Annotated in this window: 59 protein-coding genes (2 of these 59 running past the window's edge); 20 read left to right on the top strand and 39 right to left on the bottom strand. The window is 67.9% G+C overall.

Annotation, left to right across the window (positions count from 1 at the left end):
• The 6 genes from ABD655_RS08025 to ABD655_RS08000 all read right to left on the bottom strand — a co-directional run.
• Positions 1–1695, bottom strand: the 5' end (the start) of a protein-coding gene (locus tag ABD655_RS08025) for a tubulin-like doman-containing protein (protein ID WP_344713031.1). It extends 1764 nt beyond the left edge of the window; 1695 of the gene's 3459 nt are visible here — the first part of the coding sequence; the start codon lies at positions 1693–1695; its stop codon lies off the left edge, out of view.
• A gap of 47 nt (positions 1696–1742) precedes the next feature.
• Positions 1743–3974 carry a vWA domain-containing protein gene (locus tag ABD655_RS08020; RefSeq protein WP_344713029.1) on the bottom strand — a complete coding sequence of 744 codons (2232 nt, stop codon included), beginning with the start codon at positions 3972–3974 and terminating at the stop codon, positions 1743–1745.
• A gap of 456 nt (positions 3975–4430) precedes the next feature.
• Positions 4431–5039 carry a GyrI-like domain-containing protein gene (locus tag ABD655_RS08015; RefSeq protein ID WP_344713027.1) on the bottom strand — a complete coding sequence of 203 codons (609 nt, stop codon included), beginning with the start codon at positions 5037–5039 and terminating at the stop codon, positions 4431–4433.
• Positions 5040–5059: 20 nt separating this feature from the next.
• Positions 5060–5491 (bottom strand): DUF3054 domain-containing protein, encoded by a 432-nt coding sequence (locus ABD655_RS08010; protein ID WP_344713025.1) that lies wholly within the window; start codon positions 5489–5491, stop codon positions 5060–5062.
• Complete coding sequence (locus tag ABD655_RS08005; RefSeq protein WP_344713023.1) at positions 5488–6228, bottom strand: sulfurtransferase; 741 nt, start codon at positions 6226–6228, stop codon at positions 5488–5490. The genes ABD655_RS08010 and ABD655_RS08005 overlap by 4 nt, the downstream gene beginning before the upstream one ends.
• A gap of 50 nt (positions 6229–6278) precedes the next feature.
• Positions 6279–7439: an acyl-CoA dehydrogenase family protein gene (locus ABD655_RS08000; protein WP_344713021.1), complete on the bottom strand. Its 1161-nt coding sequence runs from the start codon at positions 7437–7439 to the stop codon at positions 6279–6281.
• 97 nt (positions 7440–7536) lie between these two features.
• Between ABD655_RS08000 and ABD655_RS07995 the strand changes: the two genes are divergently transcribed.
• From ABD655_RS07995 to ABD655_RS07985, 3 genes are all read left to right on the top strand, one after another.
• Positions 7537–7929 carry a hypothetical protein gene (locus ABD655_RS07995; protein WP_344713019.1) on the top strand — a complete coding sequence of 131 codons (393 nt, stop codon included), beginning with the start codon at positions 7537–7539 and terminating at the stop codon, positions 7927–7929.
• Positions 7926–8138 (top strand): DUF1653 domain-containing protein, encoded by a 213-nt coding sequence (locus tag ABD655_RS07990; RefSeq protein WP_344713017.1) that lies wholly within the window; start codon positions 7926–7928, stop codon positions 8136–8138. Before ABD655_RS07995 ends, ABD655_RS07990 begins: the two co-directional genes overlap by 4 nt.
• Before the next feature lie 97 nt (positions 8139–8235).
• Positions 8236–9198 (top strand): alpha/beta hydrolase, encoded by a 963-nt coding sequence (locus tag ABD655_RS07985; protein WP_344713016.1) that lies wholly within the window; start codon positions 8236–8238, stop codon positions 9196–9198.
• A gap of 22 nt (positions 9199–9220) precedes the next feature.
• Here ABD655_RS07985 and ABD655_RS07980 read toward each other — a convergent pair whose 3' ends face one another.
• A complete protein-coding gene (locus ABD655_RS07980; protein ID WP_344713015.1) occupies positions 9221–9565 on the bottom strand; it encodes a TraR/DksA family transcriptional regulator in 345 nt (114 codons plus the stop codon).
• Positions 9562–10203: an NAD(P)H-binding protein gene (locus ABD655_RS07975; protein ID WP_344713013.1), complete on the bottom strand. Its 642-nt coding sequence runs from the start codon at positions 10201–10203 to the stop codon at positions 9562–9564. The genes ABD655_RS07980 and ABD655_RS07975 overlap by 4 nt, the downstream gene beginning before the upstream one ends.
• A 176-nt stretch (positions 10204–10379) precedes the next feature.
• On the opposite strand from ABD655_RS07975, the gene ABD655_RS07970 reads away from it, so the two are divergent.
• Together ABD655_RS07970 and ABD655_RS07965 are read left to right on the top strand one after the other, a co-directional pair.
• On the top strand, positions 10380–11531 hold the full coding sequence (locus tag ABD655_RS07970) for a hypothetical protein (RefSeq protein ID WP_344713011.1): 1152 nt from the start codon (positions 10380–10382) through the stop codon (positions 11529–11531).
• Between the two features lie 87 nt (positions 11532–11618).
• A complete protein-coding gene (locus tag ABD655_RS07965) occupies positions 11619–12374 on the top strand; it encodes an LON peptidase substrate-binding domain-containing protein (RefSeq protein ID WP_344713009.1) in 756 nt (251 codons plus the stop codon).
• A gap of 9 nt (positions 12375–12383) precedes the next feature.
• Here ABD655_RS07965 and ABD655_RS07960 read toward each other — a convergent pair whose 3' ends face one another.
• The gene (locus ABD655_RS07960) at positions 12384–12881 is read right to left on the bottom strand and encodes a DUF427 domain-containing protein (RefSeq protein ID WP_344713007.1); all 498 of its coding nucleotides are present in this window, start codon (positions 12879–12881) and stop codon (positions 12384–12386) included.
• 37 nt (positions 12882–12918) lie between these two features.
• On the bottom strand, positions 12919–13341 hold the full coding sequence (locus ABD655_RS07955; RefSeq protein ID WP_344713006.1) for a YchJ family protein: 423 nt from the start codon (positions 13339–13341) through the stop codon (positions 12919–12921).
• A gap of 116 nt (positions 13342–13457) precedes the next feature.
• Between ABD655_RS07955 and ABD655_RS07950 the strand changes: the two genes are divergently transcribed.
• Positions 13458–15065, top strand: coding sequence for a sodium-dependent transporter (locus tag ABD655_RS07950; RefSeq protein WP_344713004.1), 1608 nt, complete (start codon positions 13458–13460; stop codon positions 15063–15065).
• Positions 15062–15229 (top strand): methionine/alanine import family NSS transporter small subunit, encoded by a 168-nt coding sequence (locus ABD655_RS07945; protein ID WP_344713003.1) that lies wholly within the window; start codon positions 15062–15064, stop codon positions 15227–15229. The genes ABD655_RS07950 and ABD655_RS07945 overlap by 4 nt, the downstream gene beginning before the upstream one ends.
• 28 nt (positions 15230–15257) lie before the next feature.
• Here ABD655_RS07945 and ABD655_RS07940 read toward each other — a convergent pair whose 3' ends face one another.
• Positions 15258–16352: an NAD(P)-binding domain-containing protein gene (locus tag ABD655_RS07940; RefSeq protein WP_344713001.1), complete on the bottom strand. Its 1095-nt coding sequence runs from the start codon at positions 16350–16352 to the stop codon at positions 15258–15260.
• Between the two features lie 64 nt (positions 16353–16416).
• Positions 16417–17193, bottom strand: coding sequence for an isocitrate lyase/PEP mutase family protein (locus tag ABD655_RS07935; RefSeq protein WP_344712999.1), 777 nt, complete (start codon positions 17191–17193; stop codon positions 16417–16419).
• A gap of 75 nt (positions 17194–17268) precedes the next feature.
• Here ABD655_RS07935 and ABD655_RS07930 point away from each other — a divergent pair, with 75 nt between their 5' ends.
• Complete coding sequence (locus tag ABD655_RS07930) at positions 17269–18306, top strand: FUSC family protein (RefSeq protein WP_344712997.1); 1038 nt, start codon at positions 17269–17271, stop codon at positions 18304–18306.
• A 9-nt stretch (positions 18307–18315) separates the two neighbouring features.
• Here the strand turns inward: ABD655_RS07930 and ABD655_RS07925 are convergent, their stop codons facing one another.
• On the bottom strand, positions 18316–18681 hold the full coding sequence (locus ABD655_RS07925; protein WP_344712996.1) for a hypothetical protein: 366 nt from the start codon (positions 18679–18681) through the stop codon (positions 18316–18318).
• A gap of 103 nt (positions 18682–18784) precedes the next feature.
• Here ABD655_RS07925 and ABD655_RS07920 point away from each other — a divergent pair, with 103 nt between their 5' ends.
• Both ABD655_RS07920 and ABD655_RS07915 read left to right on the top strand, forming a co-directional pair.
• On the top strand, positions 18785–19303 hold the full coding sequence (locus ABD655_RS07920; RefSeq protein ID WP_344712994.1) for a hypothetical protein: 519 nt from the start codon (positions 18785–18787) through the stop codon (positions 19301–19303).
• Positions 19297–20064, top strand: coding sequence for a hypothetical protein (locus ABD655_RS07915; protein ID WP_344712992.1), 768 nt, complete (start codon positions 19297–19299; stop codon positions 20062–20064). Before ABD655_RS07920 ends, ABD655_RS07915 begins: the two co-directional genes overlap by 7 nt.
• A gap of 3 nt (positions 20065–20067) precedes the next feature.
• Here the strand turns inward: ABD655_RS07915 and ABD655_RS07910 are convergent, their stop codons facing one another.
• Positions 20068–20382, bottom strand: a complete 315-nt coding sequence (locus ABD655_RS07910) for a putative quinol monooxygenase (RefSeq protein WP_344712990.1) — start codon at positions 20380–20382, stop codon at positions 20068–20070.
• Between the two features lie 182 nt (positions 20383–20564).
• Here ABD655_RS07910 and ABD655_RS07905 point away from each other — a divergent pair, with 182 nt between their 5' ends.
• The 4 genes from ABD655_RS07905 to ABD655_RS07890 all read left to right on the top strand — a co-directional run bounded on the left by ABD655_RS07905 (position 20565) and on the right by ABD655_RS07890 (position 23998).
• A complete protein-coding gene (locus tag ABD655_RS07905) occupies positions 20565–21509 on the top strand; it encodes a 5'-3' exonuclease (protein WP_344712988.1) in 945 nt (314 codons plus the stop codon).
• A gap of 171 nt (positions 21510–21680) precedes the next feature.
• Positions 21681–22862: a sensor histidine kinase gene (locus ABD655_RS07900; protein ID WP_344712986.1), complete on the top strand. Its 1182-nt coding sequence runs from the start codon at positions 21681–21683 to the stop codon at positions 22860–22862.
• Positions 22859–23521 (top strand): response regulator, encoded by a 663-nt coding sequence (locus ABD655_RS07895; protein WP_344712985.1) that lies wholly within the window; start codon positions 22859–22861, stop codon positions 23519–23521. The genes ABD655_RS07900 and ABD655_RS07895 overlap by 4 nt, the downstream gene beginning before the upstream one ends.
• A gap of 147 nt (positions 23522–23668) precedes the next feature.
• Positions 23669–23998 (top strand): SHOCT domain-containing protein, encoded by a 330-nt coding sequence (locus ABD655_RS07890; protein WP_344712984.1) that lies wholly within the window; start codon positions 23669–23671, stop codon positions 23996–23998.
• A gap of 57 nt (positions 23999–24055) precedes the next feature.
• On the opposite strand, the gene ABD655_RS07885 is transcribed toward ABD655_RS07890, so the two are convergent.
• The 4 genes from ABD655_RS07885 to trpD form a co-directional block, all read right to left on the bottom strand.
• Positions 24056–25336: an MFS transporter gene (locus ABD655_RS07885; RefSeq protein ID WP_344712982.1), complete on the bottom strand. Its 1281-nt coding sequence runs from the start codon at positions 25334–25336 to the stop codon at positions 24056–24058.
• Positions 25337–25412: 76 nt separating this feature from the next.
• Positions 25413–26408: a PHP domain-containing protein gene (locus tag ABD655_RS07880; protein WP_344712980.1), complete on the bottom strand. Its 996-nt coding sequence runs from the start codon at positions 26406–26408 to the stop codon at positions 25413–25415.
• Between the two features lie 16 nt (positions 26409–26424).
• Positions 26425–26928 (bottom strand): aromatic ring-opening dioxygenase LigA, encoded by a 504-nt coding sequence (locus ABD655_RS07875; RefSeq protein WP_344712979.1) that lies wholly within the window; start codon positions 26926–26928, stop codon positions 26425–26427.
• Positions 26929–27024: 96 nt separating this feature from the next.
• The gene (trpD, locus tag ABD655_RS07870; RefSeq protein WP_344712977.1) at positions 27025–28086 is read right to left on the bottom strand and encodes an anthranilate phosphoribosyltransferase; all 1062 of its coding nucleotides are present in this window, start codon (positions 28084–28086) and stop codon (positions 27025–27027) included.
• Between the two features lie 228 nt (positions 28087–28314).
• Here trpD and ctaE point away from each other — a divergent pair, with 228 nt between their 5' ends.
• From ctaE to ABD655_RS07845, 5 genes are all read left to right on the top strand, one after another.
• Positions 28315–28914, top strand: coding sequence for an aa3-type cytochrome oxidase subunit III (gene ctaE, locus ABD655_RS07865; RefSeq protein WP_344715750.1), 600 nt, complete (start codon positions 28315–28317; stop codon positions 28912–28914).
• Positions 28915–28931: 17 nt separating this feature from the next.
• Positions 28932–29732 (top strand): cytochrome bc1 complex diheme cytochrome c subunit, encoded by an 801-nt coding sequence (gene qcrC / locus ABD655_RS07860; protein ID WP_344712976.1) that lies wholly within the window; start codon positions 28932–28934, stop codon positions 29730–29732.
• 33 nt (positions 29733–29765) lie between these two features.
• Positions 29766–30824: a cytochrome bc1 complex Rieske iron-sulfur subunit gene (gene qcrA / locus ABD655_RS07855; protein WP_344712974.1), complete on the top strand. Its 1059-nt coding sequence runs from the start codon at positions 29766–29768 to the stop codon at positions 30822–30824.
• Positions 30825–30880: 56 nt separating this feature from the next.
• Complete coding sequence (qcrB, locus tag ABD655_RS07850) at positions 30881–32689, top strand: cytochrome bc1 complex cytochrome b subunit (RefSeq protein WP_378721527.1); 1809 nt, start codon at positions 30881–30883, stop codon at positions 32687–32689.
• A gap of 150 nt (positions 32690–32839) precedes the next feature.
• The gene (locus ABD655_RS07845; RefSeq protein WP_344712972.1) at positions 32840–33259 is read left to right on the top strand and encodes a rhodanese-like domain-containing protein; all 420 of its coding nucleotides are present in this window, start codon (positions 32840–32842) and stop codon (positions 33257–33259) included.
• Positions 33260–33262: 3 nt separating this feature from the next.
• Here the strand turns inward: ABD655_RS07845 and ABD655_RS07840 are convergent, their stop codons facing one another.
• From ABD655_RS07840 to ABD655_RS07815, 6 genes are all read right to left on the bottom strand, one after another.
• Positions 33263–34045, bottom strand: coding sequence for a PP2C family protein-serine/threonine phosphatase (locus tag ABD655_RS07840; protein ID WP_344712970.1), 783 nt, complete (start codon positions 34043–34045; stop codon positions 33263–33265).
• Between the two features lie 25 nt (positions 34046–34070).
• Positions 34071–34505 (bottom strand): cytochrome c oxidase subunit 4, encoded by a 435-nt coding sequence (locus ABD655_RS07835; RefSeq protein ID WP_344712968.1) that lies wholly within the window; start codon positions 34503–34505, stop codon positions 34071–34073.
• Positions 34506–36269 carry an aa3-type cytochrome oxidase subunit I gene (gene ctaD, locus ABD655_RS07830; RefSeq protein ID WP_344712966.1) on the bottom strand — a complete coding sequence of 588 codons (1764 nt, stop codon included), beginning with the start codon at positions 36267–36269 and terminating at the stop codon, positions 34506–34508. It lies immediately after the preceding gene.
• Between the two features lie 2 nt (positions 36270–36271).
• On the bottom strand, positions 36272–37168 hold the full coding sequence (gene ctaC / locus ABD655_RS07825) for an aa3-type cytochrome oxidase subunit II (RefSeq protein WP_344712965.1): 897 nt from the start codon (positions 37166–37168) through the stop codon (positions 36272–36274).
• Positions 37169–37321: 153 nt separating this feature from the next.
• On the bottom strand, positions 37322–37687 hold the full coding sequence (locus ABD655_RS07820) for a HesB/IscA family protein (RefSeq protein ID WP_344712964.1): 366 nt from the start codon (positions 37685–37687) through the stop codon (positions 37322–37324).
• Between the two features lie 98 nt (positions 37688–37785).
• Complete coding sequence (locus ABD655_RS07815; RefSeq protein ID WP_344712963.1) at positions 37786–39189, bottom strand: M20/M25/M40 family metallo-hydrolase; 1404 nt, start codon at positions 39187–39189, stop codon at positions 37786–37788.
• Between the two features lie 46 nt (positions 39190–39235).
• On the opposite strand from ABD655_RS07815, the gene ABD655_RS07810 reads away from it, so the two are divergent.
• Entirely contained in the window at positions 39236–39802 is a 567-nt protein-coding gene (locus ABD655_RS07810; protein WP_344712962.1) for a DUF3043 domain-containing protein, read from the top strand.
• On the opposite strand, the gene ABD655_RS07805 is transcribed toward ABD655_RS07810, so the two are convergent.
• The 15 genes from ABD655_RS07805 to ABD655_RS07735 form a co-directional block, all read right to left on the bottom strand.
• Complete coding sequence (locus ABD655_RS07805; protein ID WP_344712961.1) at positions 39799–40827, bottom strand: quinone-dependent dihydroorotate dehydrogenase; 1029 nt, start codon at positions 40825–40827, stop codon at positions 39799–39801. The two genes, ABD655_RS07810 and ABD655_RS07805, sit on opposite strands and share 4 nt — an antisense overlap.
• Positions 40828–40858: 31 nt before the next feature.
• Positions 40859–41338 carry a transcriptional regulator NrdR gene (gene nrdR, locus ABD655_RS07800; protein ID WP_344712960.1) on the bottom strand — a complete coding sequence of 160 codons (480 nt, stop codon included), beginning with the start codon at positions 41336–41338 and terminating at the stop codon, positions 40859–40861.
• Between the two features lie 25 nt (positions 41339–41363).
• A complete protein-coding gene (hisD, locus tag ABD655_RS07795; protein WP_344712959.1) occupies positions 41364–42677 on the bottom strand; it encodes a histidinol dehydrogenase in 1314 nt (437 codons plus the stop codon).
• A 32-nt stretch (positions 42678–42709) separates the two neighbouring features.
• The gene (locus ABD655_RS07790; protein ID WP_344712958.1) at positions 42710–43762 is read right to left on the bottom strand and encodes a hypothetical protein; all 1053 of its coding nucleotides are present in this window, start codon (positions 43760–43762) and stop codon (positions 42710–42712) included.
• 130 nt (positions 43763–43892) lie between these two features.
• Positions 43893–47363, bottom strand: a complete 3471-nt coding sequence (dnaE, locus tag ABD655_RS07785) for a DNA polymerase III subunit alpha (RefSeq protein ID WP_378721525.1) — start codon at positions 47361–47363, stop codon at positions 43893–43895.
• Positions 47364–47509: 146 nt separating this feature from the next.
• On the bottom strand, positions 47510–48430 hold the full coding sequence (locus ABD655_RS07780; RefSeq protein ID WP_344712956.1) for an RluA family pseudouridine synthase: 921 nt from the start codon (positions 48428–48430) through the stop codon (positions 47510–47512).
• Between the two features lies 1 nt (position 48431).
• The gene (gene lspA, locus ABD655_RS07775) at positions 48432–49106 is read right to left on the bottom strand and encodes a signal peptidase II (RefSeq protein WP_344712955.1); all 675 of its coding nucleotides are present in this window, start codon (positions 49104–49106) and stop codon (positions 48432–48434) included.
• A 9-nt stretch (positions 49107–49115) separates the two neighbouring features.
• The gene (locus ABD655_RS07770; RefSeq protein WP_344712953.1) at positions 49116–49712 is read right to left on the bottom strand and encodes a DivIVA domain-containing protein; all 597 of its coding nucleotides are present in this window, start codon (positions 49710–49712) and stop codon (positions 49116–49118) included.
• A 96-nt stretch (positions 49713–49808) separates the two neighbouring features.
• On the bottom strand, positions 49809–50108 hold the full coding sequence (locus tag ABD655_RS07765) for a YggT family protein (protein WP_344712952.1): 300 nt from the start codon (positions 50106–50108) through the stop codon (positions 49809–49811).
• A 118-nt stretch (positions 50109–50226) separates the two neighbouring features.
• Positions 50227–50685: a cell division protein SepF gene (locus ABD655_RS07760; RefSeq protein ID WP_344712951.1), complete on the bottom strand. Its 459-nt coding sequence runs from the start codon at positions 50683–50685 to the stop codon at positions 50227–50229.
• Between the two features lie 33 nt (positions 50686–50718).
• Complete coding sequence (locus tag ABD655_RS07755) at positions 50719–51402, bottom strand: YggS family pyridoxal phosphate-dependent enzyme (protein ID WP_344712949.1); 684 nt, start codon at positions 51400–51402, stop codon at positions 50719–50721.
• A gap of 43 nt (positions 51403–51445) precedes the next feature.
• Positions 51446–52591: a cell division protein FtsZ gene (gene ftsZ / locus ABD655_RS07750; protein WP_344712948.1), complete on the bottom strand. Its 1146-nt coding sequence runs from the start codon at positions 52589–52591 to the stop codon at positions 51446–51448.
• A 174-nt stretch (positions 52592–52765) separates the two neighbouring features.
• Complete coding sequence (locus ABD655_RS07745; protein WP_344712946.1) at positions 52766–53794, bottom strand: cell division protein FtsQ/DivIB; 1029 nt, start codon at positions 53792–53794, stop codon at positions 52766–52768.
• A gap of 5 nt (positions 53795–53799) precedes the next feature.
• Positions 53800–55230: a UDP-N-acetylmuramate--L-alanine ligase gene (gene murC / locus ABD655_RS07740; protein ID WP_344712944.1), complete on the bottom strand. Its 1431-nt coding sequence runs from the start codon at positions 55228–55230 to the stop codon at positions 53800–53802.
• 101 nt (positions 55231–55331) lie between these two features.
• Positions 55332–56322 carry the 3' portion of a UDP-N-acetylglucosamine--N-acetylmuramyl-(pentapeptide) pyrophosphoryl-undecaprenol N-acetylglucosamine transferase gene (locus ABD655_RS07735; protein WP_344712942.1) on the bottom strand. 89 nt of this gene lie beyond the right edge of the window, so the window shows 991 of its 1080 coding nt (coding positions 90–1080); its start codon lies beyond the right edge, outside the window; it ends in the stop codon at positions 55332–55334.

Genomic DNA, 56322 nt, shown 5'->3' with positions numbered 1-56322 from the left:
GCCCTGATCGTCGAACGCGTTGCGCTCGAAGTTCGAGAAGAACTGCTGGGTGTTGGCCAACTGGGTCTCCACCTGCTGCTTCTGCGCCTGCAGCTCTTTGAGCGTCTTGTAGAGGAAATAGCGTGCAGAAACCGGGTGGACGAACTTGCCGGTGACCTTCTCGCGAAGGTAGGTCTCGAGCTGGTGCGAATCGCGCTGACGAGTGATGCCCGGTCGATCCGCCTGAAAGAGCGTGTAGCCGATGAGGCCCGCCTTTTCTTCGGTGTCCCGCTCGACGATGTCGTGGTACTTCTTCAGCTCGTAGTACGCGCTGACGTAGTCGTCGCCGTCGGCGCTGTCGGCCAGTGCGGACACGCGCGCGGTGGCGTTCCGCTTCAGCGCCTCTTGGCTGGCGACCACGGCGTTTGCCAGGACGTGGTGGCGCAGGGCGCTCAGGTATTCCTGCCACCGGTTGCCGACGACGGAGATCCCGTCCTCGTCGTAGGCGAGGCACTGGCTTTGAACAGCACGGGCGAATGGGGCCTTGTTCGCCGCGTTCTGGTCGATCGCGCCGATGAACTCGACCGCGATGTCCAGATCGTGGGCGGCATATCCCTGCTCGCGCTGCTTCGCCAGCGCATCCAGGCGATCCCGGTACTGATCGTCGAACTGCAGCCACTGCTCCGACAGTGCGAGATCGGCCCACCGAAGGCCCACGACGTCCCGTACGTGCGCCCACGGATAGACCAGTCGCGAGGCGCCGGCGCCCGCGTAGCGGTTCCGACCGTCGTTCTTGATGACCTCGCGCAGCACATTGTCCTCGCGCGAGTTCGATTTCTTCGACATGGGGCCGATGGACTGGGTGTAGATGCACGTCGCGGCGTGGTCCAGGTACGTCGCGAAAGAGTCGAGGCTGCCACCGGAGGAGTTCTTCGCGTCGAACAGGAAGCAGAAGTCGTAGGGCATCGCCGAGATGGCCTCCACGCCGTCTGCGCCGACTCGTGGGAACTCGAAGGCGAGGTCGCGGTACTGAGGGGGCAGCGTGTTGTCACCCTTCATCAGGAACGCATCCAGCTCACGCACGGTGGCGTAGGCGTTCACCTGCAGATTCTGCTGCTCCTCGGTGGCCTTGATGACGGAATAGAACACGTCGGGCTGCACGAAGAACCCGCGCGTGATCGCCTTGGCTTTCGGGTACTTCGTCCGAAGGTAGTTGGCGAGATACATCGCCACCGAGAGGATGAGCCCCGACCCGGTTCCTCCGGCCAGGGAGCTGGTGATGATCACTCGCAGCGCCTGCTCCTCCTGATCCTTGTCGATTCGGAAGAGCTGTTCGATGGCACGGTGGAGGCCGTCGAGGTTGCCGCCCTTCAGCGTGGTGTCGAACGCGAGCCGCGATATCGCGCGAACCTGGGCAGCCCCCTCGGTGAGGGTCTTGCGGTTGAGCATCTCGTTCACGGGGAACCAGTTGTCACGCGCGTTCGTGTTGATGGTGAGGTATTCGCCCACCGTGTTGCGCGTGGACGTCTGGACGGTGTGAATCCCGGGATTGGCATGTCTGATGCGTCCGAGATCGTTCACGTCGGTGTCGAAGACGACGAACGCGATGCGCTCTGACTGACTCGAACTGCTCTCACTCACCTTCTCGGCCACGTGCTGAACGATCTTGGATCCGGTGCCGCCGAGACCGAGGATGAGGGTGGGGGCAATAGGCATAGAAGGTTCCTCTCGTGCTGTTCGGGTAAGCAGTAGGCAGTGCGGCGTCAGTTGTTCAGGTAGAGCTCGTAGCGCATTTGATTCGGGATCGCCGCGGTGATGCTGGTGGAAGGGCTGAGGATCGGCGCGCGCTTGGTGTCCTCATTGAGATCGTTTCCGTTCAGCGCCACGTTCTTGCGTTCCGCGATCTGCTTCCAGTTCAGGAGCGTCATCTTTCCGCCGCGGCCCGCTTTCAGCCTCAGCGCGCGGAAGCCGGACACGCCCTGGGGCACATATGTCGCCGTCGCACGGTCGGCGACGAACGGGAGAAGCTTGCGGCCGGATTGCACGCGGAACTTGCCGTTGCCGTTCTCGGACTGCACGCCGACGGACATCGGCACCCCCGCCACGGTGGGGCTCCGCTTGATCTTCTTCGAGAAGCGCGGCTTCAGGACATAGCCGAGGATCAGCACCAGCAGCACCAGCGCCAGGAAGAACTTCCAGCCGACATCTGCGAACCAGTGCCCGAACCGGGCGAGCCATCCGATGTCGTCGACGACGATCACCGTCGTCGACGAGCTGGCTTCATAGAGCTGTTCGTCGAAGACGTGCGACGCTGTCAGGCTCAGCGGGATCTTGCCGGTATCGGCCGCGTAGACATCTCCGCCCGCGGCGTGCGGCACGACGAACAGCCGGCCCGGCTCCTCCCCCACGATGATCTCGAATTCGAGATTGGACGAGCTCGCCACGGTGAATGCATCAGGGTGGACCGATGCCCACTCCTCTGCGCTGAAAGGTGCGAGGTCCCCGGACGAACTCAGCCCATACGTGACCGCGATCGCCCCCTGCGGCGGTTCCTCGAGGTCGAGTTCACTGACGTTGTAGGTCGGCGCGTCGAAGTCGAAGCCCGTCGCCCGAGCCGGCTGGAGAACCGTCAGGTTGATCCTCGCGCGAGAGGTGTGGCCCGCCAGATAGCGCGCGGTGACATCGAGCTGCACCGTCCCGCGGTCGAAGCTGATCAGATCCCCGGGCTGAAAGGACTCCGCAATCACCTCGTCGCCGTTCACGGCACGGGCCGAGTATTCGACATCGCCGAGAAGTGACGACGTGATGAATGCGCATTCCGCATTCATGAATCCGTAATCCAGGGTGTATTCGCCGCCGACGATCTTGCCGGCGTCCACAACGGTATCGGTGCTGGTTTCGCGGAGTTCGATTCCGAACCGCACCTTCGGCTTGTAGAAGAACGAAACGGTTTCGGCTCCGGTGATGTCGAAAGCGATATCACCGCGAGGGACATCGGCGTATCTTGCGAGGACGCCACGAAGCGTCCGGTCGGGCACGGGGTCTGTCTCGAGCTCAGACGGGCGTACATTCTCCACCCAGGTCACCTCGACCGATGACTCCGGAGGCCCGGTCGTGCTCCCGCTGGCATCGCCGACGGCCACCTGCTGACCCTGTGCGAAGACCAGGACCTCGCTGAGGTCGATATCCGCCGAGAGGGAGTTCCCGGTCGTGCTGGCGATGACATCGCGCTCGAAGATGAGGTTCGAGAATTCCGTCATCTTGTCCAGGAGATCGGCCGAATTCGGGGCGAGCTCGAAATGAATGCCGCTCGCGGGCTCATTCGCGATCACGGGAGCCTGCTGTCCGATCGCGAGGAAGGCAACGCGCAGGCGATTCGTCTCGGTCGTGTTCTGCGCGACGAATGCGCGCACATCCTGCTGGACTTCACCGACGGGGCGGTCGTCGAACTCGCCATCGGTGAGGATGACCAGCCACTTGTTGTCGGATGCCGCGGCCACGAGGTCTCCGTATGCGCGCTGCACCGGGGCGTAGGGGGTGTCGCCACCCTGCATCTGCATCGCGTGGATCTTGGCGACCCGGGCGCTGGTCGGCTCCGTTCCGCTGAGCGACACGTTCGGCCCCGACTCGCGACCGTCTGCGAAGTCGCTCATCCGGTAGACGTTGAGGGTGTCCTCACCGCCGAGCATCGCAGCGAACACCTCGAGGGCATACTTCGCCTTCGACCATCGGTCGAGCAGTCCGTGGTTAACGTCCTCGAACATCGACCCGGAGTCGTCGATCACCAGGTTGATGTGGCGTGAATCGGCTGCCTCGGCGCTGACCCCGACACCGCAGGAGGCGTCTTCGGTGGCCGCGCGGAACTCGGCTCGCGCCGGCACCGCGGTCAGGAAGCCCAGCAGCAGAGTCGCGAGAACCGCACACCCGAATGCGCGGCGCGCCGAAGCGTACCGCGATGAATCATCGCTTTTCTGCCGCACTTCACTGTGCTCCACCGCGCGCTCCGATTCGAAAAGAGGCAGTCGCACGGTCCGGGCACCACGGTCGAATCGACCTCTGGCCGAGCCGTGACGTCATCCCCCAGATGTATTCGCCAACATAGGGCACGGTTCGGACAAGTAACAACTCCCCGCGAATTCGGGCCTTTTGCGTGACGATTGCGAGTCATTTTCGCGGCGCCGCGAAAGACCCGGAAATCGTTCTTGCTTTTCGCGCATTCTCACGATAGAAATGGCAGAAATAATCGCTCAGCGCCGCCCTTCAGTGACGGATCGTCGTTTCCGCGCCCTGCGCGCACACGGGTAATTGGCGCGGGGAATCGTATTGAAAACCACGACAATCCAAGACCAAATGCATCCGGCGGGCTCACAAGACTGGGCTGCTCCGCTGTCGCATTCTGTGGCCCGCGCGGGCGTGTTGTGACAGGCGACCGCGGGGGCACGCGCCCAGTGTCAGTCCGCGGCATCCTCCACGGGCTGGCGCAGAATCGTCCGGAGCTTCGCCGGGTCGGCTCGACGGATATCGCTGAGGTAGATCTCGTGATGCTTTCCGGTCATCCGCAGTCCGTGCTGCGGGATGAACTCGTCGTGCATCGCCGCCAGGACGGGCCCCTCATCGTCGAAGGGGCCGATGTGGAGCGTCTGGACGCACCGCCCCTCGGCGAACGGCTCGAGGCGCAGTCGGTCGATGGCGGGTGCGTCCGCCGCTGACGCGTGCGCGCTTTCGAACTGCTCTGCTGTGATCCAGTCCGGGGTGAGGATGAGCGCGGTCCAGTCCCAGCGGGACTTGTCGCGCGAAGTGGTGAAGTTCGCCATGTCATCGGACCACCACAGCGCCTCCAGTGGCATGACGACGTAGTCGCGATCGAGCTCGTTCTTGCTGAAGAACTTGAGCTTGTACGCGACCCGGTACAGGGTCGAGATCGCGTCCGCATACTGCTGCCCGTCAGGTGCGCCGTGGCCGTCGACCATGAGGTAGCGCAGCGGTGGTACGTCGACCATCTCGAAAGCACCCCGCCGCGCACTGTAGGCGGTGATCCCCTTCCTCAGATCGATCTTCATCGACGCACCTCCCTGGGGACTCAGACTCGGCGCCGACGTCGGCGCGCGACCACCAGGGCGAGCACGCGCCAGCCCACCAGCATCACAAGCAGAGTCAATGCCGCAACGACGATGAACGGCACGACCGTTCCCTGACCGGATGCCGCACGCAACAGCATCCCGCCGGCCACCGTGGCGGCCCAGACGCCGAGGCCGGTGCGCACGGGAGCCGTCGGCGCGCGCCACGCGAGCGTGACGAGCCAGCCCAGAGCGAGGCCGGCGAGGAACGGCCACGCGGTCTGCCACAGGCCGGCGAGCACGTTCGAATCGTGGCTGGCTCGGCCGAGCGCCGCAAAGGCGACGACGAGAAGAACGTCACAGACGAGGGAGAGGGCGACCGTGCGGGCGTGGCGTGATCCCGACGCGCGGCCCTGCTCCTCGCTGTTCGATCGCGGGCGTTCCTGCGAGCTCAACGGCTGACCGCCCGCGGCGCGAGGTCCGGACGGAGTGCCTCTCGCTCGTCGAAGACGAAGCAGTCCCCCGTCCAGTGGTCCGGACCGACGTGCTCCAGATAGCCGAGGATTCCCCCGTCGAGCTGGAAGGCGTCGATGCCCTCCTCGCGCAGGTACAGGGCGGCCTTCTCGCACCGGATGCCGCCGGTGCAGTAGCTCACCACCGTCTTGCCCCGCAGCTGCGCGCGGTGGGTGGCCGCGGCATCCGGGAACTGCGTGAACCGTTCGATCCGCCAATCCAGCGCGCCCCGGAACGAGCCATACTCGATTTCGAACGCGTTGCGAGTGTCCAGCAGGACGACCTCGCGGCCCTCGTCGTCGCTGCCGCGGTCGAGCCAGCGTCTCAGCGTCGCGGGTGTCACGGCGGGTGCCCGCCCGGCGTCGGGGCGGATGGTCGGATGGTCCATGCGGATGATCTCTCGCTTGACCTTCACGAGCATCTTGCCGAACGGCTGCGTGTCGGACCAGCTCTCTTTCGGCGTGAGATCCGCGAACCGCGTGTCGGCGCGCAACGCCGCCACGAACGCGCGCAGGGCATGCGCATCGCCGGCGAGGACCAGGTTGATGCCTTCCTCTGCCAAGAGGATCGTGCCTTTCAGCTCCGCGACGACCGCGCGCTCTCGCAGCACCGGGCGGAGCATCGCAGGGTCGTCGATCCGCATGAAGAGGTACGCCGAGACGTTGAGTATGGATGCCACCCACCCAGCCTACGGACCGATGCCGTCGGGTTCGCCGGAGTGGGTGCGGCCTAACGGAACGCGGAGATGCCGGTGATGTGCGCGCCGAGGACGAGGGTATGGATCTCGTCGGTGCCTTCGTAGGTGCGCACCGACTCCAGGTTTGCGGCGTGGCGCATCGGCGAGTACTCGGCGGAGATGCCGTTGCCCCCCAGGATCGTCCGGGCCTCGCGCGCGATCGCGATCGCGGCGCGCGTGTTCCCGAGTTTTGCGACGGAGATCTGATGCGGTTGCAGCCTGCCGGCATCCTTCAACCGGCCCAGCCGCAGGGCGACCAGCTGGGCCTTCTCGATCTCCAGGGCCATGTCGACGAGCTTCTGCTGCGTCAGCTGGAAGCCGGCGACCGGCCGGTCGAATTGCCTCCGCGTGAGCGAGTACTCCAGCGCGGTCGCGTAGCTGTCCCGCGCCGCCCCGATGACACCCCAGCCGATTCCGTAGCGTGCCTCGTTGAGACAGGAGAACGGGGCGCGCAGCCCGCGCGCCGTGGGCAGATGCGCATCCGCCGGCAGACGGACGTCGGTGAGCGCGATGTCGCACTGGATGGATGCGCGCATGGACATCTTCGGGCTGATCGGGGTGGCCGCGAACCCGGGCGTATCGGTCGGCACCAGGAATCCGCGGACGCCGCCGTCGGTCTGGGCCCAGATGACAGCGATCTGCGCGATCGACGCCAGCCCGATCCAGCGCTTCGCACCGTTCAGCACCCACGCCTCGCCCTCGCGCCGGGCGAAGGTGGTCATGCTCGCCGGGTCCGATCCGGAGTTCGGCTCGGTCAACCCGAAGCAGCCGATCACCGTGCCGCCGGCCATGCGCGGCAGCCACTCCTGCTTCTGCGCCTCGCTCCCGTACGTGTGGATCGCACTCATGGCGAGGGAGCCCTGCACCGAGACGAACGTGCGCAGGCCCGAGTCTCCGGCCTCCAGCTCCATCGCCGCCAGTCCGTACTCCACGGCGCTGCGACCGGGGCAGCCGTATCCGTTCAGCTGCATGCCGAGCACGCCGAGTTCGGCCAGCTCGGGAATCAGCTCGGTCGGAAAGATCGCGCGCTCGTACCATTCCGCGATCGAGGGGCGGACGCGCACATCGACGAACGCGCGCACCCGGTCGCGCACCGCCCGCTCGTCGTCGGTGAGGAGCTCGTCGAAGTCGAGCAGGTCCGGAACAGCGATCATCGGGGGGACCTCCTTGGTGCAGAGCGTGGAGTGGTGCCCGGCCACCGTAGCGCGGCGGGGCGGTCCCGTAGGCTCGGCGAAACCGAGGGGAGGCCGCATGAGCACGGATCACGTCGACGCCTATCTGGGCGGCGTGCCCGAACCGGCGCGCACCGCCCTGGCTGAGCTGTGCCGCATCATCCAGAGCTGCGACGATCGCATCCGAGGCGAGATCAAGTGGAACGCCCCGAGCTTCGCGATCGCAGACCACTTCGCCACGACCGGGATCACTCCGGGAGGCGGCATCCGACTCGTTCTGCACACAGGTGCCAGACGCAAAGGGGACCCTCAGCGTCTCGAGATCGACGACCCGGGAGATCTGCTCGACTGGCGTGGAGCCGATCGTGCGTTCGTCGTGTTCGACGGCGTGAGCGACGTGCAACAGCACGAGGCATCGCTGCGGACGATCGTCACGGAGTGGATCGATCAGACGCAGGGCAGTGCCCGGTGAGCGCGATCGAGCCGGGTGTGTACCGGCATTTCAAGGGCCAGGAATACGAAGTGATCGGCACCGCGCGACACAGCGAGACCGAAGAGCAGTACGTCCTCTTCCGGCCGTTGTACGGCGCGGGGGATCTCTGGATCCGCCCGATCGAGATGTGGGAGGAACGGGTCGAGCGGGAGGGGTACGACGGACCGCGGTTCATCCGGGTTCGATGATCGGGCGCGTGGTTCTGGCTGAGCCGCGATAGCCTGCGACGACGTTTCTCGCGCACCCGCCTCCCACGGCAGGGTGACCCGACCGATGGAGGTCCGCATGCTCGCCAACCCGGCGCCACCGTTCGATCCGGAGCTGGCGGCAGCGCTCGCCGTCGTGGCCGAGAGGATTCCGCCGACGCTCACCCCGGAGATGATCCCGCTCATGCGCCAGGCACCGCGGGATCCGGGGCTCGACGATGTCGTCGCGAGCGTCGGGGCGGTGCACGAAGAGCGGACGATCGCCGGCTACGACGGGGCGGAGATCGTCGTATCGATCTATCGCTCGGCCGGACACAGCCTCGCCGGCCCCGGGATCTACCACATCCACGGCGGCGGCATGGTGCTCGGCGACCGGTTCTCGGGGGTGCAGTCATTCCTCCCGTTCGTCGCGAGCCACGGCGCCGTGCTCGTCAGCGTCGAGTACCGGCTGGCTCCCGAGTTCCCCGATCCGGTGCCGGTCGAGGACTGTTACGCGGGCCTCGTCTGGACGGCCGCGAACGCCGCCGAACTCGGCATCGATCCTTCACGCATCATCGTCGGTGGCGCCAGCGCAGGCGGCGGACTCTCCGCCGGCGTCACCCTGCTTGCCCGCGACCGCCACGGCCCGGCGTTGAAGGCGTCGCTGCTGATCTATCCCATGCTCGACGATCGCAACGAGACGATCTCCTGCCATCAGATCCAGGGTGTTGGCGTGTGGGACCGGACCAGCAACTTCACGGGCTGGAACGCCCTGCTCGGGGACCGCCGCGGCACCGACGACGTGTCGATCTACGCCGCGCCCGCGCGCGCCGCAGACCTTTCCGGCCTGCCGCCGACGTTCATCGACGTCGGCAGCGCCGAGGTGTTCCGCGACGAGGACGTCGCCTACGCGTCACGCATCTGGGCGGCGGGCGGCGTCGCGGAACTGCACGTGTGGCCAGGCGGCTTTCATGGGTTCGACGGGTTCGTGCCGCAGGCGCAGGTGTCGCGGGCCATGGTCGAGACCCGCAACCGCTGGCTCAGCCGCATGCTCGAGACCTGAGACGCAAGCGGCGCTCAGGGCGTCAGGGCCGGGACGCGCAGGGCACGCACAGCCTGGCGGCGGGCAGCAGGCGCAGGCGTTCCACCGGGATCGGGTTGCCGCAGGCCGCGCACACGCCGTACGTCCCCGCGCCGACCCGCTCGGACGCCGCGTCCAGGTCGGCGAGCTCGCGGCCGACGTCCGTCCGCTGACCCTCGGCACGAGACCACTCGGTCGACAGCGTCGAACCCTCGGGATCATGCTCGTCGTCGTCCGTCGCACCGCTGCGGGCGAGCCGGATGGACGAAAGCCGTTCTTCCACCGCGGCCAGCCGCGTCTCCAGCTCCGCGCGTCGATCGGCGATCAGCTGCTCGAACTCGGCCCTCACCCGAGCGCCTCGCTGATCGGGGTCCGACCGTTGTTGAAGCGGATCGTCCGACCGATCGTCGCGTCCTGGGCGAGGCTCGCTGCGACGACGGCGGCGACATCCGCCCTGCTCACCGAGGTCGACTCCGCGGGGTCGACCTCGATCCGGCCCGTGGGTTCGTCGAGTGTCAGTGCGCTCGGGCCGAGCACCGTCCACGACAGGCTGCTGTTGCGAAGGTGTTCGTCTGCGGCGGCCTTCGCCTCGGCGTACGCGAAGAACGGGTTTTCGGCCGGGACTCCATGGTCGGTGCGTGCGCCGAAGTAGGACACCATGACGTAGCGATTCACGCCCGCGGATGCCGCGGCATCCATCGACCGGATGGCAGCGTCTCGATCGACGGCGTAGGTGCGCGCGGCGTTGCCGCCGCCGGCTCCGGCCGACCAGACGAGCGCATCCTGACCGGCGAACAGAGCCGCGAGTTCCGAAACGGACAGCGTCTCGGCATCGGCCACCAGCGGCGCAGCGCCCGTTGCTGAGACGTCCGCTGCGTGGTCGGGATTGCGGATGAGGCTCGTCACCTCATCGCCGCGGGCGACGAGCAACCGAGCGAGCAGCAGCGCGATCTTGCCGTGGCCGCCGATGATCAGGACGCGAGACATGAAGACCTCCAGGGTTCCGGCTCCACGCTACGCGTGCTCTCACGCGGGCGGGCGGTTCGCCGGCGCTGCGTCGTCGGGGCTGAGCTGCCTGTGGACCGCGTTCCCGTGCGCACAGTGCCGGCGGATACACTGCGAGACGTGAGGCGTGCGCGGTCGGTGCACCGAAAGGACGTGCCATGACAGAGGTCCCGACCGGCGACGCGAGCCGGAATCCCGCGCCACCCGCTTTCATTCAGCGCTATCCCGGGGCACCGCCCGAGCCCAATCCCGCGCTGCAGACACCACCCGGTGCGCCGTACCCGGCTGCGCCGGCCGGCTACCCCGCACCGCCGTATTCGGCCGCAGCAGGGCCATACCCGGCACCGCCGTACCCGACTGCGCCAGCCCCGTACCCCGCACCGCCGTACGCCGCTGCGCCAGCCCCGTACCCCGCACCGCCGTACGCGGCCGCGCCAGGGCCCTATCCGGCGGGGACAGCGCCGTATCCCTACCCGCCCGCGTACGGCGCGACGCCCGATCCCCGCCCGAAGTCGCTTGCAACCCTTGCTCTGGCAGCCGCGGTCGTCGGCGTGGTGGCCGTGCTGATCCCGGTCATCAACGCCGTGGCCGGTCTGATCCTGCTCGCGGCGGTCGTGCTCGGAATCGTCGCGCTCGCGAGCCGCCGACAGGGCGGCAAGGGCCTCGGCGTTGCCGCGATCCTCGTCGCGGTCGTCGGCGGGATGATGGCCTGGATTCTGTCGACGATCGTCTTCGGCCTGTTCGGCTTCGCCGATGCCTGGCGCGACGACGAGGGCTTCGATCCGCAGCCTCTCCCCTCGTCCGAGACCTATGCCCCGCCCGAGACCGCCGAACCGACGGATGGCAGCAACGGCACCCGAGGGACGATCGCCAGCCCGTACCGCTACGGCGACATCGTCACGATCTCGGATGCCGCGACCGGGGGTCCGGTCTGGGAGATCTCGGTCGGGACGCCGGTCGACCTGACCGGTGAGCTCGCTGCGGAGGACCTGTTCAACCCGACTCCCGACAGCGGCGCCTACAGCGCCGCGCCCGTGACGCTGACCTATGTCGGCGACGAGACGATCGAGCCCTGGCTGGACTACGACTGGGGCATCGAGACCACCTGGGTCACGCCCGGCGGTGCACCGTTGGATGCCGAGTACCTGTTGCTTCCGGACGGGTATGTCAGCGCGTTCGACCTGGAGGCGATGGAGCCGGGCGACTCGGTGACATTCCACTCGATCGTCGATGCGCCGCTCGATGCGGCCGGTGGCGTGCGGACCGCCGTCGGCTACAACTACGACCTGTACTGGATGGCGCGGCAGTAGGTCCCACCCGACGACGCCGTGCACATGATCGGTGGGCGACGTGCGCTTTCCGGCCCCGATTTCCCGGAACGCTGATTGACTGGACGCATGGCGAACGTCCCGATGTTCCCACTAGGAGCGGTGCTCTTTCCGCACACGCCGCTGGCGCTGCGGATCTTCGAAGAGCGCTATCTCATGATGCTCGGCCGGCTGCTCGACGATGACGACCCGCAGTTCGGCGTGGTGCTCATCGAGCGGGGCAGCGAGGTCGGCGGCGGCGAGCAACGCGTTCGGGTGGGCACGATGGCGCGCATCACCAACGTGATGGCGGGTGAGAGCGACATCCACCTCATCGCCGTCGGCGGTTCACGCGTCGAGGTGGATGAGTGGCGCGATGACGAGCCCTATCCGACGGCATCCGTGCGAGAGCTGCCACCGCTGGTCTGGGATGACGCCCTCACCCCGCTCCATACGGAGGCGGAGCGCATCGTCCGGCGGGTGCTCTCGCGCGCGGCGGAATTCGCCGAGGTGCAGTGGGACCCGAGTATCGAACTGTCCGAGGACCCGCTCGAGTCGAGCTGGCAGCTCGCCGCGATCGCTCCCCTCGGACAGCTGGATCAGTTCCGACTGCTCCGCTCCACCACCGTCGGCGGACTGCTGCGGGAGCTCATCGATCTGACGCTGGCCGCCGAGCCGCTTCTGACGACACCGCCGCGCGGGGACGACTTCGACGCGGCACTCGTGGATCTGCTCGAGGAGGCGCGTGCCGAGGACGATGCTTCCGAGGACGGCTCGACGGAGATCACCCAGGACGACGACGACCCGGATGCCGCGTCCGACGACGAGCCACCGCCGCGAGCCTGAGAGCCCCGGTTACCAGCCGAGCGTCGCGGGGTCGCCCTTGAAGGGACCGACGATGTCGGCCGTGACCCAGCCGCCGTAGAAGCCACCGGGCTGCGGTACGACGACCTCGCCGTCGACGGTGCAGACGTCCATCTTTCCCGCGTAGACCGCGACGCGGTCCGCGAGGAGTTCGTATCCGTGGGCCGGGGTCGGATAGTTCCATCCCGCACCTTGAGCCGTCCGGTCGCCGCCTCGCACGTCGAAGTAGCGTGCGTAGCCTTTGAACTCGCAGAACGACGAACCGCGCGCAGGTATGAGTGCCCCGGGGGCGAACGCCGTCATCGGCAGGTAGTAGACCGGGGGATGGCTGGTCTCGAGCACACGCACGACGTCGGTCGTGTCGACGATCTGCTGACCGCCGAGCGTGATCGTGACGCGCCGATCGACGGCCTCGATGCGCGGCGGCCGGGGATAGTCCCAGACGGACTCCTGGCCGGCCAGGACGGGATCGGGGGTGGGGTGTGGCATGCCTCAACGGTACGCACGATTTGCGTGGTGCGGGTCGTCAGCCGATGTCTCCGGCGACATACCACCAGCGCCCCGCTTGCCGGACGAAGCGGCTGCGCTCGTGCAGCACCCCGCGCGCGCCCGCATCCGTGTACGTCGCGCGGAACTCCACGACACCGCTCGTATCGGCCGGCCCACCGGCTTCGATGTCCACGATTTCCAGGCCGGTCCAGCGCGGCCCGTCCAGCGAGTCGACAGCTTCCGGTCGTGTGCGCGGATGCCAGGATGCCGCCACGTAGTCGTCGTCGCCGAGGGCGAACGCCGTGTACCGCGAGCGCATCAGGCGTTCAGCCGTCGGCGCAGGCGCTCCACGCAGCAGCGGGCCACAGCATCCGCCGAACGCGTCTCCGCTTCCGCAGGGGCAGGGTGCCGCCCCTGCGATGTCGCGTGTGCGACGCGAGGCGGCCTGACCGAATGACATGACTGTTTCCTTCCGCGTATCGCCCGCCAGCCTAGGCGGGCGGAACGTGACGGGGCTGGTAACGTGCCGCGTACCGACGAGCATCGCAGCGTAGCGACGGCATACGAGGAGCCCCGATGACCGATGTGCAGAACGGAAAGTCAGCAACCCCGGACAAGCCGCGGGAGCTATGGACCGGTCAGGTGGGCTTCATCCTCGCCGCGATCGGATCCGCAGTTGGACTGGGCAATATCTGGCGCTTTCCGGGCGTCGCATACGAGAACGGCGGCGGCGCGTTCCTGATCCCCTACCTGGTGGCGCTCATCACCGCCGGCATCCCCATCCTCTTCCTCGACTACGCCGTCGGTCATCGCTTCCGTGGCTCAGCGCCGACGGCGTTCCGACGTATCGGCGGAGGCAAGCGCTGGATGGAGTCGCTCGGCTGGTTCCAAGTGATGATCGCTTTCGTGATCGGGCTGTATTACACGGCTGTGATCGCCTGGGCCCTCAGCTATTTCGTCTTCTCTTTCGATCTGAGGTGGGGCGACGACCCGGCCGGTTTCCTGACCGGCGAATATCTGCAGGTGGGCGACCCCGGCTTCAGTCTGCAGTTCGTCCCGGGCGTGCTCATCCCGCTGGTCATCGTGTGGCTCGCGGTCATCGTCGTGCTCGCCTTGGGCGTGGCCAAGGGGCTGCAGCGGGTCAACGTCGTCTTCCTGCCGCTGCTGGTCGTCGCTTTCACGATCCTCGTCATCCGAGCGCTTTTCCTGGACGGTGCCGCAGAAGGTCTCAACGCGCTGTTCACTCCGGACTGGGCGGCGCTGGGCAACCCGAGCGTCTGGATCGCCGCGTACAGCCAGATCTTCTTCTCGCTCTCGATCGCGTTCGGGATCATGGTCACGTACGCCTCGTACCGGCGCCGCCGCTCCAACCTCACCGCGCCGGGCCTCGTTGTCGCCTTCGCGAACTCATCGTTCGAGATCCTCGCCGGCATCGGGGTGTTCGCCACTCTGGGGTTCCTAGCGTTCCAGCAGGGCATCGAGGTCGGTGAGCTGGATGGTCTCACCGGCGTGGGTCTGTCCTTCATCACTTTCCCGGCGATCGTGTCACAGATGCCCGGCGGCCCGATCTTCGGCGTGCTGTTCTTCGGGTCGCTGGTGATGGCCGGTTTCACCTCGCTCATCTCCGTGCTGCAGGTCGTGTCGGCGGCGGTGCAGGAGAAGTTCGGGATGTCACGGCGCAGCGCCGCGGTCGGCGTCGGCGTCGTTTCCGCCATCCTGTCCGTGCTCCTGTTCGCCACCACGACGGGTCTTCTCGCTCTGGATGTGGCCGACCAATGGGCCAACAACATCGGAATCGTCGCATCCGCCGTCCTGTCGACCGTCCTCGTGATCTGGGTGCTGCGGAAGGGCCCCGAACTCCGTTACCACCTGAACGCGGTGTCGACCTTCCGGGTCGGTCGCATCTGGGTTCTGCTGGTCGGCGTCCTTGCCCCCGTCGTGCTCGGCTACATGCTCATCCAGCGGATCATCACGTTGATCGTCGAGGGCTATGAAGGGCTCCCGCCTTGGTACCTGGGCGTCGTCGGCTGGGGCACCATCGCGTTCATCGTCGTCGCGGCCATCGTGCTGCCCTTGTTCCGCTGGCGGCCGTCGCCGGATGACTTCACGGCTTGGCCGCCGTACCCGCCGGCCGGCTCGACCGCCGCTTCGAGTTCGTCGACCAGGGAAGGAGCATCGTCATGACCCCGATCGCCATCACCTTCCTCGTCCTCGCGATCGTCATCGTGTGGGGTGGGCTCGTCGCAAGCACGCTCTACCTGCGATCCCGGCCCGAGTTGACCGAGTATCCGCCCGGCGGCGTGGACGATCATCGCGAAGACGACGCGCCCATCATCCGCGACACGTGAGCATCCGGGTGTCAGAGACTGACTGCCGTCAGGCCGGAACGGGGGCCTCGTCTGCAACGATCATGCGCACCGCGGCGCTCCCAGCGCGATTCGCGCCGATGGTCGACTGCGAGGGTCCGTATCCGATGAGGAACAGCCGCGGCTCGTCCAGCGCGCGCGTGTCGGCCACGCGGATGCCGCCCTCCGGCGTGCGCAGCCGCAACGGCGCCAGGTGATCCAGCGCGGGCCGGAAACCGGTCGCCCACAGGATCACGTCGGCGGGCTCGAAAGAGCCGTCGGGCATGCGGACGCCGTTCTCCTCGATCGCTGCGAACATCGGATGCCGCTCGAGCACTCCGCGCGACTGGGCGGCCCGAGCCCACGGTGTCCAGTGCATGCCGGTCACCGAGATGACGCTTCCCGGCGGCAATCCTCGCCGCACCCGGTCTTCGACGCCCGCGATGGCGGCCACCCGCGCCGGGATGTCGAACGCCTCCTCGGACCATTCCGGTTCACGGCGTGTGACCCAGAAGGTGTCGGCGACCTGCGAGATCTCATCGAGCAGCTGCACCGCTGAGATCCCCGCGCCGACGATCACGACGCGCTGACCGGCGAACTCGTCGGCAGACTCGTAGTCGGCGACGTGCAGCTGTCGTCCGCGGAAGCGATCCTGGCCCGGATAGTGCGGCCAGAAGGGACGGGTCCACGTGCCGGTCGCGTTGATGACAAAACGCGACGCCCATGCGCCGTGGTCGGTGTCGACCAGGAGGCGGCCTCTCGCATCCTCGTCGGCACGCCGCACCGCGCGCACGCGCACCGGCCGACGCACATCGAGCGCGTACTTCGACTCGTACTCCGTGAAGTAGGGCGGCAGCACATCGCGGCTGGCGGCGTGGGCGTCGGCCGTGGGCACCGGGTGACCCGGCAGCTCGTGGATGCCGTTGACCGTCGCCATTTTCAGTGATGCCCACCGGTGCTGCCAGGCTCCCCCGGGCTTGTCATTGGCGTCCAGGACGACGAAGGTCCGCTCGTCGGCGGACGCGCGACCGACGGGCACGAATCCGCGGCGCTGGAGGTGGTATCCCGCGGACAGTCCCGCCTGTCCCGCGCCGATCACGACGACGTCGACCGGAGTGGGATCCATGCTCACCTCAACACGGAGGAAGGAACCCCGATTCCCATGGCGTCGGGGAATCGGGGCGCCGTCGTCAGTTCAGATCGCGGGTGGTGGTCGGGATGACGCCGTCGGCGTAGAGGTCGGCGGCGACATCCTGCAGCGCTGTCAGAGCGACCCGCTGGGTCAGCGGACCATAGGAGATGCGGGCAACGCCGAGTGCTTCGTACTGCGCTGCCGACAGCGCGCCGGGAACGCCGATGACGCTGATCTTGCGTTCGCCGATCCCTTCGACCAGCTGGCGTGTGACGTCGGCATCGAGCTTGCCGGGCACGAACACCAGGTCGGCTCCCGCCGCGAGGTACGCGCGAGCGCGGGTGATCGCATCGGCGATCGACTCGGCAAGCGGGCGGTCGCCGGCGCGCACGAATGCGTCGGTGCGGGCGTTGAGGACGAAGGGCACGCCCTCGGCCTGCCCTGCGGCGATGATGGCCTCGACGGCGGCGACGGATTCCGCGAGGGGTTGCAGGCGGTCCTCGACGTTGGCGCCCACCACGCCGACGCCGATCGCGCGGCGGGTGGTCTCCCCCGCGTTGCCGTACCCGGCATCGAGGTCGGACGAGACGGGCAGGTCGGTCGCCGCTGCGATCCGGCCGATCATGTCGAGCATCACGTCCAGGGGGATCTTCTCGCCGTCGGGGTACCCGAACGTCGCCGCGATGGAGTGGCCCGCGGTCGCGAGCGCCTTCGTCTGCGGCAGCGCGGCGATGGCCTTGGCCGACACGACGTCCCAGACGTTCACGACGCGCAAGATCTCGGGCGCCGCGTGAAGCTGGGCGAGGGTCTGTGCTTTTGCTTGCTGAGTGCTCATCCGTCCACGCTAGCCGGGTCTTCGCAGACGGCCGCCCCGCCGCACCCGGCACCGGGCCAGGCATACCCTCGGAGGATGCGAGTCACCGCCGGCATCCGAGCCACCCACCGCAGCCCGATCCTGCAGGTCGTCAAGTCGGCGATCGCGATCGCGGCTTCGTGGCTCATCGCCGGAGCCCTCATCCCCGGTCAGCCGCCCGTCTTCGCCGCGATCGCGGCGCTGCTGGTGGTGGCGCCCAGCCTGAACCAGTCGCTCACAAAGGCTGTCGAGCGCAGCATCGGTGTCTTCACCGGCGTCGTGATCGCTTCTGTCCTCGGCATCCTGCTGGGTGGCAGCACGTGGGTCATCCTGCTGGCGACGGTGGCCGGATTGCTGATCGCCTGGGCGCTGCGGCTCACCCCCGGCTCCACGAACCAGGTGGCGATCAGCGCGCTGCTGGTGCTCGCGCTGGGCACCGCGACACCTGCCTACGCTGTCAACCGGGTGCTGGAGACGCTCATCGGCGCGGTGATCGGCATCCTGGTGAATCTCGCCGTCGTCCCACCCGTCGCCGTCGCACCCGCGCGCAATGCGGTCATGGCGCTGGGTAACGAGCTCGCCAATTCGCTCGAACGACTCGCTCGTGCGCTGGAGTCGCCGCAGTCCGCCGGTCAGCTGCACGGGCTCCTCGTGGAGGCACGCCTGATGAGACCGATGAAGGATGCCGCGGACAACGCCATCGAGGTCGGCACCGAGTCGCTCTCGCTCAACCCGCGCGGGCGCAAGCACCGCGAGGACCTCGCGGCCGTGCAGGCGCTGCTGGACCGGCTGGGGCCCATCGTCACCCAGACGGTCGGAATGACTCGCGCGTTCGCCGATCACTACGACGCGAGCATCGCCGACGAACCCGCCGTCCAGGCGATCGCCGAGCAGCTGCGCCGCGCCGCCCACGACGTGCGCCTCGAGGTGCGACGGACGGATGCCGCGCCCTTGATCGCAGAGCATCGGGACGAACCCGCCGCCCTGACCGCGCCCCTCCGGGTGCACACGCCATCGCGTGATCACTGGGTACTGATCGGCTCGCTGCTGGAGGACCTGCGCCGCATTCACGAGGCGCTCGAGCCGGCCTCGTGAGCAGAACTGCTACTTGCCGACGTCGACCGTGAACGTGAGGTTCTGGATGCCGCCGTTCGCGTTGGACAGGACCACCTTCGTGGAGCCTTCAGCCAGAGCCTTCACCCCGGGGTTGAAGGTTGCACCGCCGTCCTCGCGACCGGCGACGAACTCGGCGACGCTGGTGTCCGCTACCTCGCCGCTGTAGCTGTCGACGGCGAGATCACCCGTGTTGATGTTCAGGACCTGACCCACCACGAGGTCGACCGTCGCCCCCTGGAGGTCGTTGGCGTCCATGGTCACGGGTGCGATCACCGGCGTGGGCGCCGCGCAGGCACTCAGGCCCGCGGCGAGCGCGACGACAGCGATGACGGCGTACAGCTTCGAGATCTTCACGCGGTCAGTATGTCAGCGCGCCTGTGCGCCGTACCGCGCCACGCGGAGGCCGGGGTGTGGATAAGTCAGGGAGCAGGATCGGGATCGCCGTTACCGTGGTCGGGTGATCCCTCGCGTCGCCTCTGTGACCCTCGCGCTGGCGGTGGTCCTCGGGATGGCGACCGGGTGTCAGCCCGAGCCCGCACCGTCGCCGACAGCCCCCGTCTTCGCCAGCGAGGACGAGGCATTCGCCGCGGCAGAGGAGACGTATCGCGCCTATGTGGATGCGCTGAACCAGCGACGTGGGAATGCCGCTTCATCGCGAGACCCACAAACGTTTCTCACCGGTCAGGCACTTGAGATAGATATCCAGACCCAGCAGCAACTCGACCAAGCAGGGCTTAGCCTCGTCGGTCCCAGCGTCGTTGCATCAGTGGACCCGATTGCCGCGGAGCTAGTAAACGGGTCCGTGCGCCTCGAGGTGTGCTTGGACTCCAGCGCAACGCAGGTCGTGGACGCGAGAGGGACAGACGTCACGCCTGCGGATCGAGAACTCGTATCGCTCTTAACGGTCGACTTCATATCCACGTCGCCGGGGTTGCTGATCGAATCGAGCATCGCGAAAGCAGAGGCCGGATGCTAATCGCGAGCCTGGCCATATCGATCCTCAGCGTGGGTGCGTGGCTGGGAATGACCGCCGACCAAGCACCCTGCAGCCCCGACCTCGCAGCCGTCGGAGCATGCACCACAATCTCCAACTCCGGCTCGCAAGTCGACGTCGGCGCGAATATCAACAACCCCGCGCCGCCCGTCCGTGACTCCAACGGTTCGGTCGACCCCGTCCCGAGCGAACCCGTGCCCCCGGTTCCGCGCTGCCCGACGCAGCCCGATCGCTGCGGCTTCATCGTGGTGACCCCGCCCGATGTCACGGCCGCCGACCTCGCGTCCTTCCGCCCGGCGCAGCCGTCGCTGACGGGCGAACCGACGGGATTCGGCATCGTGGGGGCTCCGACCAACGTGGTGGCCGCGGCATCCGAGCAGGTTCTGACCGGCACGCTGCTGGGCTGGGACGTGACGGTGCGGTTCGTTCCCGCCGGGTTCGTGTTCGATTACGGCGATGGGTCGACGGCGCGATCGACCACGGGCGGTGCGAGTTGGGACAGCCTGGGGCAGGCGCAGTTCACGCCGACCGGGACGAGCCACGTCTACCGCGAGCGCGGCACCTATCCGGTGAGCGTCACCGTCCAGTACGCGGCATCCGTCGATTTCGGCTCTGGGACGTGGCGGCCCGTGACGGGCTATGTCACCGCGGCCAGCGGTGGGTACGACATCCGTGTCGTCGAAGCGCGCACCGCACTCGTGGATCGCACCTGCCTCGAGTATCCCGGCGGCGCCGGCTGCTGAGCCCTAGCTCGACGGGGAGGCCCGCAGCGGGGAGCCGACGACCTCGAACCGCAGCCCGTCCATGACCCCGGACAGCAACGGACGAGCCTGCGCGATCGCTGCCTTCACCGAGGGCAGCGCGAGTGAGGACTGGTGGGCTTCGGCCGACTCCCACAGCTCGGCGACGAACACGACATCCGGCTCGTCCTCTGACACGCCGACCTCGTAGAGGAGACACCCGATCGCGGCCAGCTCGGAGCGGGGTCGCGTGAGGAGCGCGACCAGCTCGTCGCGACGGCCCGGGACCGTGCCCAGCGTGCCCACGTTCGCAAAGGTCATGCCGATCAGTCTGGCGCGAGCCGCCCGCATGGGCCACATCGCGACTCGAGCGCCCCGCCCCCGCTCCCCCGCTCCCCTGTCACAACACGCCGCACCACCCAGCACATCGCGACAGGCGAGCGCGCTGCGGTGAGCCCACGTGGCGCGTGCCTGCGTCCGACCGCCGTGGCAGGATGACACGCGTGACCGACCGCCTCATGCTGCTTGACAGCGCTTCGCTGTACTTCCGCGCGTTCTATGGAGTTCCCGACACCGTTCGAGCGGCCGACGGGACGCCCGTGAACGCAGTGCGGGGCTTCCTCGACATCATCACGAAGCTCGTCACGACCTACGAGCCCACGCATCTGGTCGCGTGCTGGGACGACGACTGGCGCCCGCAATGGCGTGTCGACCTGATCCCCACCTACAAGACCCATCGGGTCGCCGAGATCACCGCCGTGGGGCCCGACATCGAGGTCGTCCCCGACCCGCTTGAGCTGCAGGTGCCCGTCATCCGCCAGACCTTGGACGCCCTGGGGATATCGATCGTCGGCGCCACAGCCCACGAGGCCGACGATGTCATCGGCACCCTCGCGACCCGCGCGTCGCTGCCGGTGGACATCGTCACCGGCGACCGCGACCTGTTCCAGCTCGTGGATGACGCCCGCGAGGTCCGCGTGATCTACACCGCCCGCGGCATGAGCAAGCTCGAGAGTGTCACCGATGCCACCGTCGTCGCCAAGTACGGCGTGCTGCCGAGCCAATACGCGGATTTCGCGACGCTGCGCGGCGACTCATCCGATGGGCTGCCGGGTGTCGCGGGCATCGGTGAGAAGACCGCGGCGAGCCTGCTCGCGGCACACGGCGACCTCGCCGGCATTCTCGCGGCGGCCGACCGCGGCGAAGGCATGTCCGCGGGTGTCCGCAGCAAGATCCTGGCCGGATTGCCCTACCTGGCCGTCGCCCCGACCGTCGTCGAGGTCGTCAAGGACCTCGACCTCGACCTCGACGCGCGCGACTGGCTGTTGCAGCCCCTCGATGACCGTGCACGGGCGGATGCCGAGGCCCTGGCAGATCGGTGGGCCCTGGGCACCGCGATGACACGCATCATCGGCGCCCTGGGCGCCACGGTCCCGCACGACGACTGAGAGGCCGCGTACTCCGGCGGGAGTATGCGCACGCCCTCCGCGGGCCGACGGAATGCCGGGACGCGCGGCGTACGATCAAGCGCATGTGGGTCAGCTCCCTCTCGAATCACGCTCGCTTCCGTCGAGCTCCCTCGAATGGAGCCCGATCGAGCCTTCTGTCACGAGAGACCCATGTCGGGTGAGCGCTGGGACGATTCCGATCCGCGCTTTCGGCCGAACGCGGCGGTGCTGCTCTTCGTCCCCGTGGCGCTGTCCCTCCTCGTCCAGGTGCCCGGGACGATCGGCATCTCGTTCTGGCAGCGCATCCCGCTCCCCTACGCCGCGCTGAGCCTGACGCTGGCTGCGGCATCCGCCCTCGCATTGCTCGCCGCCCGCCGGCACCCCGGTCCGACGGTCGCCGTGGTGGCTGCTCTCACGCTGGCCGATCTGTTCGTGCCTCCCGACATGTCACCGCCGTTCATCGCGCTGGCCTTCGCCATCGTCGGAGCGATCGCCCGCCGCGCCCGCCTGTGGGCGCTCATCTCGGTCGGTGCGGCATGGCTCATCGCGATCATCGCCCTCGGTGTTCTGAACCCCGGCGGCGTCCACCCCTTCCGCGTGGCGATCACGACCCTCGCGCTGGCCGCATGCTTCGCGATCGGCGAGGGCATCCGGCGACGCGTGGACCGCGGTGATCAACGTCGCGCCCAGCTGCAGGAGCGGCGGCAAACGGTCGAGCAGGAGGAGCGCACCCGTATCGCGCGGGAACTCCACGACGTGCTCGCCCACTCGCTGAGCCAGATCGCCGTGCAGTCCGGCGTCGGCCTGCACCTGTTCGACAAGGAGCCGGAGCGCGCCCGCGAAGCACTCGCGAGCATCCGCTCCCTCAGCGCGACAGGGTTGGACGAGGTGCGCGGAGTGCTCTCGTTCCTGCGCGGAGACGAGGGCTCGCCGATCACCGCGCCGCTGACGCCCCAACCGCAGCTCGTCGACCTGACCGTGCTGGCGACACAGCGCACTGGCCTCGGGCTCGAGGTCACACTCGATGACCGCCTGGGCGGGGCGCGGCCTCCGAGCGCGGTGCAGACGACCGCGTTCCGGATCGCTCAAGAGGCACTCACGAACGTCGTCCGTCACTCGGGCGGCTCCACCGCCACGATCACCCTCGAGAGACTCCAGTCCCCGGGCGCCGACCAGCTCGTTCTCACCGTCGAGGACGACGGCACCGGCCCTGATTCGGCCGCGACCGAGGGTGCCGGCATCCGAGGTATGCGCGAGCGTGCAGAGCTCGCCGGCGGCGCGCTCACGATCACCCCGGCCACGCGCGCCGGCACCGTGGTGACCGCACGGCTCCCGTGGGCGGGTGCGTCGTGATCCGGGTCGCGCTGGCCGATGACCATCAGCTCGTGCGCGCCGGATTCCGTGCCCTGCTGGACTCGGAGCCCGACATCGAGGTCGTCGTCGAGGCGTCCGGTGGTGAGGCCCTGCTGCGGGCGATCCGCGAAACCCCCGTCGACGTCGCGCTTCTGGACATCCGGATGCCGGACGGCGACGGCCTCTGGACGACCGAGCAGATCGCGGCCGACGCCACCCTGGCCGGCGTCCGCGTCGTGATCGTCACGACGTTCGAGCTGGACGAGTACGTCGCCCGGGCCATCCGCGCCGGCGCGAGCGGCTTCCTGGTGAAGGACACCGAGCCTGTCGACCTCATCCGCGCCGTGCGTGTGGTCGCCGGCGGCGACGCCCTCCTCTCGCCGGGCGTGACACGACGCCTGCTCGAGCGCGCCGCACTGGGGATGCGGGATGCGGCGGATCCCACGCGCCTGGCGACCCTGACCGAGCGCGAGACCGAAGTGCTGCGCCTGGTCGGCCAGGGCCTCACCAACGACGAGATCGCACAGCGGCTGTTCCTCTCGCCGCTCACCGCGAAGACGCATGTCTCGCGGATCATGCAGAAGCTGGCCGCCCGGGACCGCGTGCAACTCGTCGTCACCGCATACGAATCCGGCCTCGTCGCGCCCGGCTGGCAGTAGCCTCCACCCTCCGCGTACTCCGGCGGAAGCATCCGCAATGCCTTCCCCGGACAGATTCGCGGATGCTGCGCCCTCGGTTGGCTTGACGCATGCGATCGCGGCCCTCCGCCGGCAGGGAAGACCGCGATCCCGACCGAGAGGAAGCCCATGTCCACCACGCTCGCCGCTGTCAATGCCCTCACCGCAGTCGCCTCCACCGCCGACCGTCATTTCGTCGGGTGGGGTCCGGGGTTCGGCTGGTGGTTCCTGCTGATTCCGCTGTTCTGGATCCTGGTGTTCGCCCTGCTCTTCGCGCTCTTCGGCCGCCGCTGGCGGCGCGCGGCAAGGGAGAACGGCTACGGACCGCACGGGCGACTGAGCCCCCTGAGGCAGGCCGAGGTCACCCTGGCCGAGCGCTACGCCAAGGGCGACATCGACGAGGTCGAGTATCGCGCGAGGCTCGAGGTCCTGCGCGCGAACGCGGCACCGCCGTCCTGAGGACGCTGACTCCGAACGCGACGCGCCGCCCGCCCTGGGCCGGCGCGTCGCCGTTGCTCAGCCCCGGCCGGAACGTGACGCGCGACCGGCTGCGAGAAGCGCGACGCAGTAGAAGACCGCGAGCACGACCAGCAGGGCCAGCGCAGCGCTCCATCCCCCGGTCCATTCGTGCAGCGCGCCCACCACCGGCGCGCCGAGGGCGCCGAACGCGTACCCGCCCCCCTGGACGAGGGCGGACATGCCCGCAGCTTCGCGGTCGTTCCGCGCGACGGTCACGAGGGCGGTGAAGATGACGACGAAACCGCCGGCGTGGGCAACGGCCCCGACCACGAGCCAGAGCCACGTGAGCTGCGGCGCCAACAGCATCCCCACCGTCAGGATCAGCCACGATGCGCAGATGGTCAGGGTCGGCACGATCGCGGGAGTGAACCGCGCGAGCAGGGGAACCACGAATGCGCCCGCGATGGCCGCGCCCTGGAACAGCGATGCGAGAGCGCCCGCCGCTGCCGGGTCCAGTCCCAGTTCGTCCGCCGTGAGCGTCGGCAGCCACGTCGAGAGCGAGTAGTAGATCGTGGTCTGCGCTGCGAATGCCGACAGCAGCAGCCAGGTGACCGGGCGCCGCAGGATCGTGCGCTCCTGCCGACCGCGCGCGGCGACCGGCAGCGGACCGGTGAGGGTGGTGGGATCGATGTCGCGAACCGCTGATCTCCCACCCTCGGATCTCGGCTCCGGTCCCGAGTACCGGTCCGCCCAGCCTCCGCCGGGACGACGGGTGCGGGACAGGTGAGCGGCCCACAGCAGGATCCCGGCCACCGTGAGCAGCGACCACGCCAGCAGCGACGCCGGCCAGCCGATGAGCGAAGCGAGCGGAGCGGTCAGCAACGAGGTCACCAGCGAACCGGCGTTGAGCATCGCCACGTACGCCGCGGTGATGATGCCGACGTGCGCGGAGGGCACGTCGCGGCGGATGATCACCGGGATCACGATGTTTCCGATCGTCACCGCCGCACCGATCACGAACATGCCGGCCAGCATCCAGCCGAATCCAGGCAGTGCCCGGATCACCGTCCCGAGCAGCACGCCGCTCAGCGAGAGCATCAGCGCGAGCTCAGCCCCCGATCTGCGGATCACCAGCGCGGCCAGCGGAGTGAGCAGCGCGAACATGAGCACCGGTGCGGTCGTCAGCAGCCCGGCGGTGGCCGAGCCGATGCCGAAGTCCGCCTCGATGTCGCGCAGCACCGGCGTGGGCGCCACGATCGGACCACGCATGCTCAGGGCAGCGACGAGCAGGCCCGCCACGACGAACCAGGGGATGCCGCGACCTGCGCGCGGCGGCACGCCCGCCCTCACGCGGGTTCCCGCGGACGGGTCTGCAGGAACGTCACCGCTCGACGGTACCTTCCCGGCGCCCCGGTCAGTGCCGGCGCGATGTCCACTCCCGGAGCCGCTCCAGGGACCACGTGGTCACGACGCGCTCGGGCGGCACCCCGGCCCTTTCCGCGCGTTCCGCGCCGTAGTCGAGCAGCGACAGCTGGCCGGGCGCATGCGCGTCGGAATCGATCGAGAAGAGGCATCCGAGCTCGAGCGCGATCGCGATCATCTCGTCAGGCGGATCCTGTCGCTCGGGGCGGGAGTTGATCTCCACAGCGACACCGTTCGCCGCGCACGCCTCGAACACGGCTCGCGCGTCGATGCTCGAGGGGGGACGCGTGCCGCGGGAGCCCTCCACGAGCCGCCCGGTGACGTGCCCCAACACGTCGACCCGTGGGTCGGACACGGCGGCCACCAGCCGCCGGGTCATCGGTCCGCGATCCATGCGCAGCTTCGAGTGGGCGGATGCCACCACGACGTCCAGTTCATCCAGCAGATCCGGCTCCTGGTCGAGCCCGCCCGCCTCGAGGATGTCGACCTCGATGCCGGACAGCAGGGTGAAGCCGTCGCCGCTCATGCCTTTGACGATGTCCAGTTGCGCACGAAGTCGTTCCGGTGACAGGCCGTTCGCCACCCGAAGCCGCGGTGAATGGTCCGTCAGCGCCAGGTATTCATGCCCCAGGGTCCGAGCAGCCTCCACCATGAGATCGATCGACGTCAGGCCGTCCGACCAGTCGCTGTGGCTGTGCAGGTCGCCGCGCAGCATCCCGCGCAGCGTCGAGCTCCGCTGCACTCCCGCCCGCTCGCGCAGGTCCACCAGGTAGCCGGGCACGCGCCCCTCGAGCGCCTCGGAGATGACCGCGAACGTGGACTCGCCGATCCCCTTGCGGCGACGCAGGGCGGCAGCATCCCGCAGGTCTTCGTCGCTGAGTCCGGCGATCGCGTCAGCGGCCGTGCGGAAGGCCTTGGATTTGTACCGAGACGACCGCTCGCGCTCCAGCAGAGTCGCGATCTCGTTCAGCGCGTCGGAGGGGTGCATCTTCGAGAGGGCGTGGTCACGCCTCGGCGAGAGTCGACCGCTTGATCACGACGGGGGCGCTCGCGAGCCGGTGGATGGCCCAGCCGAACAGGATCGACAGGATGCCGACGCCGATCGCGAATGCGGCGACACCGAACGAGACGACGGAAGTGAACAGTGACGCCCGCAAGAACGATGCGGTCATCATGGTCTGGCGCACCGGATCGTCCTGCGCGAGTTCGGCGTAGGTCTTGCCGCCGGAAGCTTCCAGGGCATGGTGCTGGATGATGTCGGCTTGCACATACGCCGTGAAGGGACCGGCGACCGTCTGGCCCTGGAACGCCATCGCGTCGTCGGGGATCGTGATGCTCTCGGCCTGCAGCTGCATCGACACCGCGATCCAGATGACGACCCCGACCAGGATCAGCGCGATCCCGCCCAGGATGCCGAGGATGCCGGCGACCTTGACGAGCCTGAGGCTGCGGGCGGGCGGTTCCACGGCGGCCGCCGTGTCGGCGGCGGTGATCGGGGCGTCGGTCATGGCATCCTCCTGCATTCGGTGGTGCGTGTGTCTTCACGCTAGCCGCGCCCGGCGCAACGAGGTAAGTGTCGGTGTCAGCCGATCGACATCAGATCCTCAGTCCGCGTACGAGCGGGTGGCCTCGACCCAGGTCTGCAGCTTCTGGGCTGCCGCGCCGCTGTCGATCGCCTCGGCGGCGACGTCCTTCGCCGCGGCGAGGCGCTCCAGAATCGGCCGCTGAACCTGTGTCGCGTCCTGGAAGAGCTCGAACGCGACGATGCCGGCCGCAGCATTGAGCAGCACGATGTCCCGCACCGGGCCCTGGTCGCCCGCGAAGACGCGGTGCACCACCTGCGCGTTGTGCGCCGGATCGCCCCCGAGCAGGTCGTTGATATCGGCAACCGGGATGCCCAGATCGCGCGGATCCAGGTCGTGCTCATGGATGTCGCCCCGGCTCACCTCCCACAGTCTGCTGTGGCCGGTCGTGGTCAGCTCGTCCAACCCGTCGTCGCCGCGGAACACCAGCGCCGTCGCGCCGCGGGTCCGGAAGACACCTGTGATCAACGGCACGCGGTCCAGCTGCGCGACGCCGACCGCGTTGGCCTCGGCACGCGCGGGGTTGCACAGGGGCCCGAGGAAGTTGAAGACGGTCGGCACACCCAACTCGAGGCGGGTGGCGCCGGCGTGGCGGAAGCCCGGGTGGAACGCGGAGGCGAACGCGAACGTGATCCCCGCGCGGGACAGGGTCTCAGCGACTTGCTCGGGCGTGATGGTCAGGTCCAGTCCCAGCGCCGCGAGCACGTCGGACGAACCCGACGCCGAACTCGCCGCCCGGTTGCCGTGCTTGACCACGGGAATACCGGATGCCGCGGCGACGACAGCGGCCATGGTCGAGATGTTGACGGTGCCGAATCTGTCGCCGCCGGTGCCGACGATGTCCAGGACGTTCGCATCCACCGGCAGCGGCAGCGCCGCCTCGAGGATCGCGTCCCGGAACCCGACGATCTCGTCGACCGTCTCACCCTTGACGCGCAGTGCCACGAGGAATCCGGACAGCTGCGAAGGGGTCGCCGAACCGGTCATGATCTGCCGCATCGCCCACGTCGACTCGGAGACGCTGAGGTCGCGCCCGTCAACCAGCGTGGTGAGAATTCCGGGCCAGGTGTACAACTCCGCCATGAGCCAAGAGCCTAGCCGCGCGACACGCCGGGCGATTGCCGGCCGGACCGCGCTGCAGCAACCTGGCCTCTCGGCGTCCTCTGGCGACATTCCCGGCGGACTCTCGGCGGTCTCTGGAGTGGCACGAAGTCGGAGCGGGCCCGATTCGCCCGCCGGGATGGAAAATACCGCGCCGGAATCGGCCATAATGAAGGGGTGACAACCACGACAGCGACCTACTCTCAGGCCATGCGCTCGGTCAAGCGTCCCGACCCGGTCGCTGTTGGCACGATCGTCTGGCTCGGCAGCGAGGTGATGTTCTTCGCGGGGCTCTTCGCGATCTACTTCACTCTGCGCAGCACGTCTCCCGAGCTGTGGGCGGAACGAACCGAGCTGCTGAACGTCCCCTATGCGACCGTCAACACGATCATCCTCGTGCTGTCTTCGGTCACGTGCCAGATGGGCGTCTTCGCCGCCGAGCGCTTCCAGCCCTACTCGACCAAGAAGCGCGGATGGCTCGGCTGGGGAATGGTCGAGTGGTTCTGGCTGACCTTCGCTCTCGGAGCGATCTTCGTCTCCGGCCAGGTGTGGGAGTACGCGCAGCTGGTCGCTGAGGGGATGCCGATCTCTTCCGACTCCTACGCCTCCGCGTTCTACCTCACAACGGGCTTCCACGCGCTGCACGTCACGGGTGGTCTGCTCGCGTTCCTCCTCGTGATCGGCCGGGCGTATGCCGTCAAGAACTTCGGGCGCAAGGAGATGACCACCTCGATCGTGGTGTCGTACTACTGGCACTTCGTCGACGTCGTCTGGATCGCCCTCTTCCTCGTCATCTACTTCCTGAAATAGAGCGGAGCTTTTCCGAAATGGCACGTGAGTCCAAGCGCCGCTCGAACGGCCGTCGCAGTCCCTGGGCGGCGGCAGCCCTCATCGGCATCGGCCTCCTGATCACAGGCGGCGTTTACGCCGGTGCTTCCGCTGCAATGGCAGCGAACGCCGACACCGCCGTCTCATCGGCGCTGACCGTCGAAGACGGAAAGAAGCTCTTCCAGGCGAACTGTGCAACCTGCCACGGTCTCGACCTGCAGGGCTCCACCAACGGTCCATCCCTGTTCGGAGTGGGCGAGCTGTCCGTCGAATTCCAGGTCGCCACCGGACGTATGCCGTTGCAGGCACAGGCGCCTCAGGCTCCGCAGAAGCCCGTGCAGTTCACGCACGAGCAGGTCCTCGCGATGGCCGCCTACGTGCAGTCGACCGCTCCCGGCCCGACCTTCCCCACTGAGGAAGTGCTCGACGGCGAGGGGGATGTCGCGCGCGGAGCCGAGCTGTTCCGCATCAACTGCGCAATGTGCCACAACGTCGCCGCCGCCGGCGGTGCCCTCACGGAGGGCAAGTACGCCCCCGCGCTGGGTCAGACCAGCGCTCTGCACATGTACGCCGCGATGGTCACCGGACCGCAGAACATGCCCGTCTTCAACGACGTGAACCTGACGGCCGAAGACAAGCGCGACATCATCTCCTCACTCCTGTTCATGCAGGAGAACGAGTCGCCCGGCGGATTCACGCTCGGCTCCCTCGGACCCGTTTCCGAAGGCCTGTTCATCTGGATCTTCGGCATCGGCGGTCTGATCGCCATCACCGTGTGGATCACGGCGAAGTCCAACTGACCGATTTCGAACACCGTACGAACGAGGATCACCATGGCACACGATGACGACCCGCTCGAGCATGAAAGGGCTTCCTGGAAGCCCTCGCCCGGGCTCGCCGTCGCGGTTTCCGACCCGGTGCAGCTCCCTGTGCTCCCGCCTCACCGCGAGAGGATGACCGACAAGGACCCCGCAGCGTCGAAGCGCGCCGTCCGCACGGTCTACACGCTGTTCTACCTGTCGGTCGCGGCGAGCATCTGGGCGATCGCCGCCTACATGCTCTTTCCGATCGAGAGCGGGCGGATCGTCGACATCCGCAACAACAATCTCTTCATCGGCCTCGGCATCGGTCTTGCCCTGCTCGCGCTCGGCCTCGGAGCGATCCACTGGTCGAAAGCGATCATGTCGGACAAGGAGTTCATCGAACCCCGTCACGCCACACGCGGACGCGACACGACGCGCGCCGCCGCCGTCCAGGCATTCGCGGACGCCAACGAGGAGTCCGGGTTCGGCCGGCGCGTCATGATCCGCAACTCGCTGATCGCCGCCGTCGTGGCCTCGGTCGCACCCGGCATCGTCCTGTTCCGTGGACTGGCTCCGGAGGGCGAGAACCCGGTGGCCCTCCTCGAGGAGACCATGTGGACGCAGGGCATGCGTCTTGCCCACGATCCCGAGGGAACGCCGATCCGTGCTGCCGACGTCACACTCGGCTCTGCGGTGCACGTGATTCCCGAAGCCCTCGCCGCACTCGGCCATTCGGAGGGTTACCTCGAGGCCAAGGCCAAGGCCATCGTGCTGCTCATGCGCCTGCTGCCCGAAGACCTCGTCGAGACGCCGGAGAAGGCCGACTGGTCCTACGACGGCATCGTCGCCTACTCGAAGGTGTGCACCCACGTGGGTTGCCCCGTCGCGCTGTACGAGCAGCAGACACACCACCTGCTGTGCCCCTGCCACCAGTCGCAGTTCGACGTGGCGAACGGCGCCGCCGTCATCTTCGGCCCCGCCGCGCGACCCCTGCCGCAGCTGCCGATCACCATCGACGATGAGGGATACCTGGTCGCCCGCAGCGACTTCACCGAACCCGTCGGGCCGAGCTTCTGGGAGCGCCATTGAGTACGTCAACTCACCCCACCGAGAACCTCACCCAGGAGCCGGCCGTCAAAGAGAACCTGACCACGGTTCCGACCGGTAAGGACGGCAAGCCCCTGGGCGGCCGCTTCATCGGCGCCACCGCGAACTACATCGACGAGCGCACCAGTCTGTCCGGCTTCGTGAAGGAGCTGGGTCGCAAGATCTTCCCCGACCACTGGTCGTTCATGCTCGGCGAGATCGCGCTGTGGAGCTTCGTCGTCATCCTGCTGTCGGGAACGTTCCTGACGTTCTTCTTCCAGGCGTCGATGGTGCCCACCCACTACACGGGCGCGTACCTCCCCATGCGCGGCGTCGAGATGTCCGCCGCACTGGAATCTTCGCTGGCCATCTCGTTCGATATCCGCGGAGGACTTCTCGTCCGGCAGATCCACCACTGGGCCGCGCTCGTCTTCGTCGCCGGCATCGGCGTGCACATGCTCCGCATCTTCTTCACCGGCGCATTCCGCAAGCCTCGCGAGCTGAACTGGGTGATCGGGTTCGTCCTGTTCATCCTGGCGATGGCCGAGGGCTTCACCGGGTACTCCCTTCCCGATGACCTGCTCTCCGGCAACGGTCTGCGCATCATCGACGGGATGATCAAGGGCATCCCGCTGATCGGCACCTGGACGTCGTTCCTGCTGTTCGGCGGTGAATTCCCTGGCGTGGCGATCGTGGGCCGTCTCTACACCCTCCACATCCTGCTGCTGCCGGCGATCCTCGTCGGTCTGATCGTGCTGCACCTCATGCTGATGGTGATCAACAAGCACACTCAGTTCGCCGGTCCCGGCCGCAAGAACAGCAACGTCGTCGGCTACCCGATGATGCCGGTGTACATGTCGAAGATGGGCGGGTTCCTGTTCATCACGTTCGGCGTGATCGTCCTGATCGCCTCGCTGTTCACGATCAACCCGATCTGGAACTACGGCCCCTACGACCCGTCCCCGGTGTCCGCCGGGACCCAGCCGGACTGGTACATCGGCTTCGCCGACGGTGCGCTCCGGCTCGTGCCGCCGGGCTGGGAGTTCGTCTTCCTGGACCGCACCTGGTCGTTCAACATCCTCGTGCCGTTGGTCATCATCGGCGTGTTCATCGTCGCGGTGCTGCTCTACCCCTTCCTCGAGGCGTGGATCACCGGAGACAAGCGCGAACACCACATCGCGCAGCGTCCCCGCAACGCCGCGACGCGCACGGCCATCGGTGCCGCCGGAGTCACCTTCTACGCGGTGCTCTGGGCCGCGGCATCCTCGGACATCATCGCAACGCACTTCCACCTCACGATGGAAGGCGTCATCCACGGCTTGCAGGCGCTCCTGTTCCTCGGGCCGGTGATCGCCTACTTCGTGACGAAGCGCATCTGCATCGCGCTGCAGAAGAAGGACCGCGAGATCGCCCTGCACGGCTACGAGTCCGGTCGCATCGTCCGCCTTCCCGGTGGCGAGTACATCGAGGTCCACCAGCCGGTGGATGAGTACGAGCGCTGGAAGCTCGTCGACAACGACAACTACGAGCCTCTCGTCGTGCGACCGAACGCCAAGGGACGCATCCCCTGGTACGAGAACATCCGTGCGGTGCTGTCGCGCACGCTGTTCGAGGATCGTCTCGCCCCGCTCACGCAGTCCGAACTCGACGCGGCAGCAGTGCACCAGCACCACGAGCTGGAGCACATCGCCACGGAGGAAGACGCCGAGATCCAGGCCGCGCACGATCGCGCGGGAGTCCCGGATGCTCCGCGGGTGCCGATCGACGACGGGCACAGCTCGGAGACCGCGGTTCGCCCGTCCAACGTGATCGTCTCCGATGACGGCACGAAGAAGCCGCGCAACCGTGAGAAGGAGCGCGGCTCCTAACGAGTCGACGACTTTGGTGCCCCGGCACGACACCCTCGCGTGTTCGTGCCGGGGCATCGTCGTTTCACGCGCGCGGAACGCGGCAGGATTCCGACGAACGCTGACCGGCCGGTCCCGCGCCCGGTATCCCCCGCCCCGTAGCGTGAAGGAATGACCGATGCGCTTTCGTACTTCGCCGCCAAGCTCGCCCACGAGACCGACGCCTCCGACGTGTACGCGGCCCGGCGAGCCGGCGCACAGTTCGTGCTCGTCGACGTGCGCAGCGACGAGGCCTGGGCCCAAGGACGCGTGGCCGGAGCCCTCCACATGCGGCGGCAGGACATCGTTCACCGCGCGCCGGCCGAGCTCGATCCGAGCGTCCCGGTCGTCGTCTACTGCTGGAGTCCGGGATGCAACGCGGGCACCAAGGCCGCAATCGAGTTCGCGGCGCTCGGCTATTCGGTCAAGGAGATGATCGGCGGCTACGAGTACTGGCTGCGCGAGGGCCAGCCGACCGAGAATGACGAGGGCGCACTGCCCCGTGTGTTCGACGAGCGGGTGATGGTCGTTCGCGCACCGGTCGGTGGCTGAGCTCTACGCCGACTCGAGTTCCTCACAGAACCGCTCGGCCGCCGCGCCGTAGAAGGATGCGTGACGGCCCGCCGTCGCGTCGACGGCGATCGCCACGTCGCAGACCACGGCGGTCACGTTGTCTCTCGTCCCCGCCTCCAGCGCGAGGGAGACCACCCCCGCTGCGGCCGCTTCGGGCGATGAGGCGCTGTGCAGCACGCGCTCCAGCTCGAGTTCGGGAAGATAGTCCGTCACACCGTCGCTGCACAAGAGCCAGCGATCGCCGACCAGCGGATCCCTGCTCAGGACGGTGACCGTGTCATCCTCAGCCCCGCCCAGAGACGCAGTGATCATGTTGCGACGAGGGTGGGATGCCGCGGCCTCTGCGGCGATCAACCCGTGATCCAGGAGGGCCTGCACGTACGAATCGTCCCGCGTCTCGCGTGTGAGCACACCCTCCCGCAGAAGGTAGGCGCGGGAGTCGCCGGTGTGGGCCAGCAGCAGCCCGCCGCTCTCGGTGACGAAGAGTCCCGTGAGGGTGGTCGCCATGCCGCGCAGCGAGGCGTCGCGTTCGGTGTGGGCCCGCAGGTCCCAGTTCGCTTCACGGATGCGCACAGCGAGGTCCTCGGCATCCCGAACGATGAACGTCCCGGCCACGAGCCGATGCACCAGCGCAGCCGAGGCGAGGTCGCCGGAGGGTCCCCCGCCCACGCCGTCCGCCACCGCCGCGCCCCAGGGCGCGGTGAACGCGGCGTCCTGGTTGACCGCGCGGTGTTCGCCGACGTCGGAGACGGCGGCGGCCTTCAACAGGACCGCCGCCGCTCCGGAGCGATCAGTGCGCGAAGTATCCGCGGTAATACTCGTAAACCCAACCGACGATCGCGATCATGAACACGCCGAGCCCGATCGGCATCAGCCAGGTGCCGATGGCCAGACCGAGAATGGCGAGCGCAGCCGAGAAGGCCAGGACGATGGGCCACCAGGACCACGGGCTGAACTCACCGAGTTCGGGGTCACCGTCGTCGATGTCGGATGTGAGGATGTCCTCGGGAAGCTCCCCGCCCTGGGCCTTGTGCACGCGTCCGATGTAGAAGGCGATCAGCGCGGACATCAGGGCGCCGAAGAGCAGAGCGATCGTGCCCACCCACTCGATGGCGCTGTACCAGGGGATGTTCGGATGCGCGACGATGTTCCACACGGTGTACGTCACCGTCACGAGCAGGAAGAACGCCCCGAGCAACCACCACAGGCCGGTGTTCGTACGCATCTACTTGACCTCTCCCTCGGCGAGATCCACGACCGGGGTCGATGGGGCGTCCTTCGCGGGTCCGACGCCGACGGGTACCCCGGCTTCGGGGTGGTTCAGATCGAACGCGGGACGCTCGCTGCGGATCCGCGGGATCGACGTGAAGTTGTGCCGCGGCGGGGGGCAGGATGTCGCCCACTCCAGCGAGGCGCCGTAGCCCCACGGGTCGTTCACGGTCACCTTCGGCGCCTTGCGCGCGGTGATCCACACGTTGAACAGGAACGGGATCATCGACGCACCGAGGATCATCGCCCCCACCGTGGAGACCTGGTTCTCCCACAGCCAGTCGTCGGCAGCGGAGTAGTCGGCGTAGCGACGAGCCATGCCATCCACGCCCAGCCAGTGCTGGACGAGGAACGTCATGTGGAAGCCGATGAACAGCATCCAGAAGTGCACGTATCCGATGCGCTCGTTCAGCATCTTGCCCGTCCACTTCGGCCACCAGAAGTAGAAGCCGGCGAACATCGCGAACACCACCGTGCCGAACACGACGTAGTGGAAGTGCGCGACGACGAAGTAGGTGTCAGAGATGTGGAAGTCCAGCGGAGGTGACGCGAGGATCACACCGGTCAGACCGCCGAAGACGAACGACACCAGGAAGCCGAGGGCGAAGAGCATGGGTGTCTCGAACGTGACGGATCCTCGCCACATCGTGCCGATCCAGTTGAAGATCTTCACACCCGTGGGCACCGCGATCAGCATCGTCATCAGCGCGAAGAACGGCAGCAGCACCGCGCCGGTGACATACATGTGGTGGGCCCAGACCGCGACCGAGAGCGCCGCGATCGCGATCGTGGCGTACACGAGCGTCTTGTAGCCGAAGATCGGCTTGCGGCTGAAGACCGGGAAGATCTCCGAGACGATGCCGAAGAACGGCAGCGCGATGATGTACACCTCGGGGTGTCCGAAGAACCAGAACAGGTGCTGCCAGAGCAGCACGCCGCCGTTCGCCGGGTCGTAGATGTGCGCCCCCAGGACGCGGTCGGCCGCGGCCGCCAGGATTGCGGCCGCAAGGACCGGGAACGCCATCAGGATCAGGATGCTGGTGACCAGCGTGTTCCAGGTGAAGATCGGCATCCGCCACATCGTCATGCCAGGAGCACGCATCGTGATGATGGTGGTGATGAAGTTCACGGCACCGAGGATCGTGCCGAAACCGCTCATTCCCAGGCCCAGCATCCAGAGATTGCCGCCTACCCCTGGTGAGAACGTGGCATTCGCGAGCGGTTGATACGCGAACCAGCCGAAGGACGCGGCGCCCTGCGGGGTCAAGAAGCCGGAGACCGCGATGATCGATCCGAACAGGAAGAGCCAGAATGCGAATGCGTTCAGCCGAGGGAAGGCCACATCAGGTGCGCCGATCTGCAGCGGCATGATCACGTTCGCGAACCCGGCGAACAGTGGCGTGGCGAACATCAGCAGCATGATCGTGCCGTGCATCGTGAACAGCTGGTTGTACTGCTCCTTGGTCGGCACGATCTGCATGCCGGGCTCGAAGAGCTCGGCACGGATGATCAGTGCCATCACCCCGCCCAGCATGAAGAACAGCACCGACGCGATCAGGTACATGTACCCGATCGTCTTGTGGTCGGTGGAGGTGATCCACTTGACGACGATGTTGCCCTTCTGCTCAGTGCGCGATGCACTCAGCAGAGCGGCCTGACGAGGGGGCAGGGTCGTCGGGCGACCCGGCGTGTTGTCCTGCAGCGGAAGTGTCGTCGCCATGGTCAGTCGCCTTCCTCGCGCTCTTGTGCGCCGGTGCCCGGGTAATTGCCGAGCCTGTCGTATGCGTCATTGATGTCGCCGGTCTGGCCCGCGGAGCGCAGCGTCTCGAGGTAGTCCTCGTATTCGGCATCGCTGACCACCTTGACGTTGAAGAGCATCGCGGAGTGGTACTCGCCACACAGTTCGGCGCACTTTCCTGCGTACGTTCCTTCACGCGTCGGCGTGAACGACCAATAGTTGTCGCGGCCGATGTACATGTCCTTCTTGTACAAGAAGTCGATGACCCAGAACGAGTGGATGACGTCGCGGGACTGCAAGAGGAGCTTCACGGTCTTGTCGACGGGCAGGTAGAGCGTCGGAAGCTTTTCCTGGTCGACGTCGCCGTTCGCAGCCGGCTGGGCCTGGACGCCCATCGTCCAGACGGCGTCGGCGCCGTCCTCGTCCTCGCCGTTGTACTGGAAGTCCCATGCCCACTGCTTGCCGATCGCGACGATCGACACGTCCGGGTCCTCGGTCTGCGTCTCCAGAATGGTCTGGTCCCGCGCGGTGAACGCGAAGAATCCGACCACCAGGATGAGCGGCACGACCGTGTAGAAGATCTCGATCGGCATGTTGTAGCGCAGCTGAACCGGCAGGCCGACCTGGCCCTTGCGACGCCGGTACGCGATCGCCGCCCAGCCCATCAGACCCCACGTGACGAGGCCGACGACGAGCAGGACGATCCAGGAGTTCACCCAGAGTCCCGCGATCATGTCGGTGCGGTTGGTGACCGGTGTGCCGTCTTCGACGAAACCGGGAAGGAAGCCATGCAGTTCGGTCGGGGTGCACCCGGCAAGGACTGCTGCCGAGGCGATTCCGATGGGGAGACCTGCCCAGCGGAGGCGGCGTTTCGAGGGCACGGTGCACCTTTCCGGGTCGCGATTGTGACGTTGCCAGTCTAGAGCAACCTCACAACGGATTCCGGCCAACCGTCCAGGTTGACCGGTCGCCGCCGGGCGCGAAACAGACCCGGCGCTCGATGAGCGGCGGGCCTGAAACGGATAGCGCAGTGGTCAGTGGAAGCTGTCGCCGCAGGCGCAGCTGCCCGCAGCATTGGGGTTGTCGATCGTGAACCCCTGCTCTGCGATGGTGTCCTTGAAATCGATGTTGGCGCCGTCCAGGTACGGAACGCTCATGTCGTCGATGATGACCTCGACGCCGTCGAAGTCGACCGTCTTGTCGCCGTCGAGATAGCGCTCGTCGAAGTACAGCTGGTAGATCAGGCCGCTGCAGCCGCCCGGCTGGACGGCCACGCGCAGGCGCAGGTCGTCTCGACCCTCCTGGGCGAGGAGACTCTTCACCTTGAGCGCAGCGGCTTCGGTGAGCCCGACGCCGTGGGCGCGGACGGTCTGGTCGGTCGACAGTGCAGTGTCGGTCATGGCACTCCTCCGGACAGGCCGCTGATGCGGCGGGGTTTGACACGATTCTACGCCCGCGGACCGGCACGGGGCTCCGAGCGCGCTGCGTACGGTCCGTTTCAGGCGGCGGGCGCCGTGCGGGCGTCGAGTTTCTCGAGCAGCAGCGCCTCGGCGAGGACGGCGTTGCGGAACGTCTCCAGGTGCAATGACTCGTTGGGACTGTGTGCGCGCGAGTGGGGGTCTTCGACGCCCGTGACGAGAATCTGGGCCTCCGGGAATTCGCGGATCAGGTCGGCGATGAAAGGGATCGAGCCGCCGACGCCGATCTGCACCGGCGCGACCTCATACGCCTCGTGCAACGACTCGAGAGCTGTTTCGACTGCCCACCCGCTGGTGTCGACGAGGAACGCGTCGCCGTAGTCCTGATCGATGAAGGTGAGCTGCGCGCCGAAGGGCGCGTGCGCGCGCAGGTGCGCCTCGATCGCCGCGTAGGCCTCACGTGCCGGCTGGCCAGGAGCGACGCGGGCGCTGACCACGACCGACACCGACGGGCTGAGGGTGTTGGATGCGTTCGCGACGGTCGGCGCGTCGATCCCGGTGACGGTGATCGACGGCTTGTTCCAGATGCGACTGAGGATCGGCCCTCGCCCCACCGGGCTGACGCCCGCCGGCAGACCCGCCTCGTCGCGCAGCGTCTCTTCGCTGTACTCCGGCGTCTCGGCATCCCGTTCGGTCAATCCGTCCACCGCCACGGCGCCGTCGGCGTCCCACAGCGTGGCGAGCAGCGTCACCGTGGCCATCATGGCGTCCGGCACCGCTCCCCCGAACATGCCGGAGTGCGAAGCGTGATCCAGGGTGCGCACGGTGAGGGTGAAGCGCGTGTTGCCGCGCAACGACACGGTCAGCGCGGGAGTGCGCGCATCCCAGTTGCCCGAATCGGCCACGACGATCACATCGGCGCGCAGCGCGTCGGCGTTGTCCGAGAGGAACTGCGCGAAGGAGCGCGATCCTGCCTCCTCCTCGCCCTCGATGAAGAGTGCGACCCCGAGGTCGAAGTCGTCTCCGAGCGCTTCTTTCACGGCGCGGAGCGCCGCGACGTGGGCCATGACGCCGGCTTTGTCGTCGGCGGCGCCCCGGCCGTACAACCGGCCGTCGCGGACGGTCGGAGCGAACGGCTCGGACTCCCAGAGCGACTCGTCACCGACCGGCTGCACGTCGTGGTGCGCGTACAGCAGAATCGTCGGCCGCCCATTGCGCGCCGTCCGCGTCGCCAGCACCGCGGGGTGGCCGATCTCATCCGTGCCGGGTATCGCGGCGCGACGGATCTCGACGCTTTCGAACAGCCCCAGATCCTCGACCAGCGCGGCGACGGCTTCGGCGCTTCGCTGCACTTCAGCGCCGTCGAAGCCGGGGAAGGCGATCGATGGGATGCGGACGAGGGCGCCGAGGTCGGCGAGGGCGGCGGGGATGCCGGATGCGGCGGCATCGCGCACAGCATCCTGTCGGGTCAGCTCAGTGGTCATGCGGGTAATCTTAAGGTGCTTCCCGATCGAGACTCTGAGGTTCCACGTGGCCAAGACACCCGCAGCCCCCGTCCCCGCTGACGCGTCGGCCGACATGACCAGTGGCAAGGGACGCGCGACGCCGACCCGCGCCCAGCAGGAGGCCGCCCGCAGGCGCCCACTCGTGGCTGACACGAAGGAAGCGAAGGCCCGCGCGAAGGCCGACATGGCCGCTCAGCGCGAAAAGGCCCGTGCGGGCATGGCAGCCGGTGACGACAAGTACCTGCCCGTTCGCGACAAGGGTCCGCAGCGCAAGTTCGTGCGCGATTACATCGACTCCGGCTGGCACATCGGCGAAGGGGTCATGCCCGCGATGGTGCTCGTGATCCTTGCGACCTTCGTCCCGATCCCGGCCGTCCAGTACTACTCGTTCATCGGCCTGTGGATCTTCGTCCTGTTCGTGATCGGCGACATGATCATCACGTCCATCCGGGTCAAGAAGGCTGCGCGTCAGAAGTTCGGCGCCGACCGCATCGAGAAGGGCCTCGGCTGGTACGGGGCGATGCGCATCATCCAGATGCGGTTCATGCGTCTGCCCAAGCCGCAGGCCAAGCGTGGGCAGCGGCCCGCCTAGAGACCGGGCGAGGCCAGTCCGCGGTTGATCTGACGCGCCCAGAGCGGGCCGCGGTACAGAAACGCCGTGTAGCCCTGCACCAGGGTGGCCCCGGCATCCAGCCGTTCGCGCACGTCTGCCGCGGTCTCGATACCGCCCGCGGAGATCACCGCGAACTCGGGCGGCACCGTCGCTCTGACCAGGCGCAGCACCTCCACGGCGCGGGCTTTGAGGGGCGCTCCGGACAGGCCGCCCGCTCCGGCCGCGGCGACGATCGCGGGGTCGGTCCGCAGCGCCGTCCGTGCGATGGTCGTGTTCGTCGCTATGAGGCCGGACAGGCCGAGGTCCACTGCGAGTCGCGCGACCGCCTCGACCTCCTCGTCGGGCAGGTCGGGTGCGATCTTGACGAGCAGGGGCGTCGCGCCCGCCGCCACCCGCACCGCTTCCAGAAGCGGCCGGAGCGTCTCGACGGCCTGCAAGCCGCGCAGGCCCGGCGTGTTCGGTGACGACACGTTGACCACGAGGTAGTCGGCGAGCGGGGCGAGCAGCGTCGCGCTGCGGACGTAGTCCGCCACAGCGTCGGCGACATCGACCACACGGCTCTTGCCGATGTTGACACCGACGACGGCACGACGGGATCGGCGTCGGAGCCTCGCCAGGCGCTTCGCCGCCACTTCGGCGCCCTGGTTGTTGAAGCCCATCCGGTTGATGACCGCCCGGTCGGGGATCAGTCGGAACAGGCGGGGCCGCGCGTTGCCGTCCTGCGGGATCGCCGTGACGGTGCCGACCTCGACGTGACCGAAACCGAGGGCATGCAGACCCTGGGCGGCATGCACGTCCTTGTCGAACCCGGCGGCCACCCCGAACGGCGACTCGAAGGTCAGGCCCAGCGCGTGCGTCCTCAGTCCCGGTGCGGGGCGCGTCAGGGCGCGCGCGACCCAGGAGAAGGGCGGGATGCCGAGGACTCGGATCACGATCACCGCGGCGTGGTGGGCCGATTCGGGATCCATGCGCGCGAGGACGGTCCGGAAGAGGAGGGGATACATCGCCCCCAGGCTATCGGCTTGCGGCGGTCCGTCAGGATTCTGCGGGAGCCGCCGTCTCGACCCGGGCGTGATCGTCACGGAGCTGTCCGATCGCCGATTCGAAGTCCTCGAGCGAGTCGAACGCCTGATAGACGCTCGCAAAACGCAGGTACGCGACCTCGTCGAGCTCGCGCAGCGGGCCGAGAATGGCCAACCCGATCTCGTTCGTGTCGACCTGCGCCGATCCGGTCTGCCGCACGGCCTCTTCGACCTTCTGCGCCAGCACCGCCAGGTCTCCCTCGGTGACCGGTCTCCCCTGGCAGGCTTTGCGGACACCCGACATGACCTTTTCGCGACTGAACGGTTCGATGACGCCGGACCTCTTGATGACGTTCAGGCTCGCCGTCTCGATCGTGGAGAATCGCCCGCCGCACTCCGGGCACTGACGGCGGCGGCGGATGCTGAGACCATCGTCGCTGGTACGCGAATCGATGACCCGGGAATCGGGGTGGCGACAGAACGGGCAATGCATGGCCTGGACAGACTACGCCACCGCGCTACGGACGAGGCTGCGGCTCGAAGCGCGCCTCGACGGCCTCGCCGTGTGCGGGCAGGTCTTCTGCCTGCGCGAGCGTGACGACGGCCTCACGGACCTGCGCGAGGGCGGCGCGGTCGTACTCGATGATCTGCTGCGGACGCAGGAACGTCGCCGCCGACAGCCCCGCGGCGTAGCGCGCCTGTCCGCCGGTGGGCAGCACGTGGTTGCTGCCGGCCAGATAGTCGCCGAGACTCACCGGTGAATCCGGCCCGACGAACACCGCACCGGCATGGACGAACGCGGCCGGATCGGGGGCGGCGAGATGAAGTTCGAGGTGCTCGGGCGCGTAGGCGTTGCTGAACGCGGTCGCCGCGGCCAGGTCGTCCACGAGCACGATCGCTGACTGGGGACCGGAGAGTGCAGCCGCGACGCGCTCAGCGTGGCGGGTGCGGGCGGCGCGTGGTGCGATCTCGCGGGCGACCGCTGCGGCGAGCGACTCGGATGCCGTCACCAGCACGGCGGAGGCTTGCTCATCGTGCTCGGCCTGACTGATGAGGTCGGCGGCGACCAGACGGGGGTCGGCGGTGTCGTCGGCGACGATGAGGATCTCGGTGGCGCCGGCCTCGGCATCCGTCCCCACCACGCCGGCAACAGCGCGTTTGGCGGCGGCGACGAAGTTGTTTCCGGGACCGGTGACCACATCCACCGGGTCGAGCCCGAGGCTTGCCACGCCGTGCGCGAATGCGCCGATCGCGCCGGCGCCGCCCATGGCATACACCTCTTCGACCCCGAGGAGTCGCGCGGCGGCGAGGATGACCGGATGCACCCTCCCGTCGTGCGCACGCTGCGGAGGCGAGGCGAGCGCGATCTGCGCAACGCCCGCCACCTGCGCGGGCACGACGTTCATGACCACGCTGGACGGGTACACGGCCTTGCCGCCGGGCACGTACAGCCCGACCCGCCGGACCGGCTGCCAGCGCTGCAGCACGCGCGCGCCCGGACCGAGCTCGGTGACCGTTGCGGGCGGGATCTGCGCGGCGGACGCGAGCCGCACGCGCGCGATCGCCTCTTCCAGCGCGGCGCGGACGAGCGGGTCGAGGCCCGCCAAGGCTTCGTCAAGATGGGCGGTCGGCACGCGGATGGCATGATCGCGGGCCGCGTCGAACCGGTCGGCCTGCTCCCGCAGCGCGTCTTCACCGCGAGCGGCGACGTCCGCGACGAGGCTCGCGGCGATGGCGAGGGCTTCTTCGCGGGCGGCGGTGGCGCGCGGAACGGCGGCGAGGAGTTCAGCCGGCGAGAAGGCGCGACCGCGGAGGTCGATCGTGCGGAGCATTCCTTTACGGTATCGCGAACGGCGACGGGCTCTCAGCCGCGCATCACGCCGGACACGTCGTGCAGGTAGCCGACGCGGCCGTCCTCGTGCCGGACGACGAAGACCTCGCCGCGATCCTCGAGTACGAGCGCCCACGCCGTCGGACCGACGCGGAAGATCGGGACACCGCGCTCGTCCTGCACGTCACGCTCTTCGGGCGCAAGCGCCCAGAACGCCTGGTGGCTGGGATGCGGCTCGTACTCGGTGATCTCGGACACTTCTTCGACGGGTTCGAAAGTGTCACGCGCGTGCGCCGGCGCCCATGCGTCCGGCTCGGCCGAGCCCTGCGGGGCAGAGCCCTGGTCGGTGTTCAGCGGCTCGGTGTACGACGTGTCTGCGTAGGAGGTGTCGGTGTACGGCGAGTCGGCGTACACCGAGTCGGGATAGCCCGTCTCGGCGTACCCGGTCGCCCCCGGCGCACCGGAATCACTGCCCTCGGTCTGCGCGGTCGGCGTGCGTTCGCGCGCGGGCCGAGGCGCGACCGGGCGGATCGGACGGGCGTTGCGGTGCGCGGCGATTTCGCGGCGCCCGGCGAAGTCTTCGGACAGCGGGGGGATGAAGGGTGCGACGACGGTGAGCAGGACTCCGGCGAGCATCAGGAAGAACTCGACCCAGACCACCCAGCCGTAGATCCAGACGCTGGATTCCACAGCCACCGCGACGTTGCGCCACAGCAGGGTCAGCCAGACGACGGCGGACACCGAGAACGCCACCGACGCGAACTGGTCGATCCCGAGTGAGCCCACGCGCCGGATCCCATCGGGCGAGAACCGCCGCAAGACGATCAGGAACACGGCGACGGTCGGCAGACCGATCGTGAGGACCCAGTCCAGCCCGTTGGTCCATACCGATCCGCCGAAGAGGAGTTGTGCCATCGCCTGCTCGCTGGCGATCGAGAAGAACGACACGACGAAGGCGATGAGCCAGACTCCGACGAGCGCGACCTCCCGCACCGAGAAGGGGCCGACACCGTACTGCGGCTTCTCCGCGGGCGCCGTATCGACGGTCTCGGGTTCAGTACTCTCGCCCACTTGGTCGTCAGTCACGATGATCCTTTCCTGCCGCTGTCGCGGCGCGCGTCGAGGCGATCCTACCGGCGGCTCGCCAGATGGCAATGAGACTGCGACGGCTCGGCGAGGCATCGATGCCGGCTCGGCGGATCGCCGCGCTGAGGATTCAGCCGAGGCACTGCGGACCCAGAAGACCCTTCAATTCGCCGTAGAGATCCGCCGTCACCCGCACGGGGTGCGGCACGTCGAACACCTTCGCCGCGTTGCCTCTGTGCAGCCGGAGGGTCACCTCTGTGGAGCCTCGATGCCGATTCAGGACCTGCGCCAGCTCGAGAACGAGTCCCTCTGTGGCCCGGTGCTCGGGAATGACCAGGACGAGGGGGCCCGAAGCGTCCACCGAACCGAGGTCCGGCGAGACGGCCGAGACGGCGTGCAGATTGAGACCGTCGTCGCGACGGGAGATGCGGCCGCGGACGACGAGGATCGAATCGGCTTGCAGCATGGACTGGAACTCGGTGTAGGTCTTGCCCATGAACATCACCGTGACCTCGCCGTCGAAGTCCTCGACGGTGATCAGCCCATACGGGTTGCCGCTGGATTTGGCGACGCGATGCTGAACGCTGGTCACCAGGCCGGCGACGGTGACCTGCTCGCCGTCGGCCAGGTCCTCCGAGGCGAGAAGATCGTGGATACTGATGGACGCGTGCTTCGCGAGGGCGATCTCGAGTCCGGCAAGCGGGTGATCCGACACGTACAGCCCGAGCATCTCGCGCTCGAAGGCGAGTTTGTCCTTCTTCGTCCACTCCGGACGATCAGGGACCTTCGCCGGCATCGGCTCCTCGGTCTGGTCGTACAGGCTGTCGAAGTCGAATCCGATCGCACCGGTCGCGGCTTTGCGCTTGACTTCGACGGCCGCCTCCGCGGCATCCTCGTGGATCTCCATCAGCGCCCGGCGTGTCGCTCCGAGTGAGTCGAACGCACCGGCCTTGATCAGGGACTCGACCGTGCGCTTGTTCGCGACGTGGATCGGCACCTTCGTGAGGAAGTCGTGGAAGGAGGCGAACGGCTCGTCCTGGCGTGAGGACACGATGGAATCGACCACGTTCGTGCCGACGTTGCGGACGGCGCCCAGGCCGAAACGGATGTCCTCTTCGACGGCGGCGAAGTATCGGATCGAATGGCCGACGTCGGGAGGAAGAACCTTGATGCCCATACGGCGGCACTCGTTCAGATATACCGCGAGCTTGTCCTTGGCATCGCCGACGCTGGTCAGCAGCGCCGCCATGTACTCAGCGGGGTAATGCGCCTTGAGGTACGCCGTCCAGTAGGCGATGAGGCCGTAGGCGGCGGAGTGCGCCTTGTTGAACGCGTAGTCCGAGAACGGAAGCAGGATGTCCCAGAGCGTCTTGACCGCGGCATCCGAGTATCCGTTCGCGCGCATGCCCGCGTGGAAGCCCTCGTACTGCTTGTCCAGTTCGGACTTCTTCTTCTTTCCCATCGCGCGGCGCAGGATGTCCGCCTGGCCGAGGCTGAATCCGGCCACGCGCTGGGCGATCGCCATCACCTGCTCCTGATAGATGATCAGGCCGTAGCTGGTGTCGAGGATGTTCCCGAGGGGCTCTTCGAGTTCCGGGTGGATCGGTGTGATCGCCTGCTGGTTGGTCTTGCGCAACGCGTAGTTGATGTGCGAGTTCGCGCCCATGGGGCCGGGCCGGTAGAGCGCGATCACCGCCGAGATGTCTTCGAAGTTGTCGGGCTTCATCAGCCGCAGCAGGCTGCGCATCGGCCCGCCGTCGAGCTGGAACACCCCGAGCGTGTCACCGCGTGAGAGCAGCTCGTACGAGTCCGCGTCATCGAGGGCGAGATCCTCGAGCACGAGCGTCTCGCCACGGTTCGCGGCGATGTTATCCAGCGCGTCGTCGATGATCGTGAGGTTGCGCAGCCCGAGGAAGTCCATCTTGATGAGGCCGAGGGCCTCGCACGCCGGGTAGTCGAACTGCGTGACGATCTGCCCGTCCTGCTCCCGCTTCATGATCGGGATGATGTCGATCAGCGGCTCGCTGGACATGATGACGCCGGCGGCGTGCACGCCCCACTGTCTCTTGAGGTTCTCGATGCCCACGGCCGCGTCGAACACGGTCTTCGCCTCGGGGTCCGTCTCGATCAGTGCCCGGAATTCGGAGGCCTCTTTGAATCGAGGGTGCTTCGTGTCGAACATGCCCTCGAGTGGCATGTCCTTTCCCATCACGGCCGGCGGCATGGCTTTGGTGAGCCGCTCGCCCATGCTGAACGGGAAGCCGAGCACACGGCCTGCGTCCTTGAGCGCCTGCTTGGCCTTGATGGTGCCGTAGGTGACGATCTGAGCGACCCGCTCGTCGCCGTACTTCTGGGTGACGTACTGGATCACCTCGCCGCGGCGACGGTCGTCGAAGTCGATGTCGAAGTCGGGCATCGACACGCGGTCGGGGTTAAGGAACCGCTCGAAGAGCAATCCGTGCTGCAGCGGGTCGAGGTCGGTGATCCGCATCGCGTACGCGGCCATCGAACCGGCACCGGATCCGCGGCCGGGACCCACGCGGATGCGGTTCTCCTTCGCCCAGTTGATGAAGTCGGCGACGACCAGGAAGTACCCCGGGAAGCCCATCTGGACGATGACATCGGTCTCGAAGTCGGCCCGTGCACGCACCTCCGCGGAGATGCCAGCGGGATAGCGGACGTGAAGACCCCGCTCGACCTCCTTCACGAACCAGCTCTGCTCGGTCTCGCCCGCGGGGACCGGGTAGCGCGGCATGTAGTTCGCACTGGTGTCGAAGCTGACCTCGGCCCGCTCGGCGATCGCCAGTGTGTTGTCGCACGCCTCGGGGTTGTCGCGGAAGATGTGCCGCATCTGCGCCGGTGTCTTGAGGTAGAACTCCTCACCCTCGAATTTGAAGCGCTTGGGGTCGTCCAGGGTCGAACCGGACTGCACGCACAGGAGCGCCGCGTGGCTCTTCGCGTCGTGCTGATGCGTGTAGTGCAGGTCGTTGGTCGCGAGGAGCGGCAGATCGAGTTCCTTCGCCAGGCGCATCAGGTCGCTCATCGTGCGCCGCTCGATGTCGATCCCGTGATCCATGACCTCGGCGTAGAAGTTGTCCTTGCCGAAGATGTCTTGGAACTCGGCGGCCGCCGCCTTGGCCGCGTCGTATTGACCCAAGCGGAGCCGGGTCTGCACTTCGCCGCCGACGCAGCCCGTGGTGGCGATGACGCCCTTGGCATAGGTCTGGAGCAGTTCGCGGTCGATCCGCGGCTTGAAGTAGTACCCCTCGAGCGAAGCGTACGACGACATGCGGAACAGGTTGTGCAGACCCTCGTTGCTCTCCGCCAGCAGCGTCATGTGCGTGTACGCACCGGAGCCCGAGACGTCGTCGTCGTTCTGGTCGGGACTCCCCCACCGCACGCGCGCCTTGTCTGCTCGATGCGTCCCGGGCGTGACGTACGCCTCCATACCGATGATCGGCTTGATGCCGGCCTCGGTCGCGGTCTTGTAGAAGTCAAAGGCGCCGAACGTGTTCCCGTGGTCGGTGACGGCGATCGCCGGCATCCCCTGCTTGGTGGCTTCGTCGATCAGCGGTTTGACACGCGCCGCGCCATCGAGCATCGAGTATTCACTGTGCACATGAAGGTGAACGAAGGAATCTGCTGACACCTGTCGAGACTACCCGCGGCCACCGACGACCGGCCCCGAGCACGCCGCACTCGCGTCCGGAAGGAGGCGGCGTCTCACCCCGGACGCGCACCTCGCCGCTACTCGTCGCGGAGCACCTCGAGTGCGTGCGCGAGATCGTCCGGGTACTCGGATGTGAACGTCACCCAATCGCCGGTCGCAGGGTGCGCGAACGACAACTCCCGCGCGTGCAGCCACTGCCGGGTCAGGCCCAGCCGGGCGGCCAGGGTCGGATCGCTCCCGTAGAGCGGATCGCCGACGCACGGATGCCGGTGTGCGGCCATGTGAACGCGGATCTGGTGAGTTCTGCCGGTCTCCAGGTGGATCTCCAGCAACGCCGCGCGCGGAAACGCCTCCAGCGTCTCGTAGTGCGTGACCGAGTCTTTGCCGTCGGGTGTGACGGCGAACTTCCACGAATGCGAGGGATGCCGCCCGATGGGCGCGTCGATCGTCCCCGCCAGCGGATCGGGGTGTCCCTGCACCACGGTGTGATAGATCTTCTCGACCTCGCGCTCCTTGAAAGCGCGTTTGAGAGCGGTGTATGCACCCTCGGACTTCGCGACGACCATCAGCCCGCTCGTCCCGACGTCGAGCCGGTGGACGATGCCCTGCCGCTCGGCGGCTCCGGTCGTCGCGGTGTGGATGCCGCCGGCCGCGAGTGCTCCGAGCACCGTCGGGCCCTCCCAGCCGAGCGAGGGATGCGCGGCGACGCCCGTGGGCTTGTCGACGACGACGATGTCGTCGTCCTCGTACACGATCCCGAGGTCCGGCACGGCCAGTGCGACGACGCGCGGGCCTTCCTTCGGCGTCCACGACACCTCGAGCCACGAGCCCGCCCGCAGTCGATCCGACTTCGCCATCTCCCGGCCGTCCATCGCGACACCACCGGCCTCGGCCACTTCGGCGGCGAAGGTGCGCGAGAAGCCCAGCATCTTGGCCAGAGCGGCATCCACCCGCGTGCCGTCCAGCCCCTCCGGCACGGGGAGACTCCGGGACTCCATGTCAGCCGTCCGCGTCACGGCGTGGCTCGCGGGCCCGTGGCGCACCGGCATCCGGATCGGCCAGGGGAAATTCCTCGCCCTCGAATCCGACGACACCTCCACCGGGCGGGACTTCATCCCCTTCGCCGAGCAGCGTCTCGTCGTCCTTGCGCGCGTCGCGGGTGCCGTCCAGGTGCAGCCCGACGAGCACGAGGAGTGCCACGCCGATCATCATCGTCACGATGAAGATGTCGGCGACGTTGTAGATCGCCGGGTTCGTCCAGAACCACATCCACGGGGTGTTGATGAAGTCGATCACGTGACCGACCGCGAAGCCCGGCTCGCGGAACGTGCGATCGGTGAGATTGCCGAGCACTCCGCCGAGCAGGAGCCCCAGCACGACCGCCCACCACGGGGAGCGGACTCGTGTGACCGCCAGCCACACGATCACCGCGGCCACGGCCGCCAGAGCGATGGTGAAGATCCACGTGACGCCCTCGCCGAGCGAGAAGGCGGCACCGGGATTGCGCACCAGGTAGAAGCTCAGGAAGTCGCCCAGCACCTCGACCGCCTGCTGGGGCGGCAGGTTCTGAATCGCGAGGTACTTCGAGAACTGGTCGGCGGCCAGCACCAGCACCGCGAGAAGCGCGATGATGGTGCCGGCCGCCGCCTTGCGAAGGGGGGCTCGGCCTGTCAAAAGGCCGGCTTAGAGGCCGATGGCAGACACCGGGGTGGAACCCGACGTCGTGCCCGTGGTCTCGAGGTCGCGGAGCTTGCCCTCGATGTATCCGCGCAGCTGGGCGCGGTAGTCCCGCTCGAAGTTGCGCAGCTCGGTGATGCGGTTCTCGAGGATCGAGCGCTCCTTGTCGAGGCGGGCGATCTCTTCGCGACCCTTGGTCTCGGCATCCGAGACGATCGTCGCCGCCTGCGCCTGCGCGTCGGCGATGAGCTTGTCACGCTGGGCGATGCCCTCGGCGACGTGCTCGTCGTGGAGGCGCTGAGCGAGCTCGATGATGCCTGCGCTGGCGGCCGCGGGAGCAGTGCTGCCCTGACCGACCTCGATGACCTCGGCGACAGGAGCGGCGGGCGCCTGCTCGATGACCGCAACGGGGGCGGAAGGTGCCTCGGCACCGGATTCGTAGGCGGCGAGCTTGGCCCTCAGCTCGTCCGCTTCGGCGATGGACTTGCGCCACTCCACGACGATCTCGTCGAGGAAGTCGTCCACCTCATCGGGGTCGAAACCCTCCTTGAACCGGACGTGCTGAAACTGCTTGGTGACGACGTCATCGGGGGTCAATGCCATGGTGATTCCTCTTTCGAGCGTCTGGGCGCTAGCCGATGTCGGGGGCCGCTCCGCCGATCTGCGGCGTTCGTACAGGCAAGCATAGCCGCGCGGGAATTAGCCCGCGAGCGTCCGCGTCACCGCGAGCAGGACGAAGCAGAGCAGCATCGTGAGTGTGAAACCGAAGTCGATGCCGATTCCACCCACGCGAAGCGGCGGGATGAAACGGCGGAAGAGCTTGATCGGAGGGTCCGTGACTGTGTACACGAGCTCCGCAGCCACGAGGCCGGCGCCTGTCGGGCGCCATTCACGGTTGAAGAACGGTATCCAGTCGAGCACGAGCCGCACCAGCAGCACGAGCACATAGAGCAGGAGGACGCTGTTGAGGATCGTGGCGATCGCGCCAACGATATTCACAAGACGACTGTATCAGCGCCGCGACCAGCGGGCGCGCCAGCACACCGGGAGTGTGTGCTGGGCGTCAGCGCACCGGTGGTGTGCGCCGGAACCCCACACAGAGCCGAGCCCCACACCGCTACTGAGCGAACGGGACCGACTCCGGGTCGGCCTGCGCGACGGCGCCATCGCCGGATACGGCGACGTTCTCCGGCGAGAGCAGGAAGACTTTGCTCGTGACGCGCTCGATGCGGCCGTAGAGCCCCAGCGACAGGCCGCTCGCGAAGTCGATGAGACGTCGTGCGTCGGCGTCGCTCATCTGCGAGAGGTTGATGATCACCGGGATGCCCTCGCGGAAATTCTCGGCGATGACCTGCGCGTCTCGATACTGCTTCGGGTGCACCGTGAGGATCTCACTGATCGCTGCGGGGGTCACCTGGCGCACGACCGTCGGGCGATGCAGCGGCGTCACCGGGGCAGCCTTGTCGAGTGCGGTGACGGACTTGCGTCCCGTCGGCTGTGGATCGGGCTCGTCATAGACTTCTTCCTCGTCAGCAAGGCCCAGGTACACCATTGTCTTCTTCAGCGGGTTCGACATCGCATCCTCCGTGTGTGCTCGTCTGTTCTGAGGTTAACCGTGCACGGGCCTCGGGCCCGTGATTGCCGACCCGATCCGCAGGTGTGTCGCGCCTGCGGCGATCGCATCGGCGTAATCCGCCGTCATTCCGGCCGAGATCCAGGTCGCCGCGGGCACGATCGCGCGCACCCGATCGGCGTACCCGGACAGGCGGGCGAACGCCCGTGCGGGTTCCTCGCCCAGCGGAGCGACGGCCATCACTCCGCGCAGGCGGAGCGTGCGGCATCCGTCCACGTGCTCGGCGAGGCGTTCGAGGTCGGCGGGTGACACTCCCCCGCGCGCCGCGTCGTCGGTCAGGTTTACCTGCAGCAGCACGTCGAGCGCCGGGTCGCCATCGTCTCCCGCGGAGTCAAGAGCGTTCGCGATCTTCGCACGGTCCACGGAATGCACCACGGATGCCGCTGCTCGGATCGCCCTCGCCTTGTTCGTCTGCGCCTGCCCGATGAAGTGCCATCGCAGACCTTCGAGCTCGCCGACGCTCTGCGCCTTCTCGCTGAACTCCTGCTGACGGTTCTCGCCCACGTCTCGCACGCCGAGCGCGTACAGCTCCTGCACCAGCGACACCGGATGGAACTTCGTCACCACGATGCGCGTGATCGAGCCGGGATCGCGACCCGCCGCGAGGGCGGCGTCGGCGATCCCGGCGTCGACGTGCGCCAGCCGTTCCGCAAGAGTCAAGGTTCCCGGCCGTTCGACGATGGTGTGATCAAGCCCCGGAGGACTACTTCAGGAAATCGGGGATGTCGAGATCGTCGTCACCGAACGCCGAGTCGTAGCTGGTGTCCGGCACGGCGGCGCCCACCGGCACGGGCTCGCTCTCGCGCACCGGCTCCTTGGCCGCATCCACGGCGGGAGTCGCCGGGATCACGGGCGGGGGCAGCACGCGCGAGGAGGTGACCGGGTCGAGCCGCAGCGTCGGCTGGCCGTTGTCGAAGCCGGCGGCGATCACGGTGACGCGGACCTCGTCGCCGAGCGTGTCGTCGATGACCGTTCCGAAGATGATGTTCGCCTCGGGGTGCGCTGCTTCCTTGACCAGCTGCGCGGCATCGTTGATCTCGAAAATGCCGAGGTTGGACCCGCCCTGGATCGACAGCAGCACGCCGTGGGCGCCCTCGATGCTCGCCTCCAGCAGCGGGGACTCGACGGCGAGCTCAGCCGCCTTGATGGCGCGATCCGCCCCGCGAGCCGAACCGATTCCCATGAGCGCGGAACCCGCGCCCTGCATGACCGACTTGACGTCGGCGAAGTCGAGGTTGATCAGTCCCGGCGTGGTGATGAGGTCGGTGATGCCCTGGACACCGGCCAGGAGAACCTGGTCGGCCGTCGCGAACGCCTCGATCATGGAAATGCCGCGGTCGCTGATCTCCAGCAGCCGGTCGTTGGGCACGACGATGAGCGTGTCGACTTCTTCCTTCAGCTTGGCCACGCCGGTCTCGGCCTGGCTCTGGCGCCGACGGCCCTCGAACGAGAAGGGCTTCGTGACGACACCGATGGTCAGCGCGCCGATCGACTTCGCGATCTTCGCCACGACCGGGGCTCCGCCCGTGCCCGTGCCGCCGCCTTCACCGGCGGTGACGAAGACCATGTCGGCGCCCCGCAGCGCCTCCTCGATCTCCTCGGCATGATCTTCGGCCGCGCGCCGACCCACCTCGGGGTCGGCACCCGCGCCGAGTCCCCTCGTGAGCTCGCGACCGACGTCGAGCTTGACGTCCGCATCGCTCATCAGCAGCGCCTGCGCGTCGGTGTTGATCGCGATGAACTCGACACCGCGCAGACCGAGATCGATCATGCGGTTGACCGCGTTCACGCCGCCGCCGCCGACACCGACGACCTTGATCACCGCGAGGTAGTTCTGGTTCTGGCTCATGCCGGCCTCCGTCTGTGCTGCACCTGAAAGGAAAACCCTCAACCTCAAGTAGAGGTATAAAGAATTGCCCGGTATGCAATTCCCTTGGTCTGAAAGTAGGCGGCCCCCACCGCACCACTGGGAGCGTCGTGGGCGTGTCGCGGTATCCCGTGTCGAACCGGGCGAAAAGAAGCCTCAGCGCACCACGATCGCGCTGGGCGAGGACACGTCGTAGACGCTGACCGAGGCCGGCGGGCGCGCTGCCATCGTCGTCTCCAGCACGAGCGCCTTCAGCGCGGAGTCCTCGGCGCTCCCCCAGACGACCTGCGCGTTGGAGCCGCCGAGCGTGAGGGTGACATCGTCCGGGGTGGAGGCGGAGACGGCGGTCACCTGCACCAGGATCGAAGCCGGCAGCGACCGCATCACCTTGCCGATCGCCTCGAACGCCGGCGTGCCGGTGCCGCCCTCGACCGTGACCAGCGGGCGTCCGGGCGCGGGAGTCGTGGAGGTGGACAGCGCCACGCCCGCGGCATCCACCAGCGTGAAGCCGGCCCGCGTCTGGATGAGGCCGATCGGGGTGCGCTCGACGATGCGCACCACCAGCTCATGCGGGGGGCGGCCCTCGAGGGTGTAGGACTCTACGAGCGGGAACGCCACGAGCGCGGCCTTGACCGCGCTCTCGTCCACGAGGGGCAGCGGCGTCCCGATCTGCTCGGACAGGGCGGCCTCGACGGCCGGTGCGTCCAGCTGCTGGGCTCCGACGACGCGGATGTGCTCGACGGCGAACAGCGGGCTGTAGGCGGCACCCAGCGTCGCCAGGACGAGCAGGACGACGGATGCCGCGCCTCCGAGCCACAGCGCGCGTTTGCGCCGCTGCCGGCCGGTGAATCGGCGGATCTCGGCGCGCAGCGCCTTCCTGCGCGCGCGGGCTGCCGCCCAGACGTCCCGGATCCGCACGGGGGCGCCGTCGTCGGGACTCGTCGGTTCGTCCTCGGCGGCAACCGTCGTGGGAATCACGGCCGGTCGCTGCATCGACGTCGGCGCCGCCAGCGGGATGACCGGTGCGATCGCCCGTTCCTCCTCGGCCGGCTCGACGTGGGGTGTGTCCGCCTCGGTCTCCGCGGCCGTCGTCGGCGGCGCCGCATCGGGTCGGCGCGCCGGCGTGCGGTGGACGATCTCGGTCGATCCATCCACCGGAGGCGGGAGCGGCGTCGGCCGGCGCATGTCTGCTACTCCGCTCGACCGGAGGCCGCGTCGTCCGCGGAGGCCGGCGTCTGCGCCAGCGCATCAAGCACCTGCGGAATGATCTGGTAGACGTTGCCGCAGCCCAGCGTGATGACATAGTCGCCGTCCCGGGCGACGGTGGCCGTGTAGGCGGCCGCCTCCTGCCAGTCTGCGACGTAGTGCACATGCGCGGGATCGGCGAACGCGTCGGAGACCAGTTCGCCGGTCACGCCGGGGATCGGATCCTCGCGGGCGCCGAACACGTCCAGCATCACCGTGTGGTCGGCGTATTCCTCCAGCACCTCGGCGAACTCGCGGTACATCTGCTGCGTGCGCGAGTAGGTGTGCGGCTGCTGGATGGCGATGATCCGCCCGTCGCCGATCACGGAGCGCGCGGCGACGAGCGCTGCCGCGACCTCGGTCGGGTGGTGGGCGTAGTCGTCGAACACGCTGACGCCGCGAGCGACGCCGTGCAGCTCGAAACGGCGGATCGTCCCTTCGAATCCTTCGACGGCGCGCACGGATGACGTCAGGTCGTGCCCCAGCGTCAGCAGCACCGCCACCGCGCCTGCGGCGTTGATCGCGTTATGCGCCCCGGGAAGCGTCAAGCGGGCTCGCGCGGATGCGGCGCCGTGGCTGATCGTGAACGCCACCGGCCCGTCGGTGCGCAGGTCGGTGATGCGCACGTCGGCGCCCTCCGACTGGCCGAAGGTGAGGACGTGGGAGTGCGTGAGCCGGTCTGCGACGTTTCGGGCGCCCGCGTCGTCCGCGGAGATCACCACCGCCTCGCTCGCGCGGTTCGCGAACGTCGCGAAGGCATCGACGAACGCGTCGTCCGTGCCGTAGTGGTCGAGGTGGTCGGGGTCGACATTCGTGATCAGCGCGATCGAGGTGTCGTACAGGAGGAACGTCCCGTCGGACTCGTCCGCTTCGATGACGAACAGGTCATCGGATCCGGTGGCGCTGGAGGCCCCGAGCTGGGCGATCACGCCGCCGTTGACGAACGTCGGGCGCTCGGAAAGAGCCTGAAGGGCGGTGACGATCATGCCGGTCGAGGTCGTCTTGCCGTGCGCTCCTGCCACCGAGACGAGCCTGCGCCCGCCGATCAACCAGTGCAGAGCCTGCGAGCGATGGATGACCGGCATCCCCCGCTCCTTCGCCGTGACGAACTCGGGGTTCTCGGGCCAGATCGCACCGGTGTGGATGACGGTGTCGGCATCCCCGAGGTTGGCGGCATCGTGCCCCACGTGCACCGTCGCGCCGAGGTCGGCAAGCTCTCGCAGTGCCTGGCTCTCGGCGCGGTCCGAACCGGACACGCGGATGCCGCGGTCGAGGAACATCCGGGCGAGCCCTGACATGCCCGACCCACCGATGCCGATGAAATGCGCGGCTTCGATGCGCTCGGGAAGGGGAAGGCTGAGGTCGGGTCTGATCATGACTCGTTCATCCTAAGTTGGCTGCCTGAGGGGCGGCCGTCGGCGCGCTGGCCTCCCCTCGGCCCGGCCGATCATCGCTCGCATGCACACCCGATCGGGCGCTAAGGACGGCGGGCGAGCGCCTCGTCGATCAGAGCCACGACGTTCTCGGCGCCGTTGCGCGTGCCGACGGATGCCGCGGCATCCGTCATCGCCGTCCGTCGCGCCGCATCGGCCAGGAGCGGAATGATCTGTGCGCGGATCCGGTCGGCGGTGAACTCCCCGTCCGGGATCAGGACCGCCGCGCCGGCGCACACCGCGGATGCGGCATTGAGCGTCTGCTCCCCGTTGCCGACCGCGTAGGGCACGTAGACAGCCGGGATTCCGAGTGCGCTGATCTCGCTGACCGTGGCGGCGCCGGCGCGGGAGACGATCAGATCGCACAGCGCGAACGCCATGTCCATCCGGTCGACGTAGCGACGAACGGCGTAGCCGGCGGCGCCGGGGTCGGGCAGATCCGATCGCTCCCCCGTGACGTGGACCAGCTGCCAGCCGGCATCCAGCACGTCGCGCCAGGCGTCGGAGAATGCCTCGTTCAGGCGCTGCGCGCCGAGGGATCCGCCGAACACGAGAAGGGTCGGCCGCACCGGGTCGAGCCCGAAGTGCGCTGCCGCCTCGGCGCGCAGCGCGGCACGATCGAGGTCGACGATCTCGCGGCGCAGGGGCATCCCGACGACACGGCCGCCCTTGAGCCGCGTGCCTTCGAACGCGACGCCGACCGCGGCCGCGCGGCGAGCCCCGAGCACGTTGGCCATGCCGGGCTTCGCATTGGCCTCATGGACGACGACGGGCACGCGGGCGTTGCGCGCCGCGACGTAGGCGGGTGCGGACGCGTAGCCTCCGAAACCCACGACCACATCGACACCGTGTTCGCGGATGTGCGAGCGGACCTGCGCGATCGCTCCGCGGAAGCGCAGCGGGAAGGTGGCGGCGGCTCGGTCGGGGCGGCGGGGGAAGGGCACCTTGTCCACGAGCAGCAGATCGTAGCCGCGTTCCGGGACCAGGCGCGCCTCCAGGCCCTCGCGGGTGCCGAGCACGAGGATGCGGTCGCCG

Origin of the sequence: Microbacterium terregens (assembly GCF_039534975.1) — a bacterium.
Classification (GTDB): Bacteria; Actinomycetota; Actinomycetes; order Actinomycetales; family Microbacteriaceae; genus Microbacterium; species Microbacterium terregens.
Note: the sequence above shows the minus strand (reverse complement) of the source record. Positions and strands in the feature narration are given on the sequence as shown.

Bases quoted from the DNA above. Each gene is read 5' to 3' on its own strand.
- ABD655_RS08015 (WP_344713027.1), bottom strand. From the start codon at position 5,039: ATGAAGATCGATCTGAGGAAGGGGATCACCGCCTACAGTGCGCGGCGG.
- ABD655_RS08000 (WP_344713021.1), bottom strand. From the start codon at position 7,439: ATGATCGCTGTTCCGGACCTGCTCGACTTCGACGAGCTCCTCACCGAC.
- ABD655_RS07995 (WP_344713019.1), top strand. From the start codon at position 7,537: ATGAGCACGGATCACGTCGACGCCTATCTGGGCGGCGTGCCCGAACCG.
- ABD655_RS07985 (WP_344713016.1), top strand. From the start codon at position 8,236: ATGCTCGCCAACCCGGCGCCACCGTTCGATCCGGAGCTGGCGGCAGCG.
- ABD655_RS07975 (WP_344713013.1), bottom strand. From the start codon at position 10,203: ATGTCTCGCGTCCTGATCATCGGCGGCCACGGCAAGATCGCGCTGCTG.
- ABD655_RS07970 (WP_344713011.1), top strand. From the start codon at position 10,380: ATGACAGAGGTCCCGACCGGCGACGCGAGCCGGAATCCCGCGCCACCC.
- ABD655_RS07965 (WP_344713009.1), top strand. From the start codon at position 11,619: ATGGCGAACGTCCCGATGTTCCCACTAGGAGCGGTGCTCTTTCCGCAC.
- ABD655_RS07960 (WP_344713007.1), bottom strand. From the start codon at position 12,881: ATGCCACACCCCACCCCCGATCCCGTCCTGGCCGGCCAGGAGTCCGTC.
- ABD655_RS07955 (WP_344713006.1), bottom strand. From the start codon at position 13,341: ATGTCATTCGGTCAGGCCGCCTCGCGTCGCACACGCGACATCGCAGGG.
- ABD655_RS07950 (WP_344713004.1), top strand. From the start codon at position 13,458: ATGACCGATGTGCAGAACGGAAAGTCAGCAACCCCGGACAAGCCGCGG.
- ABD655_RS07945 (WP_344713003.1), top strand. From the start codon at position 15,062: ATGACCCCGATCGCCATCACCTTCCTCGTCCTCGCGATCGTCATCGTG.
- ABD655_RS07940 (WP_344713001.1), bottom strand. From the start codon at position 16,352: ATGGATCCCACTCCGGTCGACGTCGTCGTGATCGGCGCGGGACAGGCG.
- ABD655_RS07935 (WP_344712999.1), bottom strand. From the start codon at position 17,193: ATGAGCACTCAGCAAGCAAAAGCACAGACCCTCGCCCAGCTTCACGCG.
- ABD655_RS07930 (WP_344712997.1), top strand. From the start codon at position 17,269: ATGCGAGTCACCGCCGGCATCCGAGCCACCCACCGCAGCCCGATCCTG.
- ABD655_RS07915 (WP_344712992.1), top strand. From the start codon at position 19,297: ATGCTAATCGCGAGCCTGGCCATATCGATCCTCAGCGTGGGTGCGTGG.
- ABD655_RS07910 (WP_344712990.1), bottom strand. From the start codon at position 20,382: ATGACCTTTGCGAACGTGGGCACGCTGGGCACGGTCCCGGGCCGTCGC.
- ABD655_RS07900 (WP_344712986.1), top strand. From the start codon at position 21,681: ATGTCGGGTGAGCGCTGGGACGATTCCGATCCGCGCTTTCGGCCGAAC.
- ABD655_RS07890 (WP_344712984.1), top strand. From the start codon at position 23,669: ATGTCCACCACGCTCGCCGCTGTCAATGCCCTCACCGCAGTCGCCTCC.
- ABD655_RS07880 (WP_344712980.1), bottom strand. From the start codon at position 26,408: ATGCACCCCTCCGACGCGCTGAACGAGATCGCGACTCTGCTGGAGCGC.
- ABD655_RS07875 (WP_344712979.1), bottom strand. From the start codon at position 26,928: ATGACCGACGCCCCGATCACCGCCGCCGACACGGCGGCCGCCGTGGAA.
- trpD (WP_344712977.1), bottom strand. From the start codon at position 28,086: ATGGCGGAGTTGTACACCTGGCCCGGAATTCTCACCACGCTGGTTGAC.
- ctaE (WP_344715750.1), top strand. From the start codon at position 28,315: ATGCGCTCGGTCAAGCGTCCCGACCCGGTCGCTGTTGGCACGATCGTC.
- qcrC (WP_344712976.1), top strand. From the start codon at position 28,932: ATGGCACGTGAGTCCAAGCGCCGCTCGAACGGCCGTCGCAGTCCCTGG.
- qcrA (WP_344712974.1), top strand. From the start codon at position 29,766: ATGGCACACGATGACGACCCGCTCGAGCATGAAAGGGCTTCCTGGAAG.
- ABD655_RS07845 (WP_344712972.1), top strand. From the start codon at position 32,840: ATGACCGATGCGCTTTCGTACTTCGCCGCCAAGCTCGCCCACGAGACC.
- ABD655_RS07835 (WP_344712968.1), bottom strand. From the start codon at position 34,505: ATGCGTACGAACACCGGCCTGTGGTGGTTGCTCGGGGCGTTCTTCCTG.
- ctaD (WP_344712966.1), bottom strand. From the start codon at position 36,269: ATGGCGACGACACTTCCGCTGCAGGACAACACGCCGGGTCGCCCGACG.
- ABD655_RS07820 (WP_344712964.1), bottom strand. From the start codon at position 37,687: ATGACCGACACTGCACTGTCGACCGACCAGACCGTCCGCGCCCACGGC.
- ABD655_RS07815 (WP_344712963.1), bottom strand. From the start codon at position 39,189: ATGACCACTGAGCTGACCCGACAGGATGCTGTGCGCGATGCCGCCGCA.
- ABD655_RS07805 (WP_344712961.1), bottom strand. From the start codon at position 40,827: ATGTATCCCCTCCTCTTCCGGACCGTCCTCGCGCGCATGGATCCCGAA.
- nrdR (WP_344712960.1), bottom strand. From the start codon at position 41,338: ATGCATTGCCCGTTCTGTCGCCACCCCGATTCCCGGGTCATCGATTCG.
- hisD (WP_344712959.1), bottom strand. From the start codon at position 42,677: ATGCTCCGCACGATCGACCTCCGCGGTCGCGCCTTCTCGCCGGCTGAA.
- dnaE (WP_378721525.1), bottom strand. From the start codon at position 47,363: ATGCTCGATGGCGCGGCGCGTGTCAAACCGCTGATCGACGAAGCCACC.
- ABD655_RS07780 (WP_344712956.1), bottom strand. From the start codon at position 48,430: ATGGAGTCCCGGAGTCTCCCCGTGCCGGAGGGGCTGGACGGCACGCGG.
- ABD655_RS07770 (WP_344712953.1), bottom strand. From the start codon at position 49,712: ATGGCATTGACCCCCGATGACGTCGTCACCAAGCAGTTTCAGCACGTC.
- ABD655_RS07760 (WP_344712951.1), bottom strand. From the start codon at position 50,685: ATGTCGAACCCGCTGAAGAAGACAATGGTGTACCTGGGCCTTGCTGAC.
- ftsZ (WP_344712948.1), bottom strand. From the start codon at position 52,591: ATGAGCCAGAACCAGAACTACCTCGCGGTGATCAAGGTCGTCGGTGTC.
- ABD655_RS07745 (WP_344712946.1), bottom strand. From the start codon at position 53,794: ATGCGCCGGCCGACGCCGCTCCCGCCTCCGGTGGATGGATCGACCGAG.
- murC (WP_344712944.1), bottom strand. From the start codon at position 55,230: ATGATCAGACCCGACCTCAGCCTTCCCCTTCCCGAGCGCATCGAAGCC.